The organism is Collinsella sp. AF04-24 (assembly GCF_003465685.1).
Classification (GTDB): domain Bacteria; phylum Actinomycetota; class Coriobacteriia; order Coriobacteriales; family Coriobacteriaceae; genus Collinsella; species Collinsella aerofaciens_AP.
The window spans coordinates 1-57,671 of record NZ_QSBK01000016.1 but is presented as its reverse complement, the minus strand read 5'-3'; the positions used below and the strand labels follow the sequence as shown (position 1 = coordinate 57,671).

The 57,671-nt window shown below is 61.3% G+C and carries 50 protein-coding genes and 1 tRNA gene (1 of these 51 running past the window's edge); 31 read left to right on the top strand and 20 right to left on the bottom strand.

Translation table 11 applies throughout. The features are described from left to right. Positions 1-294 carry the 5' end (the start) of a DEAD/DEAH box helicase family protein gene (locus tag DWV32_RS07535; RefSeq protein ID WP_158566110.1) on the bottom strand. It extends 2,691 nt beyond the left edge of the window, so only the first 294 of its 2,985 coding nucleotides appear in the window; the start codon lies at positions 292-294; the stop codon falls past the left edge of the window. A 266-nt stretch (positions 295-560) separates the two neighbouring features. Between DWV32_RS07535 and DWV32_RS10150 the strand changes: the two genes are divergently transcribed. Continuing rightward, positions 561-812, top strand: coding sequence for a hypothetical protein (locus DWV32_RS10150; protein ID WP_147324151.1), 252 nt, complete (start codon positions 561-563; stop codon positions 810-812). A 221-nt stretch (positions 813-1,033) separates the two neighbouring features. On the opposite strand, the gene DWV32_RS07530 is transcribed toward DWV32_RS10150, so the two are convergent. Continuing rightward, positions 1,034-1,894 carry a DegV family protein gene (locus DWV32_RS07530; protein WP_117757756.1) on the bottom strand — a complete coding sequence of 287 codons (861 nt, stop codon included), beginning with the start codon at positions 1,892-1,894 and terminating at the stop codon, positions 1,034-1,036. Positions 1,895-2,050: 156 nt separating this feature from the next. On the opposite strand from DWV32_RS07530, the gene DWV32_RS07525 reads away from it, so the two are divergent. The 9 genes from DWV32_RS07525 (at position 2,051) to DWV32_RS07485 (ending at position 11,845) form a co-directional block, all read left to right on the top strand. Next, on the top strand, positions 2,051-2,713 hold the full coding sequence (locus tag DWV32_RS07525) for an HAD hydrolase-like protein (RefSeq protein WP_089572099.1): 663 nt from the start codon (positions 2,051-2,053) through the stop codon (positions 2,711-2,713). 54 nt (positions 2,714-2,767) lie between these two features. Next, positions 2,768-4,204: a M20 family metallopeptidase gene (locus DWV32_RS07520; protein WP_117757755.1), complete on the top strand. Its 1,437-nt coding sequence runs from the start codon at positions 2,768-2,770 to the stop codon at positions 4,202-4,204. A 482-nt stretch (positions 4,205-4,686) separates the two neighbouring features. Then, on the top strand, positions 4,687-5,622 hold the full coding sequence (locus DWV32_RS07515) for a phosphate ABC transporter substrate-binding protein (protein ID WP_117757754.1): 936 nt from the start codon (positions 4,687-4,689) through the stop codon (positions 5,620-5,622). A 24-nt stretch (positions 5,623-5,646) separates the two neighbouring features. Beyond that, positions 5,647-6,555: a phosphate ABC transporter permease subunit PstC gene (gene pstC, locus DWV32_RS07510; protein WP_117735919.1), complete on the top strand. Its 909-nt coding sequence runs from the start codon at positions 5,647-5,649 to the stop codon at positions 6,553-6,555. Then, positions 6,548-7,474 (top strand): phosphate ABC transporter permease PstA, encoded by a 927-nt coding sequence (pstA, locus tag DWV32_RS07505; RefSeq protein WP_117757753.1) that lies wholly within the window; start codon positions 6,548-6,550, stop codon positions 7,472-7,474. The genes pstC and pstA overlap by 8 nt, the downstream gene beginning before the upstream one ends. Next, a complete protein-coding gene (pstB, locus tag DWV32_RS07500; RefSeq protein WP_117757752.1) occupies positions 7,471-8,346 on the top strand; it encodes a phosphate ABC transporter ATP-binding protein PstB in 876 nt (291 codons plus the stop codon). The genes pstA and pstB overlap by 4 nt, the downstream gene beginning before the upstream one ends. Positions 8,347-8,642: 296 nt before the next feature. Then, entirely contained in the window at positions 8,643-10,502 is a 1,860-nt protein-coding gene (locus tag DWV32_RS07495; RefSeq protein WP_089572088.1) for an ABC-F family ATP-binding cassette domain-containing protein, read from the top strand. A 6-nt stretch (positions 10,503-10,508) separates the two neighbouring features. Then, the gene (locus tag DWV32_RS07490) at positions 10,509-11,279 is read left to right on the top strand and encodes a Cof-type HAD-IIB family hydrolase (RefSeq protein WP_089572086.1); all 771 of its coding nucleotides are present in this window, start codon (positions 10,509-10,511) and stop codon (positions 11,277-11,279) included. Between the two features lie 188 nt (positions 11,280-11,467). Further along, a complete protein-coding gene (locus tag DWV32_RS07485) occupies positions 11,468-11,845 on the top strand; it encodes a metal-dependent transcriptional regulator (RefSeq protein ID WP_089572084.1) in 378 nt (125 codons plus the stop codon). A gap of 224 nt (positions 11,846-12,069) precedes the next feature. Here the strand turns inward: DWV32_RS07485 and DWV32_RS07480 are convergent, their stop codons facing one another. The 5 genes from DWV32_RS07480 to DWV32_RS07460 all read right to left on the bottom strand — a co-directional run bounded on the left by DWV32_RS07480 (position 12,070) and on the right by DWV32_RS07460 (position 17,889). Beyond that, positions 12,070-14,022, bottom strand: coding sequence for a heavy metal translocating P-type ATPase (locus tag DWV32_RS07480; RefSeq protein WP_187361843.1), 1,953 nt, complete (start codon positions 14,020-14,022; stop codon positions 12,070-12,072). 99 nt (positions 14,023-14,121) lie between these two features. Then, positions 14,122-14,340, bottom strand: coding sequence for a cation transporter (locus DWV32_RS07475; protein ID WP_089572082.1), 219 nt, complete (start codon positions 14,338-14,340; stop codon positions 14,122-14,124). Between the two features lie 63 nt (positions 14,341-14,403). Then, positions 14,404-14,769 (bottom strand): helix-turn-helix transcriptional regulator, encoded by a 366-nt coding sequence (locus DWV32_RS07470; protein ID WP_055252065.1) that lies wholly within the window; start codon positions 14,767-14,769, stop codon positions 14,404-14,406. A 389-nt stretch (positions 14,770-15,158) separates the two neighbouring features. Next, positions 15,159-16,280, bottom strand: coding sequence for a hypothetical protein (locus DWV32_RS07465; RefSeq protein WP_117817598.1), 1,122 nt, complete (start codon positions 16,278-16,280; stop codon positions 15,159-15,161). Positions 16,281-16,920: 640 nt separating this feature from the next. Next, entirely contained in the window at positions 16,921-17,889 is a 969-nt protein-coding gene (locus DWV32_RS07460; protein ID WP_089572078.1) for a DNA polymerase III subunit epsilon, read from the bottom strand. Between the two features lie 171 nt (positions 17,890-18,060). On the opposite strand from DWV32_RS07460, the gene DWV32_RS07455 reads away from it, so the two are divergent. Next, positions 18,061-19,149, top strand: a complete 1,089-nt coding sequence (locus DWV32_RS07455) for a putative manganese transporter (RefSeq protein ID WP_089572076.1) — start codon at positions 18,061-18,063, stop codon at positions 19,147-19,149. A 165-nt stretch (positions 19,150-19,314) separates the two neighbouring features. On the opposite strand, the gene DWV32_RS07450 is transcribed toward DWV32_RS07455, so the two are convergent. Both DWV32_RS07450 and DWV32_RS07445 read right to left on the bottom strand, forming a co-directional pair. Next, entirely contained in the window at positions 19,315-19,797 is a 483-nt protein-coding gene (locus DWV32_RS07450) for a DUF188 domain-containing protein (protein WP_089572074.1), read from the bottom strand. Next, positions 19,798-20,400: an HdeD family acid-resistance protein gene (locus DWV32_RS07445; protein ID WP_089572072.1), complete on the bottom strand. Its 603-nt coding sequence runs from the start codon at positions 20,398-20,400 to the stop codon at positions 19,798-19,800. Between the two features lie 235 nt (positions 20,401-20,635). On the opposite strand from DWV32_RS07445, the gene DWV32_RS07440 reads away from it, so the two are divergent. From DWV32_RS07440 to DWV32_RS07430, 3 genes are all read left to right on the top strand, one after another. Next, complete coding sequence (locus DWV32_RS07440; RefSeq protein ID WP_158551154.1) at positions 20,636-21,307, top strand: nitroreductase family protein; 672 nt, start codon at positions 20,636-20,638, stop codon at positions 21,305-21,307. Between the two features lie 83 nt (positions 21,308-21,390). Continuing rightward, complete coding sequence (locus tag DWV32_RS07435) at positions 21,391-21,933, top strand: histidine phosphatase family protein (protein WP_055252053.1); 543 nt, start codon at positions 21,391-21,393, stop codon at positions 21,931-21,933. 17 nt (positions 21,934-21,950) lie between these two features. After that, positions 21,951-22,586 (top strand): histidine phosphatase family protein, encoded by a 636-nt coding sequence (locus DWV32_RS07430; protein ID WP_089572068.1) that lies wholly within the window; start codon positions 21,951-21,953, stop codon positions 22,584-22,586. Between the two features lie 128 nt (positions 22,587-22,714). On the opposite strand, the gene DWV32_RS07425 is transcribed toward DWV32_RS07430, so the two are convergent. Together DWV32_RS07425 and DWV32_RS07420 are read right to left on the bottom strand one after the other, a co-directional pair. Beyond that, complete coding sequence (locus tag DWV32_RS07425; protein WP_089572066.1) at positions 22,715-23,398, bottom strand: DUF1015 family protein; 684 nt, start codon at positions 23,396-23,398, stop codon at positions 22,715-22,717. Between the two features lie 39 nt (positions 23,399-23,437). Continuing rightward, positions 23,438-24,658, bottom strand: a complete 1,221-nt coding sequence (locus tag DWV32_RS07420) for a M20 family metallopeptidase (protein WP_117757751.1) — start codon at positions 24,656-24,658, stop codon at positions 23,438-23,440. A 154-nt stretch (positions 24,659-24,812) separates the two neighbouring features. On the opposite strand from DWV32_RS07420, the gene DWV32_RS07415 reads away from it, so the two are divergent. Beyond that, entirely contained in the window at positions 24,813-25,862 is a 1,050-nt protein-coding gene (locus tag DWV32_RS07415; RefSeq protein ID WP_117633774.1) for a hypothetical protein, read from the top strand. A 347-nt stretch (positions 25,863-26,209) separates the two neighbouring features. On the opposite strand, the gene DWV32_RS07410 is transcribed toward DWV32_RS07415, so the two are convergent. From DWV32_RS07410 to DWV32_RS07400, 3 genes are all read right to left on the bottom strand, one after another. Next, entirely contained in the window at positions 26,210-27,373 is a 1,164-nt protein-coding gene (locus tag DWV32_RS07410) for a phosphoglycerate dehydrogenase (protein ID WP_117563975.1), read from the bottom strand. Positions 27,374-27,442: 69 nt separating this feature from the next. After that, positions 27,443-28,567, bottom strand: coding sequence for a 3-phosphoserine/phosphohydroxythreonine transaminase (serC, locus tag DWV32_RS07405; RefSeq protein ID WP_117757750.1), 1,125 nt, complete (start codon positions 28,565-28,567; stop codon positions 27,443-27,445). 226 nt (positions 28,568-28,793) lie between these two features. Continuing rightward, on the bottom strand, positions 28,794-30,395 hold the full coding sequence (locus DWV32_RS07400) for a potassium/proton antiporter (RefSeq protein WP_117757749.1): 1,602 nt from the start codon (positions 30,393-30,395) through the stop codon (positions 28,794-28,796). 253 nt (positions 30,396-30,648) lie between these two features. Between DWV32_RS07400 and DWV32_RS07390 the strand changes: the two genes are divergently transcribed. Continuing rightward, complete coding sequence (locus DWV32_RS07390; RefSeq protein ID WP_117757747.1) at positions 30,649-31,488, top strand: metallophosphoesterase family protein; 840 nt, start codon at positions 30,649-30,651, stop codon at positions 31,486-31,488. A gap of 355 nt (positions 31,489-31,843) precedes the next feature. Here the strand turns inward: DWV32_RS07390 and DWV32_RS07385 are convergent, their stop codons facing one another. Continuing rightward, a complete protein-coding gene (locus tag DWV32_RS07385) occupies positions 31,844-33,427 on the bottom strand; it encodes a lipopolysaccharide biosynthesis protein (protein ID WP_311774666.1) in 1,584 nt (527 codons plus the stop codon). 352 nt (positions 33,428-33,779) lie between these two features. Between DWV32_RS07385 and pckA the strand changes: the two genes are divergently transcribed. The 5 genes from pckA (at position 33,780) to DWV32_RS07360 (ending at position 38,394) form a co-directional block, all read left to right on the top strand. Next, positions 33,780-35,450, top strand: a complete 1,671-nt coding sequence (gene pckA / locus DWV32_RS07380) for a phosphoenolpyruvate carboxykinase (ATP) (RefSeq protein WP_187361842.1) — start codon at positions 33,780-33,782, stop codon at positions 35,448-35,450. 227 nt (positions 35,451-35,677) lie between these two features. Continuing rightward, the gene (locus tag DWV32_RS07375) at positions 35,678-36,397 is read left to right on the top strand and encodes a B3/4 domain-containing protein (protein WP_089572051.1); all 720 of its coding nucleotides are present in this window, start codon (positions 35,678-35,680) and stop codon (positions 36,395-36,397) included. A 173-nt stretch (positions 36,398-36,570) separates the two neighbouring features. Next, positions 36,571-37,020, top strand: coding sequence for a MarR family winged helix-turn-helix transcriptional regulator (locus tag DWV32_RS07370; protein WP_022093866.1), 450 nt, complete (start codon positions 36,571-36,573; stop codon positions 37,018-37,020). A gap of 119 nt (positions 37,021-37,139) precedes the next feature. Further along, on the top strand, positions 37,140-37,994 hold the full coding sequence (locus DWV32_RS07365) for a DegV family protein (RefSeq protein ID WP_117641033.1): 855 nt from the start codon (positions 37,140-37,142) through the stop codon (positions 37,992-37,994). Between the two features lie 79 nt (positions 37,995-38,073). Continuing rightward, on the top strand, positions 38,074-38,394 hold the full coding sequence (locus DWV32_RS07360) for an MGMT family protein (protein WP_089572047.1): 321 nt from the start codon (positions 38,074-38,076) through the stop codon (positions 38,392-38,394). Positions 38,395-38,779: 385 nt separating this feature from the next. Here the strand turns inward: DWV32_RS07360 and trpS are convergent, their stop codons facing one another. Next, positions 38,780-39,829 carry a tryptophan--tRNA ligase gene (trpS, locus tag DWV32_RS07355; RefSeq protein ID WP_117757745.1) on the bottom strand — a complete coding sequence of 350 codons (1,050 nt, stop codon included), beginning with the start codon at positions 39,827-39,829 and terminating at the stop codon, positions 38,780-38,782. A gap of 161 nt (positions 39,830-39,990) precedes the next feature. Next, positions 39,991-41,190, bottom strand: a complete 1,200-nt coding sequence (locus tag DWV32_RS07350) for an MraY family glycosyltransferase (RefSeq protein ID WP_117757744.1) — start codon at positions 41,188-41,190, stop codon at positions 39,991-39,993. Between the two features lie 524 nt (positions 41,191-41,714). On the opposite strand from DWV32_RS07350, the gene DWV32_RS07345 reads away from it, so the two are divergent. From DWV32_RS07345 to proB, 5 genes are all read left to right on the top strand, one after another. Beyond that, positions 41,715-42,653: a radical SAM protein gene (locus DWV32_RS07345; RefSeq protein WP_117757743.1), complete on the top strand. Its 939-nt coding sequence runs from the start codon at positions 41,715-41,717 to the stop codon at positions 42,651-42,653. Between the two features lie 151 nt (positions 42,654-42,804). Then, a tRNA-Ala gene (locus DWV32_RS07340) sits at positions 42,805-42,877 on the top strand. Between the two features lie 64 nt (positions 42,878-42,941). Beyond that, a complete protein-coding gene (locus DWV32_RS07335; RefSeq protein WP_117757742.1) occupies positions 42,942-43,382 on the top strand; it encodes a hypothetical protein in 441 nt (146 codons plus the stop codon). Positions 43,383-43,463: 81 nt separating this feature from the next. Beyond that, the gene (locus tag DWV32_RS07330; RefSeq protein WP_117757741.1) at positions 43,464-44,969 is read left to right on the top strand and encodes a nicotinate phosphoribosyltransferase; all 1,506 of its coding nucleotides are present in this window, start codon (positions 43,464-43,466) and stop codon (positions 44,967-44,969) included. 79 nt (positions 44,970-45,048) lie between these two features. Beyond that, the gene (gene proB, locus DWV32_RS07325; RefSeq protein ID WP_117757740.1) at positions 45,049-46,176 is read left to right on the top strand and encodes a glutamate 5-kinase; all 1,128 of its coding nucleotides are present in this window, start codon (positions 45,049-45,051) and stop codon (positions 46,174-46,176) included. Positions 46,177-46,277: 101 nt separating this feature from the next. Here proB and DWV32_RS07320 read toward each other — a convergent pair whose 3' ends face one another. Next, positions 46,278-47,696: an alpha/beta fold hydrolase gene (locus DWV32_RS07320; protein WP_117757739.1), complete on the bottom strand. Its 1,419-nt coding sequence runs from the start codon at positions 47,694-47,696 to the stop codon at positions 46,278-46,280. Between the two features lie 112 nt (positions 47,697-47,808). On the opposite strand from DWV32_RS07320, the gene DWV32_RS07315 reads away from it, so the two are divergent. Continuing rightward, on the top strand, positions 47,809-49,095 hold the full coding sequence (locus DWV32_RS07315; RefSeq protein WP_117757738.1) for a glutamate-5-semialdehyde dehydrogenase: 1,287 nt from the start codon (positions 47,809-47,811) through the stop codon (positions 49,093-49,095). A 70-nt stretch (positions 49,096-49,165) separates the two neighbouring features. On the opposite strand, the gene DWV32_RS07310 is transcribed toward DWV32_RS07315, so the two are convergent. Beyond that, the gene (locus tag DWV32_RS07310) at positions 49,166-49,765 is read right to left on the bottom strand and encodes an HD domain-containing protein (protein ID WP_117757737.1); all 600 of its coding nucleotides are present in this window, start codon (positions 49,763-49,765) and stop codon (positions 49,166-49,168) included. 108 nt (positions 49,766-49,873) lie between these two features. Then, positions 49,874-50,359, bottom strand: a complete 486-nt coding sequence (locus DWV32_RS07305; RefSeq protein WP_022094807.1) for a CarD family transcriptional regulator — start codon at positions 50,357-50,359, stop codon at positions 49,874-49,876. 342 nt (positions 50,360-50,701) lie between these two features. Between DWV32_RS07305 and argS the strand changes: the two genes are divergently transcribed. The 4 genes from argS (at position 50,702) to DWV32_RS07285 (ending at position 57,643) form a co-directional block, all read left to right on the top strand. Continuing rightward, positions 50,702-52,555, top strand: a complete 1,854-nt coding sequence (argS, locus tag DWV32_RS07300; RefSeq protein WP_117757736.1) for an arginine--tRNA ligase — start codon at positions 50,702-50,704, stop codon at positions 52,553-52,555. A gap of 529 nt (positions 52,556-53,084) precedes the next feature. Then, positions 53,085-55,655 (top strand): transcription termination factor Rho, encoded by a 2,571-nt coding sequence (gene rho / locus DWV32_RS07295; protein WP_233540433.1) that lies wholly within the window; start codon positions 53,085-53,087, stop codon positions 55,653-55,655. 313 nt (positions 55,656-55,968) lie between these two features. Further along, positions 55,969-57,369 carry a hypothetical protein gene (locus DWV32_RS07290; protein ID WP_117583743.1) on the top strand — a complete coding sequence of 467 codons (1,401 nt, stop codon included), beginning with the start codon at positions 55,969-55,971 and terminating at the stop codon, positions 57,367-57,369. A 7-nt stretch (positions 57,370-57,376) separates the two neighbouring features. Beyond that, the gene (locus tag DWV32_RS07285; RefSeq protein WP_233540432.1) at positions 57,377-57,643 is read left to right on the top strand and encodes a VanZ family protein; all 267 of its coding nucleotides are present in this window, start codon (positions 57,377-57,379) and stop codon (positions 57,641-57,643) included. Positions 57,644-57,671 lie beyond the last annotated feature (28 nt).

The following is a 57,671-nucleotide window of genomic DNA, read 5'->3' as shown; positions in this document are numbered from 1 at the left end:
GTCTTTTCTGCGGTACCCATGGGCGTAAACATCTTTGCGGCCAGTAAAGAGATTGCGAAAGAGCTCGAGTTTTTCGCGCGCTGAACTCGTGCTGGTGACGAGGCCCTCAACCTGCGCTCGCTTGTCGAAAGATTTTCCGGCTTTCTCCCATTCTTCGAGCGTTGCGTAGCGGATGTCTGGGCCGTTGCTGCAGATGACGATTTGGCTGTGCGGCTCCGATACGTGAGAGACTGCTTCCTTGAATTGGAATAACGCGCCCCCGATGAGGGCGTATTGATGCGTGACGGTGCTCATGTAAATGCCGTTCTTCTCATGGTCCATTGAGATGAGGGTACGTTATTTTGGTTTTTTGGGCGCTCGATTCCGATTTAGGTTCGGTGATAGTGGAATGCGACTCCGTGAGTGGTGTTCAGCTGGTGTCAAAATGTGCGGCGGCTGTTGCTGAATGGGTTTGAGCGGCTATGAGGCGGGCTGGAGACCCCGGGAGCCGCCCTCGAATAGACCCTGTGGGCAAAAAATGGCAAATATGAGTACTGTTGTTGGGGTAGTATCATATCATCTTGAACGTATTTAAGACCAATCGGCCGAAATTTGATATAACCAACCCTCTCGACATGGCGATTCGGGACTTTATGACGCTCGGAATTGGTGGAAGACGGCATATTCAGCCAGATTTCGCTGTTACTAAACTGGTAACAGTACTCATATTTGCCATTTTTTGCCCAGAGGGTATCGCAAGGGGGTTGGACAAAGCATCGATCGCCGCCAATTTCTCGATTGGCTGGTTGGGCGGCAATGAAGTTGCGGCGTAATGGGAAGCGGTTCGCGGCTTTTCGGCTCAAGCGGTCACCGTCCCGCCGCAACTCTTAAAGCAACGCCGGCGCGCTTTGAGTTGGGGCGTGCCGGCGTGACGGCTTTGCTGGGGCTGGTTGCACCATGGCTGTTCGACAGCCCCGACAGGTCCGATCTTGTCGGACTGGTCTGTTAGCGTTTAACGTTTGCCCAGATAAAACCTGCCAAAATAAATCTGTCCCTAATTGGCAGGTTGGTAGCGGGGGCAATAGCTGATGGCGATGGCGTCGACGCCTACGTGGGTGGCGATGGTGCAGCCGATGGGGCCGGTGCCGGCGTCTACGTAGTCCTGGCCTGCGAGTGCTTCGTTGACAAGCTCCTGCTCCTCGGCGGCGCCGGTCGTGAGCACGCGCACGCTCGAACCCGGGTGTTCAGCCAAAAACGCGAGGCAGTCGGCCATGGTGTTGGCGACGATGCGCTTGGCGCCGCGGCCCTTTTTGATGACCTTGATCTCGCCCGATTTCCACTCCGGCGAAACGGCCAGGCGAATGTTGAGCATCTGCGTGAGGTGGCCGGCGAGCTTGGGCGCGCGGCCGTTCTTAACGAGGTTCTCGAGCGTGCGAGGAATCAGCAGCAGGTGAGCGTCGGGCAGGGTCGCGCGGATCTGCGCCTCGGTCTCGTCCAGGCTGCGGCTGTCCTCGCGCATGGCGAGCGCGTACTCCACCAGCAGGCCCTCGGCGCCCGAGCCCGTGCGCGAGTCGATGCAGCGCACGTCGAGCTCGTGGGTGTCGGCCACCTGGCGCGCGTTGGAATAACAGGCGGACCACTCGCTGCACAGCGAGATAAAGATCGCGCTATCGTGGCCGTCGGCGCGTACGCGGTCAAAGAGTGCCTTGAACTCGCCGGCGCTCGGCTGCGAGGTGTGCGGCAGCTGCTCGGAGCCGGCCATGCGGGCGACGTACTCCTCGGCGGTAATCTGCACCTGGTCGAGCAGGTCCTCGCCCTCGATAATCACATGCAGCGGAATCACGTAAATGCCGAGCTCTTGGGCACGGGCGGGGGAGATGTCCGACGTGGAGTCGGTTATGATGGCAAAAGACATAATTGCACCTTTCGTTGGGGCGCGGCAGCGCCGCCTTCTGAAAGCAAAGTGCGACAAGTATAGTGGAGTTGCTCTACATTGCTAGGTTCAATTGTTGAATAGTCAACAGTTTGAAGCGGTGGTGTGGAAATCATCAACTGGGGAAGAAGGGTGCCGATGGCGGCATTGCAACTTTGCGAGCGGCCGGTTGTGCTGTTCGATTTTGACGGCACGGTGGCCGATACGGGTCGGGCAGTGATGACCTCGACGCGCAAGACGCTGGCTGCGCGCGGGTTTTCGGAGACGCAGATGGGTGATCTGCGCCGCATGATCGGGCCGCCCCTGTGGAAGAGCTTTCACGACTTTTACGGCTTTTCCCGCGAGGAGTCGCTTGTGGTGGCCGACGAGTACCGCGCCTTTTTTGATGAGCTGGGACCGGAGGAGTACCCCGTGTTCGATGGGATTCCCGAGCTGCTGGATGAGTTGGCCGCCCGGGGCAAGCGTATGGCCGTGGCGACGTCACGCATGGAGGCCAAATGCATCGACATGGTGCATGAGCTTGGTCTTTCTCAGTTCGAAGCCGTGGTTGGCATGAATCCGCCGCAGGGGCGCGAGACCAAGGCCGATTCGGTTCGCGATGCCCTGGCGGCGCTCGGCGCGACGGCGGACGATGCCGTGATGATCGGCGATCGCTTTAACGACGTCGAGGGCGCGCACGCGATGGGCGTGCCGTGCATCGGCATCTATTCGGGCGCGGCGGCGCCGGGTGAGCATGAGGCGGCGGGTGCCGATGCAGTGGTGCACTCGGTGGCCGAGCTTGCTAAACTTTTCTCTATCTAGGAACTAAATGTGAGGGGCGGGTACGCTTGCCGCTCATTGGTAAGGAGGCAGTCTATGAATCAGGTGGAGCAGAGCGTCGCTGAGTATGTCGACGAGGTCTGGGAAGATGTCGTCGCCGATATCGAGCAGCTGGTGAGCTATCCGTCCGTGGCAGTTTCTGCCGATGCAGAGCCCGGCGCGCCGTTTGGCCGCCCGGTCCGTGACGCGCTCGACTGTGCGCTCGGCATCGCGCAGAAGCTTGGCTATCAGACGAGCGACGACGAGGGCTATGTGGGCATTGCCGATATCCCTGGCCGCGGCGACAAGCAGCTCGCGACCATCTGCCACGTGGACGTGGTGCCCGCCGGCCCGGGCTGGAACACCGACCCGTTTGCGCTGGAGCGTCGCGAGGGCTGGCTGCTCGGCCGCGGCGTTATCGACGACAAGGGTCCGGCGGTGCTGTCACTCTACGCCGGCGCCTATCTGCTCAAGCACGGCATTACCCCGCGCTATACTTTCCGCGCGCTGCTGGGCTGCGATGAGGAAGTGGGCATGTCCGACGTTCACCATTATCTGGAGAACCACGCAGACCCCGACTTTTTGTTTACGCCCGATGCCGAGTTTCCGGTCTGCAATGCCGAGAAGGGCCAGTTTGGGGCGACGTTCGTGAGTCCCAAGATCGACGGCGGGCGCATCGTGTCGTGGAGCGGCTCCGAGGCGAGCAATGCCATTCCGTCGCAGTCCATCTGCGAGCTCGCGATTGCCGCCGATGAGCTGCCGGCGCCCGTTGAGAACGCCGACCGCCTGGAGATCACGGCGCTTGATAACGGGCATGCGCAGATTTTCGCCCACGGCATTGGCGGTCATGCCTCGATGCCAGAGGGAACGATCAACGCCGTCGGGCTGATCGTGGCGTATCTGCGCGAGGCCGAGGACGCGTTTGGTGCACGCGACGAGCGCCTGCTGACGCCTGCCGAGCACGAGTTCGTCAAGTTCCTGGCCTTTGTGCATGCGGACGCCTATGGTCGCGGCCTGGGTATCGATGCGACGAGTCCGGCGTTTGGCCCGCTTACCTGCAGCCCCGGTGTCATTCGTGTGGCAGATGGCCACATTGAGCAGGTCATCGACGTGCGCTTCCCCGATAGCACGAGCGCCGATACCATCCGTGAGCAGCTCGAGCCGCTCGTGGGCCGCTTTGGCGTGACGTGCCGCGTGGGTCGTACAAAGGTGCCGTTCTCGGTCTCTGCCGACGACCCGGCCGTGAAGGCGCTCATCGATACCTACAACGAGTTTACGGGCAAGCATGCAGAGCCCTTTGCCATGGGCGGCGGCACGTACGCGCGCAATTTTGCCCGCGCCGTCTCGTTTGGTCCCGAGGAGACTGGCCTGGAACTGCCCGCATGGGGCGGCCAGATGCACGGCCCCAACGAGTGCGCCAGCGAAGAACAGCTCAAGCAGGCGCTCAAGATCTATATCGTGGCGATCCTTCGCCTCAACGAACTCGAGCTCTAGGGCTTCCCCAGGCACCCGACCTTGCCCCTCAAACCGTCGCTTGCGTACCAAAGTACGCGGCGCTCCTCTTTCGGGGCAATCTCGGGCACCTGGGAAACCCCTATATCTCGCTTGGGGTTACGCGGTATTACCAGCCCGCGTAGCAGCTCATCTCGGAATGAGAGTGGATAGTCTGCCGTTTTTGGCCTGTGTACAGGCTCAAAGTGGGAGATTATCCACTCTCGTTATTTGAGTGTCCAATAATCCTCGCTCGCTGGGGTGGTCGTTTAAGAACGTCCCCAATGACTACTTTGTAAAAGGCGGGTCATGCTTGGCGGCGGGTTTGTTATTCGTTTGTAAAGCCGAGCCGCGCTTGCGGTAAGGGCCTATCAAATGCCCGTAAGAAACCGCAGTTGGCGCAGCCGCTGCCCGGTCGGGGCCGTATCGTTCCTTTCAGCAAAGCGGGCAGGGTGCCCGCGAGTCGCATGTATGAAAGGAAGATCATGCTCGATCAGGCTTATTCTCGTCGTCAGTTCCTCGGCCTCGCTGGTGGTCTTGCCAGCATCGTCGGTCTCGGTCTCGTTGGTTGTGGCGGCTCCGGCGCATCCGACGCCGCCGCCAAGGGTAGCGCCGCCGCCGAGTCCGTCTCCGGCGAGGTGACCTACGACGGCGCCTCTTCGTTCCAGGCTCTCGTCGAGGCCGCTGCCGAGAAGTTCATGGATGCCAACCCGGACGTCTCCGTCTCTGGCTCGGGTAACGGTTCGGGCAAGGGCCTGACCGCTGTCGCCGCCGGCACCGTCACTATCGGTAACTCCGACGTCTTCGCCGAGACCAAGCTCGAGGCCGACCAGGTCAAGAACCTCGTCGACCACGAGGTCGCCGTCGTGGGCATGGGCCCCGTCGTCTCCAAGAACGTCAAGGTCGACGACCTGTCCCTCGAGCAGCTCAAGGGTATCTTCTCCGGCCAGATCACCAACTGGAAGGAGGTCGGCGGCGACGACGCCAAGATCGTCGTTCTCAACCGCAAGGCCGGCTCCGGCACCCGCGCCACCTTCGAGGCCGCCGTCTTTGGCGACGAGGCCGTCGACTTTAAGGGCGACGCCGAGCTCGACAAGTCCGGCGATGTCCAGACTCAGATGGGCAGCACCGACAATGCCATCTCCTACCTCGACTTCTCGCACTTCGACGACTCCAAGTTCAACGCCATCAAGGTCGAGGGCGTGGAGCCCAAGAGCGCAAACGTCACCGACGACTCCTTCAAGATCTGGGCGACCGAGCACATGTACTGCTCCAAGGACGCCGACGAGGCCACCAAGGCCTTCCTGGAGTTCATGCTTTCCGACGACGTCCAGGGCAAGCTCGTCGAGGAGCAGGGCTTTATCCCCGTCTCTGCTATGAAGGTCGTCAAGGACGCCAGCGGCAAGGTCTCCGCTAAATAAGTAATCGCCCCGGAAAGGTTTGCAATGGCAAAACAGCTGCCAAAGCGCGACCTTGAGAACGTGGGCCTGGGCGTCACGGGCGCGTGCGTAGCGCTCGTGACGCTTGTCGTTGCCGCGCTCATCTTTATGGTCGCCCAAAAGGGCCTCTCGGCTTTTCTCAAGGACGGCGTTTCGGTCGTCGAGTTCTTCACCGGCACCAAGTGGGACCTGGCCAACACAGCCGAAAACGGCCTGCCCTACACCGGCGCCCTGCCCCTGATCGTCACCTCGTTTGCGGTCATGGTGCTCTCCACGCTCATCGCGCTGCCCATCGCCATCGGCTCTGCCATCTTTGCGGTCGAGATCCAGCCTAAGTTTGGCTCCAAGGTCTTTCAGCCGCTTATTGAGCTTTTGACCGGCATTCCCTCGGTCGTCTTTGGCCTGATCGGTTTTCACGTGGTCGTCGGCCTTATGAAGAGCGTTTTCCATGTGAGCACGGGTCTGGGTATCTTGCCCGGCGCTATCGTGCTGGCAGTCATGATTCTGCCGACGATGACCACGCTTTCGGTCGATGGCCTGCGCGCCGTGCCCGATAGCTACCGCCAGGGTTCGCTCGCGCTGGGCTACACCCGCTGGCAGACCATCTGGCACGTGGTGCTCAAGTCCGCCATGCCGTCGCTCATGACCGCAGTCATCCTTGGCATGACCCGCGCCTTTGGCGAGACGCTCGCCGTGCGCATGGTCATTGGCGGCATCGAGGCCATGCCGACGTCGCTGCTGTCGCCGGCGTCTACCATCACCACCACGCTCACCACGTCCATGGCGGTCTATGCCGAGGGCTCGGCCCAGGACGACGTCCTGTGGGCGCTCGGTCTGCTGCTGATGGGCATGAGCCTCATCTTCATCTTGATCATCCACCTTATCGGCCGCAAGGGGGCGAAGGCTCGTGGCTAGCACGCGCATCCACATCGACGAGGCGAGACTCGGGCTTGTCCAAAAGCAGGACCGCATCGCCACGGGCGTGCTGACGGCGATTGTCGCCATCGTCATGCTTATCGTCGTCTCCATGGTGGCCTACATCCTGTTCGAGGGTATCTCGACGCTGTTCCAGCCGGGCTTTCTCACGCAGCCCGCACGCGCCAACGGAACGCAGGGCGGCGTGCTCTACCAGCTGTTCGACTCGTTCTATCTGCTGCTGATCACCCTGATCATCTCGGTGCCCATCAGCCTGGGCGGCGCGGTCTTTTTGGTTGAGTACGCGCCCGATGGGCCTATTCGCGACATCGCCTCGACCGCCATCGAGACGCTGTCCTCGCTGCCCTCCATTGTCGTAGGCATGTTCGGCTTTCTGGTGTTCTCGGTGCAGCTGGGCTGGAAGTACTCCATCATCTCCGGCGCCGTCGCGCTCACCATGTTCAACATCCCCATCCTGGTGCGCGTGATTCAGCAGGCGCTCGAGGACGTGCCGCAGGCCCAGCGCGATGCATGCCTGGCCATGGGCCTCACTCGCTGGGAGGCCACACTGCACATCCTGATTCCCGAGGCCATGCCCGCCATCGTGACCGGCATCGTGCTTTCGGCCGGCCGCGTGTTTGGCGAGGCCGCGGCGCTGCTCTTTACCTCGGGCATGAGCTCGCCGGTTCGCCTGAACTTCTTGAGCTTTAACCTGTCGAGCCCCACCTGCGCCTGGAACGTGTTCCGTCCCGGCGAGTCGCTGGCCGTGCACATCTACAAGATCTATGGCGAGGGCAGCCCCGAGGCCCAGCAGATCGTCTGGGGCACTGCGGCACTGCTGATGATTTGCGTGCTGCTGTTTAACGTAGTCGCCCGTATCGTGGGCAAGCAACTGGCAAGGAGGATGACGGCCGAATGAGCGAGACGAATGCGACGCCCGCAACCGAGGCGGCCACGTCCGACACCCCCCAGGACTTTCTGTCGAGCGTGGGGGAGAGCGAGAGGCGCGTGCGCGTGAGCGGCAAGGCCGTGAGCGACGAGGTCGTGCTCTCCGCCAAGGACGTCAACGTGTACTATGGCGACCACCATGCGCTGCACAATACGTCGCTCGACTTCCACAAGGGTGAGATCACGGCGCTCATCGGGCCTTCGGGCTGCGGCAAGTCGACCTTCTTGCGTAGCCTCAACCTGATGAATCGCGAGATTCGCCGCTGTCGCGTGGAGGGCGAGATCAACTACCGCGGGCGCAACGTGAACACCAAGACCGAGAACACGTACGAGCTGCGTCGCTCCATCGGCATGGTGTTCCAGCAGCCAAACCCCTTCCGCAAGTCCATTCGCGACAACATCACCTTTGCGCCCAAGCGCCACGGCATCACCGACCGTGACGAGCTCGACCGCATGGTCGAGGAAAGTCTGCGCGGTGCCGCGCTGTGGGACGAGGTCAAAGACAAGCTCGACAAGAGCGCCTACGCGCTTTCGGGCGGTCAGCAGCAGCGTCTGTGCATTGCGCGCACGCTGGCGCTCAACCCCGACGTAATCCTGTTTGACGAGCCCTGCTCGGCGCTCGACCCCATCTCGACGCTGGCGATCGAGGACCTCATGTCGTCGATCGTGGCCGACCGCGCCATCGTCATCGTGACGCACAACATGGAGCAGGCGTCGCGCGTGTCCAACCGCACGGCGTTTTTCTACATGGGCGATATGGTCGAGTACGACGAGACCGACGAGATTTTCCAACGGCCCAAGGATAAGCGGCTGAATGATTACCTCACCGGCATGTTCTCCTAGTCCGGGACATGCTTGAGGCCCGCGGCGGCCACGGTTGCCGCGGGACTGATTGGAGAGGCGGGTCATCTCTTGCGGGAGATGGCCCGCCTTTTTGTGTTGTTCACGTCCTTCGACCTGCCAAAAAGGGACAGGTTTATTGTGGCAGGTTAACGTTTTACCATGGAGCGTGCTCGGAGCGCCCTGACGTTTGCCCAGATAAAACCTGCCAAAATAAACCTGTCCCTTTTTGGCAGGTTTTGGGGTGGGGCTCGCTGCTATCATGGACAACGTTGAATTTCTACGAAGGAGCAGGGCATATGGCGATTCTTTTGGGATGCGATTCCGTCAGCCTAGAGTTTCCCACCAAGCATATTTTTAATAGCGTAACGCTCGGCGTGGGCGAGGGCGACCGTATTGGTATTGTCGGCAAAAACGGCGACGGCAAGTCGACGCTGCTGAGTGTACTCGCCGGCACGCTGGAGCCCGACGACGGCCGCGTGACGCATCGCCGCGGCACCACGATCGGCCTGCTCGGCCAAAAGGACAACCTGGTCGATACCGACACCGTGCATCATGCTGTCGTCGGTGACACGCCTGAGTACGAGTGGGCCTCGAGCCCGCGTACACGTCAGATCCTCGCTGGCCTTATTAGCGATGTGCCCTGGGAGGGCATGGTGGGCGAGCTTTCGGGCGGCCAGCGCCGTCGTGTGGACCTCGCGCGCCTGCTGATCGGTGACTACGACGTGCTCATGCTCGACGAGCCCACCAACCACCTGGACATGCGTACCATCAACTGGCTTGCACGCCATCTTAAGGCTCGCTGGCAGCGCGGCCAGGGCGCCATGCTCGTGGTCACGCACGATCGCTGGTTCTTGGACGAGGTCTGCACTAGCATGTGGGAGGTCCACGACGGCCAGGTCGACCCCTTCGAGGGCGGTTACTCCGCATATATCCTTCAGCGCGTGGAGCGCGACCGCATGGCCGCGGTTACCGAGGAGCGCCGTCGCAACATGGCGCGCAAGGAGCTTGCATGGCTGAGCCGTGGCGCCCAGGCCCGTTCCACTAAGCCCAAGTTTCGCGTGGAAGCCGCCCGCGAGCTGATCGCCGACGTGCCGCCCGTGCGCGACGAGCTGGAGCTCAAGCGCCTCGCCGTGAGTCGCCTGGGCAAACAGGTCATCGACGTGATCGACGTGGACGCCGGCTATGCCGATACCGACGGCGCGCCCAAGCAGGTGCTCTCCGATGTGACCTGGCTTATCGGCGCGGGCGACCGCTATGGTCTGCTGGGTGAGAACGGCGCCGGCAAGTCGACCTTGCTCGACGTGATTCAGGGCAAGATCGCGCCCCTGCGCGGCCGCGTGAAGATCGGCCAGACGGTGCGCTTTGGCGTGCTGTCGCAGCAGCTCGAGGAGCTCGAGCCCTACATGGGTGACACGATCCGCGAGGTTCTGAGCAACTATAAGAAGTATTATGTCATCGACGGCAAGGAGACCTCGCCCGAGAAGCTCTGCGAGCGCCTGGGCTTTACGACGCAGCAGCTCTGGAGCCGCATCGGCGATCTTTCGGGCGGCCAGCGCCGTCGCCTGTCGCTGCTGCTGACGATCCTGGACGAGCCCAACGTGCTTATCCTGGACGAGCCCGGCAACGACTTGGATACCGACATGCTGGCGATTGTCGAGGACCTGCTCGACGGCTGGCCGGGCACGCTGATCCTGGTGACGCACGACCGCTTCTTGATGGAGCGCGTGACCGACCAGCAGTGGGCGCTGCTTGACGGTCATCTGACGCATATGCCCGGCGGCGTCGACCAGTACCTGCGCCTGTGCAACGCTACTGCCGAGGGCGAGCCCGTGGGCGCGCCGAGCGCCAAGACCGGCACGTTCGACACCGGCGCCGCAGCGGTTGCAGCCGAAAAGCCCAAGTCGAGCGGCCAGCCCAACGGACTTTCCAATGCCGAGCGCCAGAAGCTCCGCCGCGAGGTGAGCTCGCTCGAGCGCAAGATGGAGACGCAGCGCGCCCGCGTGGAGGAGGCCGAGGCCGCCATGGCCCAGGTCGATCCCACCAACTACACGGCGCTGGGCGAACAGCAGGCAAAGATCGACGAGGCCCATGCCGCCATGGACGAGCTGGAGATGGCGTGGCTCGAGGCGAGCGAAAAGCTCGAGGGCGAGGAGTAGGCGAGGATGATCAAGGCCGCGTTTTTCGATATCGACGGCACGTTGCTGAGCTTTAAGACCCATCGGATTCCGGCGTCGGCGCAGCAGGTGCTCGACAGCTTTCATGAGCAGGGGATTGCGTGCGTGATCGCCACGGGTCGCCCGACCTATCAGATGCCCGATTGGCTGTTCGATCTTGGTTGGGATGCGTACATCACGCTTTCGGGTCAGCACTGTTTTGATGCCAAGGGCGTTTACCGCAGCTGCCCGATCGATTCGGACGACGTCGCGGCGATTGTGGACCAGGTGGCGCAGGGGCGCTATGACTCGCTGTGTATGCAGGGCGAGAACTCGTTTGTGAACCGCCTGTCCGAGCGCGTGGTGACGGCCGGCAGCAACGCGGGGATTGTCTACCACGAGGAACCGTTTGAGCATGCCTTCGATGCGCCGGTCTACCAGTTCTGCGCCTTTGTGGACCCTGCCGACGAACATATCGTGACCGACGCGGTGTCGCATTCTCTCACTACGCGCTGGTGTGATTTGTTCTGCGACATTATCCCTGCCAACGGCGGTAAGGACCTGGGTGTCGCGGCGACGCTGGAACGCCTGGGTGTCGACGCGAGCGAGGCGATTGCCTTTGGCGACGGCGAGAACGACCTGTCGATGTTCTCGGCCGTGGGCACAAGTGTGGCCATGGGCAACGCGCAGGAGACCGTGAAAGCTGCAGCGACCTATGTGACGACCGCCGTGGATGACGACGGCATCTACAACGCCGCCAAGCACTTTGGGCTGATGTAACTGCGGGCCGGCACCCGGCGCCTGGGGACACTCCTTGCGGGGCGTCCCCATTTTGTTTTCGTCCCGCACGTTTTGTGAAACACGGCTAACTTTTAGGCAAAGTAGTAAGACATGGGCAACTTTTGCGGTAAAGTAAATCAAGCAAAAGTATCCAAAGGCTAACTAGAAGCCATCGCGAAAGGCGGCCCATGGCCCTGCGTGAATCCGGAGAAGACTATCTCGAATCGATCTACGTTCTATCGGAACGTCAGGGCATCGTGCGCTCGATCGACGTTGCCGAATACTTGGGCGTAACCAAAGCAAGCGTCTCTAAAGCCATGGCGGCCTTGGAGAGCACCGGCTACGTGGAGATGGGCAAACGCGACGTGCATCTGACGGAACGCGGTCTTGAGGTTGCCCGTCAAATGTGGGAGCGCCACTGCTTTTTCGTGGGGCTGCTGGAGGATGCGGGTGTTTCGGCTGAGGTCGCGTCGCAAGAGGGCTGCCACATGGAGCACTGCCTGAGCGAGGAAAGCTTTGAGAAGCTGAGGGCGATGCTGGGACGGGACAGCGACCGGGACCAGTAGCCCCGCCAACCAAGTCCAACTCAGACAAGGAACCCCGCCAGCAAGCGATGCCCAAGAACCGCCAGCAACGTTACCGCAGGCCGGGACCGGGCTTGGTTTTTGAAAACACTCCGCAGACCAGAAGCGCCCCCGTTCGTAGCTCCGAAGGAGCAGAACGGGGGCGCTTCATTGGTCGAGGACGTTTTCAAAACCAAGCCCGGTCCCGGCCGGAGGGACCACAGGCGCTACAGGTTCTTGACACCCATCGCGCGCATGGCGTTCAGGATAGCGATGATCGCCACGCCTACGTCGCCAAAGACGGCAAGCCACATATTGGCGATACCCAGCGCTGCCAGCACAAGGATCAGCAGCTTAATGCCCAGCGCAAAGATTATGTTCTGCCAAACAATCGACATGGTCTTGCGCGCCACGCGGATCGCGCGGGAAATGTTGGACGGCTTGTCGTCCATCAGCACCACGTCGGCGGCCTCGATCGCGGCGTCGGAGCCCATGGCGCCCATGGCAATGCCCACATCGGCGCGCGTAAGCACAGGAGCGTCGTTGATACCGTCGCCGACAAAGGCGAGCTTGCCCTTGCCACTTTCGGCCGCGAGTAGCGCCTCAACGCGCTCGACCTTGTCGCCCGGCAGGAGCTGCGCGTGGAACTCGTCGAGACCGAGTTGCTTGGCCACAGACGCTGCAACCTCCTCGCGGTCGCCCGTGAGCATGACGGTGCGGTTGATACCGGCGGCATGCAGGTCGCGAATCGTTTGCTCCGCATCGGCCTTAACGGTGTCTGCAATCACGATGTGGCCGGCGTACACGCCGTCAACGAGCACGTGGAGGATCGTGCCGACAACCTCACAGTCCGGTGCTTCAACGCCGGCCGCGGCGAGCATTTTGGCGTTGCCAACGACGACGTGCTTGCCGTCGATGGTTGCCGTCACGCCGTGGCCCGCGTCGTTGGCGGAGTCGCTCACGCGCTTGGGGTCGACCTCGCCCTGGTAGGCGTCGCGCACGGACTGCGCGATGGGGTGATCGGAGAACGACTCAGCAAGGGCTGCGACTTCGAGCAGCGACTGCTCGGTATAGCCAGCCTCGGGGTGCACCGCGACGACTGAGAACGTGCCGTTGGTGAGGGTGCCCGTTTTGTCGAAGACGATGGTGTCCACGTCGGCGAGCGTCTCGAGGTAGTTGGAGCCCTTGATGAGAACGCCCAGCTTGGACGCGCCGCCGATGCCGCCAAAGAAACTCAACGGTACGCTGATCACGAGGGCGCACGGGCAGCTGACGACCAGGAAGGTCAGGCCGCGCAGGATCCAATCGGACCAAGCGCCAGTCACCAGGCCGCCGCCAAGCGCGAGCACCGCGGCAGCGCCAGTGACGGCGGGGGTGTAGACGCGGGCAAAGCGCGTGATGAAGTTCTCGGTGCGCGCCTTCTTTTCGCTGGCATTCTCCACGAGCTCCAGAACACGCGCGACGGTTGACTCGCCAAAGGGCTTGGTGGTGCGCACGTGGATGAGGCCCGTCATGTTGATGCAACCGCTGATGATATCGTCGCCGGTCTTGGCCGGGCGGGGGACCGACTCGCCCGTGAGTGCGGCGGTGTCGAGCTGGGTTTCGCCCTCGACGATGACGCCGTCGATAGGCACGCGCTCGCCGGGCTTGACCACGATCACGGTGCCGACGGCGATGTCATCGGGAAAGACCTGTTCGAGTGTGCCGTCGGCTTGCTCGACGTTAGCGTAGTCGGGCGCGATGTCCATCATGGCACTGATCGACTTGCGGCTCTTGCCCACGGCGTATGCCTGGAACAACTCGCCGACCTGGTAGAACAGCATGACAGCGGCGCCTTCGGCCATGTGCGGGTCGGTGTCGGGGAAGAGCACCATGGCAAACGCGCCGATGGTCGCGACGGCCATGAGGAAGCTCTCGTCGAAGGCCTTGCCGCGGCGGATGTTATTGAATGCCTTTTGCAGTACGTCGTAGCCGGCAATCAAAAACGGCACGAGGAACAGCACAAAGCTGGCGTAGATGTTGCCGGGCTCCCCAAATGCGATAGTGAGGGCGCCGAGCTCGTCGAGGGCATAAACAACGGCAAAAATGCCCAGTGCTACCAGGATGCGGTTGCGCTTATGCTCAAGGGACTCTTTCTTCTTGCGCTTCTTCTTTTTCTTTTTGGGATCGGCGGCTGTCATGATTCAAACCTCTCATTTGAGTTTATGAACACTCGCTCATATAATTTCGCGAGCAAAGGCCGCGGCAAGCGCGGCCTCGCAGGTCAACGTATGCGCGGGTTAGAGAATGATCTCGCAGTCCGGCTCGGCGTCGGCGGTGAACTCAACGACGCGGTCCAGGACCTCGTCGAACTTGGCGTCGTCGGCCTCGAGCGTCAGCTTCTGGGTCATAAAGTTGACCGAAACGGACTTGACGCCCTCGAGCTTGGCAAGTTCGTCCTGAAGCTCGCGCGCGCAGTTGGCGCAATCGATCTCGTCGAGCTTGAACTGCTTTTTCATGGTGGGTTCCTTTCCCTGTGTTAGCGGTCTGGGTGCCGGCCGCGCTGATACCGTGGTTGATTGCTATTCGCAGATATGGCTCATGCCCTGGTTAAGCATGGTGTAGACGTGATCGTCGGCGAGCGAGTAGAGAATGTTGCGGCCGTCGCGGCGGAACTTGACCAGGTGCGACTGCTTAAGCGTGCGCAGCTGGTGCGATACTGCCGACTGCGAGGTTGCGGTCGCTTCGGCGATGTCAGCCACGCAGAGCTCGCGGCCCATGAGGGCATAGAGGATCTTGATGCGTGTGGTGTCGCTGAAGACCTTGAACAGGTCGGCCAGGTCGTACAACAGCTCCTCGTCGGGAAGGTCCTCGGGCGAGCAGGTGGTGGGGACGATCGGCTCGGTGGCCTCGATGCCAGTCTTTGTTTCATCAGCGTGGCTGCTCATTGCAACATCCTTTCATATGAACATGCGCTCATATAACTTACTTCCGATTATATGAGCGCATGTTCATATGTCAATACAATTTACGTTAATTTCGATGACTGTTTGCCGCCTCTGCGATTTTCTGCGGGTTGGGAGACATCGACGCAATGCTCGCCAACATATTTCGAGATGTTCGGCCAGCATGCTAAGAAAGCCACCTTGAGAAGCATTAGAACTGTTCATATTTGTACTTTATCGTGTTAAATACCGCGAGAATCAGTTCTTCCTCTACGGGAGTTCCTGCAGAATCAGTTTTATCTAAAGTTATATTGAGCATTGCTGCAGCCAATCTGGCACATCGGTGGCCGAATAAGTCGAAAAATGTAGGTGGACATCCGCAGAGATCGTCTTTAGAAGAGCGAATTCTCAATTAGATCAATAATCGTGTCGTCTTCCGTGCGGTTTTCATCGATTTTTGCGAACATGTCGCATTCCCAAGGCCCATTGATTTCCTCAGCAAGGGCCCCGACGTGTTGCATGTCGTCGGGTTCTGGCACATCGTTGATGCTCGGGTCATCAGCTTGCGGATATTGGCTTGCAATTTCGCGCTTGGCGGCCTCTTCTTCTTTGAGTGTCTCCAGGACGCGGCGACCGTATTCGAAGTAGCGCCGCAAGACAAATTGACGAAGAGTTTCTTGCAGGATGGCGAAGTTATCCGGGAGTCGACCGGGCCATATCTTCTCGCGAATGCGAATCGCTTCCATGACCCGCCTAAAAGCGGACTGCTTGAAAAACGAATGACGACTAACTGTGATAACGGCATATCCCATGTTTCGCAGCGTGTTTCGGCGTTCCTCGTCAATTGATTGCTGTTCGGGCTCGTCGTGGTAAAAGCCGTTGTATTCGATATCGGTCATCGAATTTTCGAGCAGCGCGTCGAGGTAGAAAACCGTCCGTCGCGTTAGGGCGGCGTATCTTTTGGGGACTGGGATCGGATAGTCCGTTTTGATAGCGCGTATGGCTAAGCCACCCATTGACTTGGGCATTGTCAGCATCATGACAAACGCCGTTTCGAGTGGGGAGCGACAGCCTTCGCGTACATAAGAAAGTGCCTTAAGTGCTTTATTAGATCCACGATACCCCGATGCCTCTGAAAAGAAGGCTCTGAGCTCTTCAACGCTGGTTAGGGCTGGGCGCTCGCGATATTGAGTTTCGTCGGACGTTCCAAGCGCGTAGGAGCCGCAGATTTCAAAGTAATACTCAACGAGCTCCGAAAGGTTGAGGTCGGCTGCTGCTTCTAACGCGCACAGCTTGATATCGACGATGTAGACGTTCGGCTCGAGTTCTAGGTAGCTTTCTGCATCAAACGTATAGCGCGTGCAGTGGCAGATGCAGCCCTTGCGGTGCCTTTTGGCATTATTGGAAAACGTCAGCACATGGATGCTTTCAGAATCGACATTCTTTCTGTTGAGCCATGCTCGCGCCGCTTCCAGGTTGGACGTGGTCGGCGCAGACACCTTGATCTTTTCCATAGATATGGGATCGGTCGCGTGGCTTGCGAGCGAGTTGACTGTTTGGTATACAGCGCGTGCCGTGGTATGTGACAGAACGATTCCCATACGCGCATGATGGCATAGCGGACGCCATATACGCTCGAAACTTCGGGCAACGGTATTGGGGCGCGGCTTATCTTCTGCGAACGGTGGGTTTTTGAGCTGTCGTATTGAGGGGGGGCAGCTTCGGCTGGGGAGGTTTCTGTCGGCTGCCCCATTTTGGTGAACTTTAGTTGCGGATTCGTAGCTTCTAAGCGTTTTTGCCGACCGCTCAGATGCCTCACCAACATAATTTGAGTTATTCGGCCTTATCCTATACGAATGGTGCGATCGCAACGTCCTATTCGAATTGATTCAGGTAGATTTATAGGGCTTGGTTGCGAAATTGGGGCGACTATAGCGCTCGATTGCGGTTCAAGGGGCCTTGACTAGTGGTTCAGCTGGCCGAACAACTCGAAAAATGTAGGTGGGCCAACCTGCCGACTATGTGAAGCACGCGTATTTGCTCGTTTTGATGAAAACTAGGGTGCAGCCATAAGGCTGCGCCCTAGTTTACTGCGTGCCGGTGTGCCCAGACGGATTGCGCTGTGCCTGGCAGGCGCTCCCGCAGATGGATCGGTTATTTCGCGAATAGGTTCTTGAGGTTGAACTCGGCTTGGACGGTGCGGAGCATGAGGTCGGTGTCGTCCAAGCCCAGGTGCTGCTCGTTGGCGTCGGCGGCGAGGGTTCCACGGCGGCGCGCCCAGTTCTCGAGCGCGGCTGGGGCGGACTCGCGGGGGAGCGAGCGCACGTCGGCGTCCAGGCTGCGGCAGATCTGGCGCGAGTCGATGACGATGATCTTGCCGGCGCGGCGTGCCTCGGCGTAGCCGTCCAGGTGGATCTTGAACCAGCTGTCCTCAAAGGCGGCGTTGTGTGCCATGTACGGGTACTTCTTCATAAGCTTGAGCAGCTGCTTTTGCAGCTCTTTGTTCTCGCGGAACGGCTTTTTGCCGTCGATGTCGTCCCAGGTGATGTGGTGGATATTCGACAACGGCACATCCTCGCCGCGGTAGATGTCGGGCAGGCCGCAGTAGTGTGCCTCGGCGTCATGCGGGACGGCGTCGCTGGTGAGCTCCATGATCTCCCAGCCCACGTTGATGATATAGCCGCGCTCGGGTGCACGGCCGGTGGTCTCGATGTCGATACCGAGCACGGTGCCCTGGATGGGCTTGCGGGCGTAGGCCACGCCGAGCGCGTCGCGGTCGCCGCGGATTTCGCGCATAACGGACGCGGCGGTGCGCTTTTGCATCTTGCCGATGGCGGCGCAGGTGTCGGCATCGGACAGGCCGCGCGAGAGCGTCGCGGGCGTCACGTTGCGCAGACGCGCCTCGCCAATCTGGTCGCACAGGTCGCGGTTGCGGTCGGCCAGGTCGCGCACGGTGGCAAAGTCGAAGCCGGGGTCGCCCTCGGCGGTAAAGTACTCGGTCTCGAGCACCTTGAGGGCCTCCTCGCCCTTCTGGCGCTCGGACTCCATGGCGCCGTGGTCGCCGTAGATAAACATGGGGATAAACGGCTGGCGCTCGTATTCGAGTGCTTGCGATACGTTCATATGCTACTCCTTGGACGGGCCGCGTTGTGCGGCTCGAGGTTACTGAGTTATGGCGAGATGATAGTTTACCATAGGCAACTATTGGCACCGCGCCCGGGACAACTACAATACCCTAGTTGACCGCTAGGACTTTTACAATGCTGCCGAAAGACACGAAAGGTTCCATCCGTCATGGATTTACTGATTGATATTCTGCTCGACGCCGGCAAGGACACGCTGTCGCTGGTGCCGTTTTTGTTGGTGACGTATCTTGCTCTCGAGACACTTGAGCACGTTGCGGGCGACCGCGTCAACGGCGCTATCAAGCGCGCCGGCGCTGCGGGTCCCGTGGTTGGCTCGCTGCTGGGCATGGTGCCGCAGTGCGGATTTTCGGCCATGGCAGCAACGCTGTACGCCGGCCGTGTCGTGACCTTGGGCACGTTGGTGGCGGTGTTCCTTTCGACCTCCGATGAGATGCTGCCGCTGTTGCTTGCCGAGCAGGTTCCCGTGCAGACTATGGCGATGCTTTTGGCTTCGAAAGCGCTGATCGCACTGGTCACGGGTTTTATCGTGGACGCTGCCATTCGCGGCCTGCGCCGTAACGCCCGCGCGCACGCGGCGATTCGCCGTACCGTGCTGGGAACCGCGGCCAACCCGGCCCACGTGAACTGCGCGCACGACGACCACAGCGGCGGTGACATCATCGACGAGGTGGCCGAGGCAGGCGTGAGCGCCGACCACATCCACGAGCTGTGCGAGCGCGACCATTGCGGTTGTGATGAAGACGAGGACGAGCACGAACACGGACATGGCCACGATCACGGTCATGAGGGCGAACATGAACACCATGATGGTCACGGTCACTCTCACTCCCACGAAGGGACGCCTGTCCTGTCGATCATCCGCAGTGCGATCTCGCACACCGTGCAGGTCTCGGTATTCATTTTTCTGGTGACGCTGATTCTGGTCGCCGTGCTCGAGACGTTCGGCGAGTCCGCGATCGAGCAGTTCCTGCGCGGCAACGAGACACTCGCTGTCCTGGGTTCGGCGCTTGTCGGGCTGATTCCCAATTGCTCGGCGAGCGTGGTCATTACACAGCTGTATCTGGAAGGCGCGCTGCAACTGGCGCCGATGCTCGCCGGCACGCTCATTTCCGCCGGCGTGGGTTATCTGGTGCTGTTCCGCACCAACCGCAGCGCCCGCGAAAATGCCGTGTTCCTGATCATGATGTACGTCATCGGCACTGGCTGGGGCCTCATCCTCTCCGCCGTTGGCCTCTAAGTAGGCCTAAAAAATGGGCTTCAAATAGCCATGCTCAGCGCCTGCGCAATGCGGCGACGCATGGCATTTTGAAGCCCGTTTTTTTGTTGAGCCATGGATTCCGAGCGCTCACACCGCTCAAGACAAAAAGGTAGATTTTAGGCATGTCCCAAAAATCTACCTTGGTTAGCGCAACAGCTCGGTGAGGTTGCGTTTAAAGCGGTCGCGGTCTTCGCTAGTAAATGCCGCCGGTCCGCGAGTGCGTCCGCCGGCGCGGCGCACCTTCTTTTCCTCGTGGCGAATAAACAGCTGCATGTCGATGGTCGCTTTGTCGTAGACGCGCCCGCGCACACCGATGGCGGCGGCATCGCGCCCGAGCACCATGCTCGCCAAGCCAATGTCCTGCGTCACGACCACGTCGCCCGCCTGCAGGCGTTCGACAATGGCAAAGTCGGCGCTGTCGGCGCCCACGCTCACGTCGAGCGTCGTGACCCAAAAGCCGCGTCGCGCGTGCTCGGCATCGCGTGGGTCGTCGCGGCGAATGTGTCGTTCCAGGTTTTGCGTGCTGTTGCCGGCGATAACAACGGCGACGCCCGCCCGCCGCGCGCAGTCAATCGACTCGCGCGTGACCGGGCAGGCGTCGGCATCAATAAAGAGCGTTCGCGGCATCTAGTGCACCAGTTTGCCAAATTGAATGGCGCGAACAATGAGCGTTACGCCAAACACCAGCAGCGCGGCGCCACTAAAGATGACAAGCATCTTGGCCGACCACAGCGGATAGATAAACACGAACATGCCGGCGATGATGGAGAGTGCACCGCTCAGGATGGCAAGGGCGCGGTTGGACGAAAGCTCGGACTCCAGAATGGACATGACACCTTCGACAATCCAGCCAAAGCCGGCCACGACAACCACCATCGTGGTGAGTGTCGCGGTCGAGAAGGCCTGGTTGCGCAGGATTATGACGCCGCCCAGGATAATGAGTAGGTTGGAGATGATGCTCGTCACGCGCCAGCCAGTGGGCAGCAGCGGCTCAAAAATGGCAGTGAACAGCCTGATGGCAGCGGTGATTACAAAGTAAAAACCAAGGACGGTCGTCAAAAAGACGAGGGACTTGGCGGGTGCAAAAAGCAGCGCGATGCCAGCAATGAGCGCCACGACGCCCGTGATGGCGTAGATCCAGCGCACGGCCTTGACGGCTTTGCCCGCCATACTTTTCTCGTCAAATCCAAACTGGCTCGATTTTTGGTCATCGTTCCTAAAGATACCCATAACGTCTCCTTTCCGTGCGGCGTAAGCCTTGATCGTTACAACCAGTATCGCTTAAAGGCGCTGGCGTATGGGTCGGGGAGGGCGAAACGTAACCCAAAGGTCCCGAATTGTTTCCGTTGTTCCCCACGTCGCGGTTTTCTATTCAACAGGTGTAGAACATTGCAGCCCTGTTCGTTATTGCCTACGTTTTAGGTTAGATTTTCCTAAGGACAATTGGCTTGTATTGGGGGTCCCTATGAACGAAGCAGTTCCCGAGGCACCGTCGAGTGTCGAATCGATGGCAAAGCAAGGTTGCGAAAAGCTCGGTCTGGAAGCGTTTGATGCGCTGGTCCGTCGTGCCCGTACGTGCCGTCGCTTTGACGAGTCTATGCGCGTGCCGCGCGAGTTTTTGCTCGAGCTGGCGGAACTGGCGCACCTGGCTCCCTGCGGCGCCAATGCTCAGCGTCTGCGCTTTCACGTGGTGAGCGGTGCAGAGGACTGCGCGCGTGTATTTGACGAGCTTGCATGGGCCGGTGCGCTCAAGGATTGGCCGGGTCCCGATGAGGGCGAGCGCCCGACCGGCTACATCGCGATTCTTGCTGAGCGCGCCGTTCCGGGCAAGCCCGCCGCTCCCATTACCGATGTCGACACGGGCATTACCGCGCAGACGATGATGCTCGCCGCCCGCAGCGCCACGCCCGAGGTGGCAGCCTGCATGTTCAAGGCCTTTACGCCCCACGCGATCGATGCCATGGGGCTCAATAACGACAAGTATGAGCTCAAGCTGATCATGGCCTTTGGCGTTCCGGCCGAGACACAGGTGATCGATGCGATCGATTCCAACCCCGACGGCTCCATCAATTATTGGCGCGACGAGGCGCAGGTGCACCACGTACCCAAGCGTCCGCTTGCCGACGTGCTGCTGTAGTTGTGCGTCGTTGCGGTGCAATCCGGCGGCAAAATCACCACAAAGGCTCCTGTCCCCTTTGTGGTGGTACGAGGGGAGGGTGTGTGGCAGATCTGTATTTGGTGCGGCATGGGCAGACTGAGCTCAATGTGCAGAGCATTTTGCAGGGCTGGCACGATTCGCCGCTTACGGCGCGCGGGCGCGAGCAGGCGCTGACGGCGCGTACGGCGTTTGCGGCGCGTGGCGTGGCCTTTGATCATGTGTATTCCTCGCCGTTGGGCCGGGCGCGGCATACGGCCGAGCTTATCGTTGGCGAGGGCCGTTCCATTGAGCTGGTCGATGACCTGCGTGAGTGGCATTTTGGCTCGCTGGAGGGCACATCAAATCGCGAGATGCCGCCGCAGCCCTGGGGCGATTATCCGGTGGCCTTTGGCGGTGAGTCGGAAGTGCAGCTTCAGTCGCGCATGGTCGCGGCGCTGTCCCGCATCATGGCCAGGCCGCAGCACGACTGCGTGCTGGCGGTTTCCCACGGCTCAGCCTGCCAGGAGTTTCTTGAGTATGTGACTGGCGGGGGAGAGCTACCCGACAACGGTGCCGTGCTTCATTTTGGCTATTGCGACGGGGCGTTTTCGCTCTTGGGTTGGTAACGAACGAAAGGACCCCTATGAATAAAGATCTGTATCTGGTCCGTCATGGACAGACGATATTCAACCTTAAGCGCATTATTCAGGGCTGGAGTGACTCGCCGCTTACGCAGTTGGGTTGCGACCAGGCGGCGCGCGCCGGCATGTTTTTACGTGCGCGCGGCATTGAGCCCGATCATGCCTACACCTCCACGCTTCATCGCACCGAGCAGACTATCGCCAACTTGTGGCCGGGCTTGGCGTACGAGCGCCTGGACGGCCTGCGTGAGTGGTTCTTTGGCGACTTTGAGGCCGAGCGCGTGATGCTCATGCCCGAGCGCCCGTGGCGCGATTTCTATCGCCAGTTTGGCGGCGAGGGTCAGATGCAGGTGCGTGAGCGCATGGTGACGACGCTGACCGAGCTCATGCGACGCCCGGACCATTCGTGCGTGCTCGCGGTGAGCCACGGGTCGGCCATCAAGGAGTTTTTGGATCACGTGAAGGGCACGGAGGCCGACGAGCGCGAGCGCGTGCCGGGCAACTGCTCGGTGCTGCATTTCGTGTTTGACGATACGACCGATACGTTTGAACTGGTTGAGATCTTTACGCAGGAAGACTACGCGCGCGAGCTGGGGCTTGAGCCGCTCGTGGCTGCCGCGGGTCCGCAGCGCGGGTAGTTTGGGCGTGGCGGTGCGGGTCGCCGACTTACTTCTCGACGCAAAAGGGGCGGAGATGCATGTACCTGCTGCATCTCCGCCCCCTGTTTGTTGAGCTGCCGATTTTTGTGCTGGGCGGTCTGGTCTTGCTAGAACCGCGCGACCTGGTGCGTGAGCAGACCTGTCGGAACTTGCGGCGCGGCGCCGCTGACCTGCGCGGCGGGGAAGAGCACGGCAACGGTAAAGTTGAACGGCTCCTTGCCGGTGTACGTTCCGGCGGCACGGGCCTCATCGGCCAGCAGCTGCGACGCCCCGGTCAGAGCGGCGGCGTAGGCGGGGTCGTCGGTCAGTGCCGGCTCCGGTGCTTGGTCGAGCATAGCGCGGATGGCCCCGACGGCGTCCTCGCGCTTGACCTCCCACGCGCGGTGCGTAATGCCCGCGGGGTCGGTGACGGCGTAGAGCGACGCGCCCTCTTTGGCGGCGCCCAGGATGATATCCATGACGGGCGAGGCCTCGTAGGCGAGCGACACGGGGCGCGGCTGCACCTTGAGCTCGGCGATCGCGCGCGCGGCGGCGGCCACGTCGGCGCTGGCATCGCCCTTGCCGTCCGCAAGTACACTCGTCGGGCAGATCGCCACGACACCCGTCACGCGTCCCGGCTCGCCCGAGCATTCGTACACGTAATACGCCGCACCCGGGTCCTTGAGCATCAGGCCATCGGCAAGGGCTCCGCGCAGAGCATCGTTGCCGCTCAGGATGCTGCCCATTGCAGGCAGCGCCTCGAGTACGCGGTCCTGAGCCGGGCGGATGCAGGGAAACGGAAGTGCTTTCATGGGCGGTCCTAACGCACGAGTCGGTTTGTTCGCGGCTTATTATGCCCCAACTTGGCCGCTCGTGTCCCAGAGCACGTTATCGGCGAGCGCGATTAGCACCTGCTGACAACGAACGATATCGGCATGGGGCACATATTCGTTGGGCTTGTGTGCGAGCGCGAGCGACCCGGGACCGTAGCTCATGCAATTGCGGTTGCCTGTCTTGCCGGCAATGACGGCGGTGTCGGTGTAGCCGGTAAAGAAGCCGACGGTCGTGTCCGCGTCCGTCACGTCATCGGCGGCACGCTTGAGCGCTGCTAGAAGGGGAGAGTTCGGGTCGCGCTCGATGGCGGGGCGGTCGCCCGTCACGGTGTAGCTGCCATGGCAACCGGGAACGGCGGCTTCGGCGACGGCGATGGCCTGCTCTACCATGCGCGTCGCGGCGGCCGTATCGGTCGGCGGGGTCAGACGCATGTCGACCCAGACTTTGGCGCGGTCGGGCACGACATAGGGGCGATATCCGCCCTCGATTTGGCCAAACGTGATGGTCGAAGACCCCAGCTCATCGTGCGCGGGCAGCGCCACAAACACGCGACGGAGCGAACACACGACCTCGGCCATGGCGGCGACGGCATCCGCGCCCTTCCAAGGCTGGCTCGCATGCGCCGTCACGCCAGCCATTTCAATCTCGAACCACGTGCGACCCTTGTGCGCCACCTGGATCTGTCCGTCGGTGGGTTCGGTGTCCAGCACCCATTCGCGCGAGCCGACCCAGCCAGCATCGATCGCGGCCTCTGAGCCGCGCATGAAGTCTTCCTCGTCGACCGAGCAGATGAGCGAAAAGCCGCGGCGTGGCAGCGCGCCATCCGCCGCCACGCGTTCGAGCGTATGGACCAGTGCGGCAATGGCGCAGGCCAGGCCACCCTTCATATCGCAGGCACCGCGGCCATAGAGTTTATCGTCGCGCACAACCGCCCCAAGCGGTGCGATGTCTGCGTCCCAGCCATCGCCCAAGGTGACGGTATCCATGTGGCAGATATAGATCAGCCGCGGCTCGTCGCTTTGGCCCGGCACGGTGACTTTAAGGTTGCGGCGCCCGGGCAGCACTTCGAGCTCCTCAATCTGCACGGCATCGAGCGCAGAACTATCAAGTTGTGCCAGCTGCTGCTCAATGAGCCTCTTAATGAAGCGCTCGATCTCGTCCTCATACGCGCCCGGGTCTGAGCTTTCGATCCGCACAAGCTCCTGCGCAAGCCGCCAGGCAAAGTCCTCATCAACCATATGCAACCTCACAATCAGTTTGCTTTCCAAACCGATTGTAAGCCTCCTGAGAGATCCGCGACGTGGGCGTGGCAGTATTTACCGTTCGCAGGCCGAGCCAGTGCGTTTGCCGTCCGAGCGGGTTCACAAGCGACGCAGCGGGTACGTACCCTTCATGGACGACATGCTGTGCGACATATCTGCCTTTCGGTATCACCGGATACCCCCACAGGTCTTGGCAATAATGCCGGACCTGCCTGATTCTGTAGACGATCCGCGCAGGGAGCACCTATGTGAGCATCCGCTCGTCACGCATTTCCTGGGCACCCCGTTACACGTGTTGGCGCAGGGCAGCTGCGGACGTAAGGGCGATCGCATTGTCAGGCATGTTTGGAACGGGGAGAGGCCGTTTGATTCCATGCGACAGACAGAGTTTGGCCTCGATGTCGCGTCCCCGCTCTTTACCCTGCTGACCCTGGCTTCCTCGGTCTCAAACGAGCGTTTAATCATGTGCATGTATGAGATGTGCGGCACCTTTGCCGTGTGCAAGATTGCGCCTCAGGTAAAGTCGGCACTTGTGCAGGCATATGGGGACCGGTGGGGTGACGCACGGTCGGGCTGGGAAAACGTAAAGGATGTCTCGGGGAATCCAACGGACTTGTGGAAACGACCTCCCTTGATTGAGCTCTCTGAGCTTACAGAGTTCGTCGATAAGGTCCGGGGGCTCCGCGGCGCTAAATCGTTCATACGAGCCGCGAAATGCATTACGGGGGTGGCAGCATCGCCGCTCGAGGTCCAGGCTTCGATGCTGTTTGGCCTTACGAGGTTGCGCGGCGGCGAAGGGCTGCGCCTTACCAATAACGTTGAGATTCGTATGACGCGCAGCGCCCGCCTGATTTCGGGGCTTGATAGGCGCTATGCCGATATCCTGCTGGCAAATAAGGACGGCAGCCGAGAGTGTCTGGTTGAATGCCAAGGTAAAGCCATTCACGGATCCATTGAATCCAAGATTTCGGACTCCGATCGAACGACGGCGCTGCAAGCGATGGGATATCCCGTCATTCTGATGACCTATGGTCAGCTGGCCGACTCCGATGCCTTCCGCGTGGTGATGGAGCTCATCATGTCCTATCTCGATGTGCCGCTGAAAGACAAGACGCCGCGACAGCAGGAGCTCGAACGGCGGCTTCGTGAGGAGATTTTTATCGATTGGGCAGGAATGTAGCCGCGCGGGTGGAAAACGGTCGCGCGGACTAGAGTTTTGGTCACAAAAAGACTTATATTTCGCCTTGGAGGGGCCTTAAAAATGCTATCTAGAATAAGTTGTTTCGGAAAATGGACAGTCAACTTACATTCGGCACATAGAGATCGATTTTTACCTACTAAAGTCCCTGATAAAGCTGTTTATCAAAGCGGGTGTGCTTAGCGACTTGAGCCTCACTATCGATTATCTGAAAAAACTTGTTCTGGGTATCATTTTAAAGTCGTCCGGAGCAACAAAATCGGCCCCCGTTTCGTGAAAACGGGGGCCGAATGGGCTTCGTGGTCTGTCTGGCAGGATTGGCGCCGGCGCTATTTAATCACGCGCACACGATACATCGACGGAATTTGCTTAAGTGCCTCGATCGTGCTGCCGTCCAGGTGCTCATCGGTGTCGAACATGGTGTAGGCGTTCTCGCCAGCGGACTCGTTGGTCATGCGCTGCACGTTGGCGTTGTCCTTGGCGAGAATGGCCGTGATCTGGCCGATCATGTTGGGCACGTTGGCATGCAGGCAGGCAATGCGGCTTGCGGCGCGCGCCTTGCCCATGCTGCAGGCGGGGTAGTTGACGCTGTGCGCGATGTTGCCGTTTTCCAGGTAATCCTTGAGCTCGCTGATGGCCATGTCGGCGCAGTTGGCCTCGGCCTCGCCGGTGCCGGCGCCCGAATGCGTGGTGATAAACGTGTTGGGCATCTTGACGGTCTTGGGCGTGGCAAAGTCGCAGCTAAACCAGCTGAGCTTGCCCGCGCGCAGGGCGGCGTCGACGGCGTCCTCGTCAATGATGGTCTCGCGCGCGTAGTTGATGAGCACGGCGTCCGGGGCCAGCAGGTCGATCTGCTCGGTGCTGATCATGCCGATGGTATCGGCCTTGCTGGGCACGTGCACGGTGAGGTAGTCGCAGCCGCGGCACAGATCCTCGAGCGTGCCCACGCGCTGCACCTCGCGGCTCAGCACCCACGCGTGCTCGACGGAAATGAACGGATCGTAGCCGTAAACGTCCATGCCCAGGTCGACACAGGCGTTGGCGACCTTGGAGCCCACGTTGCCCAGACCGATGACACCGATGCGCTTGCCCTTGAGCTCGCGGCCCACAAAGGCCTTCTTGGCCTTTTCGGCATCGACCTGAATCTCGGGGTCGTCGGCGTTGTTGCGCACCCAGTTCATCGACTGCACGACGCCGCGGCTCGAAAGCACCAGCATGCCCAGGACGAGCTCCTTGACGGCGTTGCTGTTGGCACCGGGGGAGTTAAAGACGACGACGCCCTTCTTGGCGTACTCCTCGACGGGGATGTTGTTGACGCCGGCGCCGCAGCGGGCGATGGCGCGGATGCCCTCGGGCAGCTCGTGGCCGTGCAGGTCGGTGGAGCGCATCAGAATAGCGTCGGCCTCCTCGGCGGTGCCCACAAACTCGTAGCCCTCGCCAAATTCGACTTTGCCGTCCTTGGTAATGTCGTCGATGGTTTTAATCTTGCGCATGAAAAACTCCTTAGCGGATTTGTTTATAACAAGTGGTTTGAAGTGGCTGGTCGGCCCGCTCGTTGCGGGCTAGTTAGATCGCGGACTCAAACTATGCTGCGCTTCGAAGTCCTTCATATACGAGGCCAGTGCCTGCACGTCTTCCATGGTGACGGCGTTGTACACGCTGGCGCGCATGCCGCCGACGAGGCGATGGCCCTTGACGTTTTGAATCTGGTGCTCGGCCGCGCCTGCGACAAAGGCGGCGTCGAGGTCGGCATCGCCGGTACGGAACGTGACGTTGGCGATGGAGCGACTGTCTGTCTGTGCGGTGCCGTGGAATAGTTTGCTGTTCTCGAGCAGGTCGTAGAGCAGGTTGGCCTTGGCCCAGTTGCGCTCGGCCATGGCGGCAAGTCCGCCGGTCTGTTCAACCCAATGGAACACCTTGCCGCACACGTAGATGCCAAAGGTGTTGGGCGTGTTGAGCATGGAGCCCTTGGCGGCTTGGGTCTTAAGGTTCAGGTACTGCGGCGTCTGCGCAAAGGCCGGGTCGTCGGCGATCAGGTTGTCGCGCACGATGACCACGGTCACGCCCGCGGCGCCGGCGTTTTTCTGCGCACCGGCGTAAATGAGCCCGTAGCGCTCAACGTCGAGCGGCTGCGACAGAAAGCAGCTCGAGACATCGGCGACCAGCGGCACATCGCCACAGTTGGGCAGCTCGTGGTACATGGTGCCGAAGATGGTGTTGTTCTGGCAGATGTAGACGTAGTCGAGCCCGTCGCCCGTGGCCTCGGCGGCAATACGCGCGTTGATGTCGGCCATGTCGGGGATGCGGTCGAAGTTGGTGTCTTCGGAGCTCGCGAGCAGCACGGCCTCGCCGTACTTGGCGGCCTCCTTGTACGCCTTGTTGGCAAAGTTGCCGGTCACGACGTAGCCGGCGCGGCCGCGGCGCATGAGGTTCATGGGGATGCCCGCAAACTGCAGCGTGGCGCCGCCCTGCAAAAACAGGACGCGGTAGTTGTCGGGGATGCTCAGCAGACGGCGCAGGGTTGCCTCGGCGTCGTTGATAATCTGCTGGTACATGCTAGATCGATGGCTCATCTCGAGTACGGACATGCCGCAACCGCGGTAGTCCATCATCTCGTCGGCGATCTCGGCGAGCACGCTTGTAGGCAGCGCGGCCGGGCCAGCTGAGAAGTTGTGCACACGTGCCATCTTCTAGTTCCCCTCGTAGTCGTTTGAACGTTCGGGATACTTTAGCACAGTGGAGCGTCAGGCGCGACCGAATCACAGCAAAACCCGAGTGCGCCGCTATGATTTACAGGATGGTTACATGGGGGAGGGGTGCTTTACTCCTCGGGCAAATCCAAATCTGCGAGCGAAGGCATGAGGTTCTCTAGGCGCTTGATTTCTTCGTCGCAAATTAGCTAACCCCTGGTCACTACGACGCCAGCGTGGCGATGACGGCTTCGTCGCCGGCGTATATGAGGGTGTTGCCGTCGGGGATGATCGTTTGGCCGTCGCGTTTGAGCATCACCACGATAAAGGGGTGCTTGCCTTGCGGCACGTCGCGCAGGCGCTGACCGGCCAGGCGACCGTGGGGCGTCACGGTGGCCTCGCGCAGCGTAACCTCGGCACGCTCTTCGAACGTTGGGGCTGCCATCACCAGAAGGTCGCCTTCCTCGATGACGGTATCGCCGTTGGGCAGTACCGGGTGCGCCCCGTCGCGCAGCACCAAGACCACGAGCATGTCCGTCGCGCTGCCAATATCGGCGAGCGAGCGCCCGGCAAACGGATGGCCAGCGCCCACCTTGAGCTTTACAAACGACATGCCGTCCTCGTCGCGGTAGTCGTTAAAGGTGCGGCGCACGTCGCCGGCCGCATCGATCATATCGAGTTTCTTCGCCACCGCCGGCAGTAGCGAACCCTGCACCACAATGCTCGATACGGCAATCACAAACACCAGGTCAAATAGGTCGTGTCCGCCGGGAACGCCGGCCACCACAGCAAAGAGGCTAAAGACGACCGAAGCCGCGCCGCGCAAGCCCGCCCAGCTTACGAGCGCAACCTGGCGAGGGCTCGTCTTAAAGGGCGCCAGCAGCAGACCGACGGCGATGGGGCGGCTCGCAAAGAGCATAAACGCCATGAGCGCCAGGCCCGGCAGCAGCATTTGCGGCAGGCGGGCGGGCGTCACGAGCAGGCCGAGCAAAAAGAAAATGGTCATCTCGGCCATCTCGGTGAGGGTGTCGAAGAAGTGCGCCATCTCGACCTTGCCGGTGATGTCGCTGGCGCCCAGCACAATGCCGGCCAGGTACACGGCCAAAAAGCCGTTGCCACCCAGGTAGCTCGGCAGCGCATAGGCGATGATCGCCACGGCGAACAAAAAGATAGTCTGCGCGCCCTCGGCCGTTGCGTGTGCGCGTTCAATCAGGCGGCTGGATGTCCAACCGATGGCAAGGCCCAGCCCCACGCCTAGGATGATCTGCTTGGCCAGCAGCACGGGGATGTTAATGTCGCCGCCGGCCGCGAGTGTGGCGAGCACGGCGGTGAGCATGTAGGCGACGGGGTCGTTGGAGCCCGATTCGACCTCGAGCAGCGAATCGGTGCCACCTCTCAGCGACAGGCTGTGCTCGCGCAGCACGCTAAAGACGCTGGCCGCGTCGGTGGATGCCACGACCGAGCCTAGCAGCAGGCCACCGATCCGGTCGAAGCCCAGCGCGAAGTGCGCAAATGCGCCGGTGATGCCAGCGGTGATGACGACGCCGAGCGTGCTCAGCAGTACCGCGGGCACGGCAACGGGTTTGGCACGGTCGATATTGGTGTTAAAGCCGCCGTAGAACATGATGAACAGCAGCGCCGTGCTGCAGACGGTTTCGGTGAGCGCGTAGTCGCTAAAGTCGATATGCGCCGGGCCGTTGACGCCCAACAGCATGCCGAGTGCGATAAAGATGAGCAGGGTGGGGAAGGGGAGTTTTTTGCCGACGGGCTTGATGGTCAGGCACAGAATAATAACGAGGCCGATAAAGAGAAGGATCTGGTTCATGGATGGTGTCCGCTCCTGGGTGGTTGGCGTGGCACGGTCAGTTGCCTGCGGTTATTTGTACCCAAAGATGGTGGGTTTATGGGGTTGGATTGCGGGCGTGCGCGATATCGTCATAGACGGCTGCCGTCTTTGCCTCTGCTCGGAAACCCTTTCCAGCTTTATTGCAACGGAGTACAATGGGTAACGTTTAAGTTCAACTTGAAGTTTTAGTTGCGGTTCCGGGCTTCGGTCGCAAGGTAGGGAAAGGCGTTCCATGGCGATCTATGTGACATCTGATGCTCACGGACACGTGCATGCGCTTGACGAGGCCCTGTCTAAGATCTCGTTGACGTCCGACGACACGCTGTACGTGCTGGGCGACATGATCGATCGCGGGCCCGATCCGGTCGGCGTTATTAAGCTCGTGCGCTCGCTGCCTAACGCCCGCGTTCTCAAGGGCAATCATGAGCAGATCATGCTCGATGCCATCATTGGCCAGGATCCGCTTGATGCCGAGACCTGGGATATCAACGGTGGCTGGACGACGCGCGAGCAGCTCAACGACATGGAATTTGAGGCATACGAGGAGCTCGTGCGATGGATGGCCGCGCTGCCGCTCTACGCGGTGGCCGAGACCAAGGAGCGCCCGTATCTGCTGGTACATGCTGGAATCGAGATGAAGGCGGCGCGCGCGTTTTTACTTGAGCATGGCGTCGATTGTGCCGATGGCGTCGGAGCGGTGGGTGCCGATCGCGAGCTGCTGCAGCAGATGCTCGCGGTGCAGTCGTCCGATGACCTGCTGTGGATTCGTCACGGCTATTGGGATGCGCCGACGGGACTGCTTTCTGCCGAGGGCGAGGGCCCGGTCGTGGTGAGCGGCCACACGCCCACGGTGTCGCTTGGGCGCTATTGCGAGGTTGGCGGCCTGGCGGGGCTCGATGAGGAGTCGGGCCGCGGGCAGATTGTGCGCCTGGGTGGCGAGGATACCGCCGGCGTGCCCGATCGTATCGATATCGACTGCGCCGCCGCCACCGGCTCCGAGTTCGGCCGCGTCGGGATCCTGCGCCTGGATGATGGCGCGGAGTTCTACGCGAATATCAACCCAGGCGAATAATCGGTGCAAAGGGTAGCTAATTTGGGACGGAGCTTTTTTGACTACTTTCGGAGAATAGCGCCTTCTTGCTCGGTAAGCGCGAGAAATGAGGAACGTCTGCGTCCTCGGCAGTGCGAAAATGCTCGAAAAACCGTCGCAACGGAGTCAAACGACGTTGCGACGGTTCTTTTTTGGCTGCCCGCTGGCTAAGTGAGTAGACTTTTTTGGAAATGCCGAGCAGCCGGCAAATTTGCCTCAACAAAACCGCAGGTCACTGACTTGTGTTTTGCCGGTGTGGTCAGGGATTCGGCAAAAGTCTACTCACTTAGTTTTGCGTGTCGCAAATCGTCCGCAACGAGACCCCCCATTGCGCCAATTAGGCGCCGTACGGGTTGCGGTCGCGCTCGATGCGTTGGCGGATGTGGGCGTATTCGATAATCAGCAGCACCAGGAGTAGGGCCATGATGGCTAGGTAGCTCACCACGGCGCCCATCAGACCCAGCAGGTTGATCAGGATCACCGGCAGCACTACGCTTACGGCGAAGCAGATCAGGTAGATTTTGGTGACGTCGCCGGCATGGCGCAGCACCGTGATGATGGCGTAGAGAAAGTCGATGGCCGCGGTGACGCCGCCGGCGACAACCATCAGCAGTGCCAGCGTGCGGTAGCGCTCAAAATTGAGGCCGTACATGAAGCTCATGAGGGGAATACCGGGACCTGCCATAAATGCGGCGCACACGCTGGTGATGACCACGATCAGTGCCATAACGGCAACAATAATCAGGTCAAAGCGACGACGCTTGCGAGGATTAGCCCAAATGCTCGACAAACGCAGAAGCTGCGGTTTATAGATAAATCCAATGCTCAACAAAATAGCCTGCGCCGGAAAGAACAGGGCATTAAAGTACAGCTGATACTTGTAGGCCAGCGTGCCTTCCATCACGAACTTGGGCATGCTCTCGATAAGGTTGAACAGGAACAGCGCGCCAAAAAGCGGGGCGCACTGGATAAACAGGTGACCGACCTCGCGCAGGCTCACGCGGCGCGATTTTTCGGTTTCGAGCAGGGCGAGCGGCGCGGTGACCAGCACGAGCGAGGCGATGGCGGTGACACCCATGGCCATGGCGGCGATGGGCATGCTGCGCGTGAGGAACAGTGCCACGCTAAAGACCGCGATGACGCCGACGGATCGTAGCGTTTGGCTCATGCCGGCCAGGTAGAGTTTGTCGGCCTGCTGCAGGCGGCCCTCGTACACGTCGGCAATGCCGTCGATCGCCTTATACAGGTAGACGCCCAGGCCGATTGTGGCCATCTGCGCATCGTAGCCGCGGGCGCTGCTGTATACCAGGCCGCATGCCAGCGCGAGCGCTCCGCAGATCCAGCGGTTGAGCTGGTAAGAGGCAAAGGACGTCTTTTCGTCGATGTCCGAGACCTGGAAATTGCGCACGCCGTAGTTGCACGCGATCATTATGAGCGTGCCGGTGACAAAGGCGATGGAGAATTTGCCAGCCTCTTCGGCGCCCACGAGCTGCGTAGACACGATGGTGAGCAACGGAAACACCATGCCCCACACGGCGGTGCCCAGGGTATTCCAAAGGTAGTCGCGACGGGTGGCGTGATCTTCGTACTCGGCTTCTTGTGTGGAGAAGCCGCCGCCGTAGACGGCTCCGAGCAGGCGGTTCCACCAAGCGTTGACCATGCGGCGGACGGGGCCGGGCTCCCGATCGCGTTCGCGCCGGCGACGGCGTGTGGCCTGGCTGCTGTCGGGGCCGCCGGCGTTGCGCTGGCTCAGCTCCTGGATGCGCGCGAGCTCTTCGGCCGTGTGGGAGGCGGGGAACAGGCCGTTCTCGATGCGTCCGCCCTGGGCCCTTGCGGTGCCGCTGCCCGCTACGGCGGGGTCGGCGACGCCATTGCGGCGGGCGATGGCGCGGCGAATGCTATCGAGGGGCGTGATGCTCAAAGCGGAGTCCTTTCTATTGCTGCACTCTAGTATAAACGCGACGGTGTTCGGTCGTGTTTTTGAACAGGTTGTTCGATAATTTCGGCGGCGCCATTCAGTAGACGGCATTTGGGGACGTTCCTTATGTGCCGGCACTTTGGGAACGTCCCTAAGTGCCGGCATTCGGGGACACTCCTTTAATGTTGCCTGTTCAAGAGTGTCCCTAACGACTAGGCCGCTTGCCTGCGATTTTTGACCGTTGGGCGGGCGCTTCGCCGTTGCCGCAAAAACGTTTTTGCATATCGGGTACAACGGGCTTTACGTGAGTAAAGTGCGCGCCGCGTCCACGTGTCGCGCTTTTAAAGGAGGCCCCATGCCAGGTGTTACCCCTGCAGAAGTTTTGTCCAACTTTGGTCTTACGCTGGTCGAAGATCCTGCCGAGAATCAGCCCCGTCTGCTGGTCGATCTACCCGCCGCGGAGCTCGTCGAGCACGCCATCCGCCGCGAAGAAGGCCGCATGGCATCCAATGGCGCACTCGTGATCGAGACGGGGGAGCGCACCGGCCGTTCGCCCAACGACCGCTTTATCGTCGACACGCCCGACGTGCACGACAAGATCGCCTGGGGCGCCGTCAACCGACCGCTTTCGATCGAGAGCTACGAGACCATCAAGGCCGGTATCGTCAACTACCTCAACGAGCGCGATGTTTTCGTCACGCGCGGTATGGCCGGTGCCGATCGCAACCATACACGTCGCCTGCTTGTCGCCTGCGAACGTGCCAGCCAGGCGCTCTTTATTAAGCAGATGCTCGCTCGCCCGCTCGCTCGCGAAATTGCGCGCACCGGTGAGCCGGACTTTTGCGTGCTCGCCGCTCCCGGCTACCAGTGCGATCCCGTCATTAAGGGCCTCAACTCCAGCGCCGCCGTGGTCATCAACTTCCAGGAGCGCGTGATTCTGGTTGCCGGCACCGGTTACTCCGGTGAGATCAAAAAGTCCATCTTCAGCGTCATGAACTACCTGCTGCCCGTAGAGGACGACGTGCTGCCCATGCACTGCTCGGCCAGCATGGATCCTGTCACGCACGAGACCGCCGTGTTCTTTGGCCTGTCTGGCACCGGCAAGACCACGCTTTCGGCCAACCCCACGCGCCTACTGATCGGCGACGACGAGCACGGTTGGTCCGACATGGGCATCTTCAACATCGAGGGTGGCTGCTACGCCAAATGCGAGGGCCTGGACGCGTTCCACGAGCCTGAGATCTTCAACGCCGTCCGCTTTGGCGCGATCTGCGAAAACGTGGTGCTCGACGAGAGCCGCAAGCCCAACTACGATGACGTCTCGGTCACGCACAACACGCGCGTGGCCTACCCTGTGGAGCACATTCCCAACGCGTGGACCAAGGGTATGGGCACCACTCCGAGCGTCGTGCTGTTTTTGACCTGCGACGCCTTTGGCGTGCTGCCGCCCATCTCGCGCCTGACGGCCGACGCCGCCATGTATCACTTTGTGACGGGCTTTACGGCCAAGATCCCCGGCACCGAGGTCGGCGTCACCGAGCCCACACCCACGTTCTCTTCGCTGTTTGGCGAGCCGTTTATGCCGCTCGACCCCATGGTCTATGCCAAGATGCTCGGTGAGCGCATCGCCGACGGCCGCACGCGTGTGTACCTGGTCAACACCGGCTGGATTGGCGGCGGCTACGGCGTGGGCCATCGCATCGAGCTTGCCTACACGCGCGCCCTGGTGGCCCGCGCCCTCGACGGTACCATCGAGGACAGCGAGTTCGTCCACGATGATATCTTTAACGTCGACATTCCCACCACGTGCCACGGCGTGCCCGACGGCATCCTGGTGCCGCGCCAGTACTGGCAGAGCACCGCGCGCTACGACGAGGCGGCGCACAACTTGGCCGTGATGTTCGAGGAGAACTTCGAGAAGAAGTACTCGCACCTGCCCGAGTCCGTGAAGGCCGCCGGTCCGCACGCTCAGGTGCACGCCGACGCCCGTCATCGCGGCCGCGGCCTGCTGGGACTCCGACACTAGCGTTGCTTCAGACCCAAAACCACCATAAAGGGGACAGGCACCTTTGTGGTGGTTTTACTCGCGCGGATGACTCGGGTTACAATACGCCTGACATATTGCCCCCTTCTCCGGATGGGGGCAGCGTAAGCGCTCTTGTGGCGGCACCGTAGGACTTTGAAGGTGGCCGTCGTAAGGGCGCTTTTTGTTTAGGCGCCCTCGCTCGGGCGCGCACGATGAAGGGAGAGCGCATGAAGAGCTTTATTGCCGAGGATTCGTTTTGGGAGCTATTTCCGCAGGCGGCTGTCGGTGTTGTGGTCGTAAAGGGCATGAAGCCCGCGGCTCAGATTCCTCAAGAGGACGTGGACGCGATTGCGGCGTTGCTCGACCGCGCCAATATCGACGCGGAGCGTCATCTGACCAGCGATACTATCAGCGAGAACGCACCGGTCAAGGCATGGCGCGAGGCTTATCGGCTGTTCAAGACCAAAAAGGGCGCGCGTTGCTCAATTGAGAACCTGCTCAAGCGCGTGCTCAAGGGCAAACCGGTGGGCCACATTACGCCCGCGGTGGACATCTACAACACGGTGTCGCTGACCTACGCGCTGCCCGTTGGCGGCGAGGACCTGCATACGATTGAGGGGGATCTTCGCTTGAAGGTGACTGACGGCGGCGATGCGTTCCTGCCACTTGGCGAGGAAACAGATGACCCGACGCTGCCCGGCGAGCTCGCCTACATCGATGATGCGGGCGCCGTATGCCGCTGCTGGAACTGGCGCGATGGCGTTCGCACGGCGCTGTCCGACGATTCGGCCGATGCATTCCTGGCGATTGAGTGCGCGGAGCCCGAGCGGATGGGGGATTGCCAGGCTGCCGTTGATCGTCTCGCCGAGTTGCTCGAGCGCTATCTGGGAGCGACGGTTGTCGTTAAGACGCTTGTGACCCGCGACAATCCCTGCGTGGAACTGTAACGACGCCTGCGGATCATGTTCGCCGGTCAAAACCACCACAAAGGTGCCTGTCCCCTTTGTGGTGGTTTTTATGTTGATGGGTTAACAAATGGGATATTTGGGTATGGGTGTTGCCTCGTGCGGCTAAGATGTTTACCCGTTAGCATCATGTAAGCGAAAGGCGGTCGTCTCCCATGCAGCAGAACGACGAGACACGTTTCGAGGACTTTGTCGGACTGATCAGCGGGCTCTACAAGGAGATCCAGCGCATTAAGACATCCGAGGGCGCAAGGCTGGGCCTCAAGGGCTCCGACGTTATGTGCCTGTACTATCTTGAGCGCAGCAAGGACGGCCTGACTGGCGCTGACCTGGCTCGCATGGCAGGCGTGACCCGTGCCGCCGTCTCGCGCACGCTCGCGCATCTGGAGGAGGGCGGCTACGTCGAGGTCGACGACTCGGGTGATGCGGCCGTTAAGTATCGTGCCCCGGTGCGCCTGACCGCTCTGGGCGGCGAGAGCATGAGCGAGGCGGACCGCATCATTCGCGAGGTGCTCGACACCACCGGTAAGGCTATGGGTGTGGAGCAGCGCGAGCAGATGTATGCGTCGCTGCGTACGATTCTCAACACCCTGCGTGAGATCTAAGGCCGCCAAGGTATTTGCTTCCCATTAAAAACTGCATCGTCCCGTTTGAGCGCGTACGCCGTGCCGGGACATTGCTGTCAAAATTCCCTGCGCGAGACCTGCGCAAGAAAGGATTCGTTATGTCCGTCCGCATTATTACCGATTCCGCAAGCGATATGTCGCCGGCGGAGCACCCCGCTCTGCGTGTTCTGCCGCTGTCCGTCACCTTTGGCACCGATGTGTATATGGATGGCGTCGACATCGATCACCAGCGCTTTTACGAGATGCTTGTGGAGCGCGATGAGCTGCCCAAGACCGGTCAGGTCAACCCGTACGCCTTTTCGCAGGCGATTGCCGAAGCGCGTGAGGCCGGCGATGAGGCCGTGATTATTACCGTGGGAGCCAAGCTCTCGGGCACCAACCAGAGTGCTCGTACGGCACTTGCCGAGGCGCCGGGCGGCGACATGTTCGTCGTGGACAGCAATAACGTGACCTTGGGCGAGCGCGTGCTGGTCGAGTATGCGCTGCGCCTGGTGGACGAGGGCCAGGGCGCGGCTCAGGTTGCGGCGGCTGTCGAGGCCGTGCGCGACCGCGTGGTCGTCATCGGCCTGCTCGAGACGTTGGAGTACCTGGTGCGCGGCGGTCGCCTGTCTGCTGCGGCCGGTGCCGTGGGTACGCTGCTCAACGTAAAGCCCGTGGTGGCTGCCGAGGACGGTCTGATCGTGCAGCTGGGCAAGGCGCGCGGTTCCAAGAACGGACGTAACCTGCTCAACCAGAAGGTCGAAAAGGCGGGCGGCATCGACTTTTCCATGCCGCTGGCGCTCGGCTATACGGGCCTTTCGGATGCGGTGCTCAAGAAGTATATCGAGGACAGCGCGGCACTGTGGGCTGGCCACACCGAGGGCGAACTGCCCGTTCACACCATCGGCGCCACCATCGGCACCCATGTAGGCCCCGGCGCCGTAGCCGTAGCCTTCTTCCAGCCCGTTAACTAGCCCACCTGCCAAAACCACCACAAAGGGGACAGGCACCTTTGTGGTGGTTTATGCTATTCCGGGTGGAAGGGAGCGAGCAATGGCGTCTGAGGGCTTTTTTGAGCGGGTGTACGAGGTGGTCGAGCAGATTCCCGAGGGGATGGTCGCCACGTATGGTCAGGTGGCGCTGCTTGCTGGACGTCCACGAAGTGCGCGGTACGTGGGGTATGCCCTGCATGGCAATCCGCGCCCCGGCGAGATTCCCTGTCACCGCGTGGTGTTTGCCGATGGCCGCATATGCGATGGTTTTGCTTTTGGCGGTCCCGATGCTCAACGTGAGCTTTTGCTAGGGGAGGGTGTGGCGTTTAAGGACGACATGCACGTCGACTTGGCCGCCTGTCGCTGGCCTGCAGGGCTCTAGCGGCTCTGCCGTGGTTAAAACCACCACAAAGGTGCCTGTCCCCTTTGTGGTGGTTCTAGTTTACCTGAGCTAACTTATGGAGAAGCTATGGGGGAACATATTGACGCTACAAAGTAAACCACGGTGAACTATATTGTATTCAGCAACGGAGCAGGCAATAGGCGATGAAAAAGCCTGCCCTGTTGAGTTTGATTCGCATTCCTCCCCTCTGTGCGATTCAACGGTGTACTTCGGGAACAGGCCCGCTGGCAACTAACTGCCAGCGGGCCTGTTCCTGTTTTTCGGGGGAGTGCAATGGGCAGAGCCGAACCGGTCGGGCACCAAAAAAGGCGGACGCACTAGCGCCCGCCCTATAGCAATCGAAAGTTCTAGCCAGCAGATCGATCTAGTACACCATGCCCATGGCGTCCTGAACCTCGGCCAGGGTCTGCTCGGCAATCTCGTTGGCGCGACGGTTGCCCTCGTGCAGCACGTCCTTCACATAGTCCAGGTCGTTTTCGTAGCGCTGACGACGCTCGCGGATCGGCGCGAAGTACTCGTTGACGGCCTCGGTCACGTACTTCTTGAGCTGGCCGGAGCCGCCCATGCCAATCTCTTCGGCAATCTCGACCTCGGAACGGCCAGTGCAGATGGCGGCCGTCGAAAGCAGACCGGACACGCCGGGGCGGTTCTCGGGATCGAATGTGATCATGCGCTCGGAGTCGGTCTGGCTCTTCTTGATGCGCTTGGCCGTCTCCTCGGCGGTCATCGAGATGTTGATGGCGTTGCCGTAGCTCTTGCTCATCTTGCGACCGTCCAGGCCCGGCAGTAGCGGGGTCTCGGACAGCAGCGCTTCGACCTCGGGGAACACTTTGCCGTAGCGGTTGTTAAAGCGGCGGGCGATGGTGCGGGTGAGCTCGATGTGCGGCAGCTGGTCGCGACCGACGGGCACCACATTGCCCTTGCAGAACAGGATGTCGCAGGCCTGGTGCACCGGGTAGGTGAGCAGAAGGCCGGTGAGCTCGTGGCCCGAGGCCTCCATCTCGGCCTTGACCGTGGGGTTGCGCGCCAGCTCGGCCTCGGAGACCAGCGACAGGAACGGCAGCATGAGCTGGTTGGCGGCGGGCACGGCGGAGTGCGCGTAGATCATGGTCTTGTCGGGGTCGATGCCGCAGGCAAGGTAGTCCATGACCATGTTGTACACGTTGTCCTGGATGTGCTCGGTCGTGTCGCGGTCGGTGATGACCTGGTAGTCGGCGATGAGTACGTTGGTCTTGGCACCCATGTTCTGCAGCTCCACACGGCCCTTGAGGGTGCCGAAGTAGTGACCCAGATGCAGACGGCCGGTGGGGCGGTCGCCGGTAAGCATGGTGAACTTCTCGGGCGTCTTGGCCAGGCCCTCGCGAATGGCGTTGCTCTTTTGCAGCGCGACTTCGTAGCTGTTCTCGTTTGGCATGATTGCTCCTAACGTATGTTCATGGGTCAAGATGATAACGCGTTTATTGGAGGGTCGGGGCGTAAGTACGCGAGGGGCGGGAGAGCGGCGGCATGTGCGATGGGCGCGGCGTGGCTGCGCGTTTGGCCGGCGGCGCCTGGGCGCATCCTCGGCAGCTTACCCTAGCGCCTGTGGTGGCGCTCCTCCCTGCGTTCTTCTGCCGCCTGCTCCTCCTGCTTAAAGGCGGGATCGTCGGGGGTGACGAGCTCGTCCTCGTGCGTGCGCTTGTTGTAATGGTGGCGCAGCACGGGCTCAAACAGGTGCAGGTGCTTGGCAAAGGCCGCCGAGCCAATGGCGAGTACGGTAAAGATGAGCACGCGCATGGGCACCTCGACCTGGTTAATCGCGGCGGCGCCGGCCGAAAGCATGATGCACCAGGCGTAGATGAGGAGCACTGCCTGCTTTTGGTTGTAGCCCTCTTGGATCAGGCGGTGGTGGATGTGGCCCTTGTCGGCCTGCCCGATGCTAATGTGGGCGCGCTTGCGGCGCACGATGGCGCTAAACGTGTCGATGATGGGCACGCCGGCAACGATGAGCGGGATGATAAGCGAGGTGAGCGCGGCGGTGCGGCTCACGTTGAGCAGCGAGATGGAGCCCAGTGCAAAGCCCAGAAGCAACGACCCCGAGTCGCCCAAGAAGATGCTTGCGGGGTTGAAGTTGTAGCGCAAAAAGGCCAGACAAGCGCCAAAGAGCGCAATGGAGAGCGCGGCGGCGTCGATGCGGCCCGAGAGAACGGCCATCGAAAACATGGTGAACGACGCGATGCCGCAGATGCCCGTGGCCAAGCCGTCGAGGCCGTCGATGAGGTTAATGATGTTGGTGAATGCCACCAGATAGATCACGGTGATGGGGTAGGCGAGCCATCCGAGCATGATCTCGCCGGGGGCAAACGGGTTGACGATGACGCCGATCCGCAGGCCGCCGATACAGGCGATAAGCGCGGCGAGGACCTGTCCGGCTAGCTTTTGCTTGGGCTTGAGCTGGAAGACGTCGTCGATAGCGCCGGTCGCAAAGATGACGGTAAAGGAGAGGGCCAGCATAGGATAGCTAATGTGAAGGCGCGGGTGCGGCACCAGGACGGGCGGCCAGCCTAGGTGCCAGGTGCCTAGGATTTGCACAATGCAGGCAACGACCAGGCCCAAAAACACCGCCGTTCCGCCCAAACGCGGGATGGGCTTGGTGTTGATGCGGCGCTTGGAAGGATAGTCGACGGCGTCGAGCTTAATTGCCAAGCGCTTGACCAGGGGCACCATGAGGAAGGTCGTGATAAAGGCCGCCGCTGCCACGCATAGATACGGTATGTAGCTCGGGGATGAAGCCATGAATCTAAAAACCGCCAAGCGTCGAAGGAAAAGGTCAAAGGTTGCTAAGCGCAAAGGGCATAGCCGAACCATGATACTCGACCAAGGGGGGTGCATGGAATTGCACGCAGCGATAATCACGCGCTTACCAGATAATGGGATGTTGTCGATGGATTGTCGGGATACCGGCGGGGATCCATATGGGCTGTAATGGTGGTTTTCGGCAAATAAAAACCACCCCCCACGTTACGAAAATGAACCCACCTAAAACAGGTGGGTGCCCTCATCGACTGTTCCAGCGTCCTTAACAACGAAGGATACCTGTACTAGGTACGACTGTGTGGGCTCCCTAAATAAACGCGACGGTTCACCCAGTTGCTCCGCGGGGGGCGGAATACCTACATCATAAAGCGGCACTTTATCGATTCCAGTCTTGACATTACAAAAATCGTGTCGGACGATTACGGCGCCTTGGGCTCGAGCCGTCTGTGCGGTTGGTCCCTTTACGTTTGAGCTGCTGAATCGTTGTTTTGGAGCATGTTTTTATGCCGACGCCGTTGACCGAACTTTTTTCGCCCGCCTGCCATTTGTGTCCGCGCCGTTGCGGTGCGGTGCGCGACGAGGGTGCGCACGGCGTATGCGGTGCCGATGACACGCTCAAGGTGGCCCGCGCGGCGCTTCATATGTGGGAGGAGCCGCCTATCTCGGGCGAGGCCGGTTCGGGCACGATCTTCTTTAGCGGCTGCTCGCTCAAATGTATCTATTGCCAGAACCACGAGATCTCGACGGGCAATTTTGGGCTTGAGATTTCGCCCGAGCGCCTGGTCGAGATTATGCTGGAGCTGCAGGACCAAGGTGCCAATAACATCAATCTGGTGACGGCGACGCATTATGCTCACCTGCTGCCGGCCGCGATTGCCGCAGCTCGGGAGCGCGGACTGGTCATTCCAATCGTCTACAACACGAGCGGTTATGAGCGCGCGAGTGCCGTGGCGGCGCTCGGCGATTTGGTCGACGTGTGGCTTACCGACTTTAAGTATGCCAATGCGGCGCTTGCGCAGTCACTCTCTCATATTAAGGACTACCCGCGCGTGGCTGTGTCGGGTCTGGCCCAGATGGCGCGCGAGATTGAGCGCCGCGGGGGAGAGCTGGTAGACGGGGACGGGCTCATGAAGCGCGGCATAATCGTGCGTCATCTGGTGCTGCCGGGGCATGCGGACGATTCGTGCCGCGTGTTGGACCTGGTGTGGCAGACGGTGGGCGACGTGCCGATCTCGGTCATGAACCAGTACACGCCCAATGCCCTCATGCGCGAACAAGGCGGCGACCTGGCGCGCGCCGTGACGCGCGAGGAGTACGAGCAGGTGCTCGACCATGCCGACGACCTGGGCTTTACGACGATGTTTTGGCAAGAAGGCGGAGCGGTAGACGAGAGCTTCACCCCGGCGTTCGACACCACCGGCGTCCTCACCAGCGCAAAGTAGCACATTCGCCGATGATTTTTCTGGGACGGGGATTAAAAAATCATCGAGAGGATCGCCTGCTCGAAAAGTTGTCAAAATAGCCACGCCCCAAAAAGACTGGTTATTGGGCGTTGACAGTTGGCGAGCCGTAGGTAAAATATCGACTTGTCCTGGGGACGTAGCTCAGTTGGGAGAGCGCTGCCGTCGCATGGCAGAGGCCGAGGGTTCGACTCCCTTCGTCTCCACCCTTGGATTTGATAAGCCGCTGACATTGTGTCGGCGGCTTTTTTTAAAAGAAAGGGCTGTACCATGGCCGAGCTTGAGTCCCAACCACTGTCTGCCGAGGAACGCGCCGAGTTGGAAGAGCTCCGCGCCGAGAAGGCCCGCCGCGAGGCCCAGGAAGAGGCACGTCGCGAGCGTGAGGAGCTGACCGCCCTGCGTGCCGAGCGCGAGAAGGCCGAGGAGGCCGCCGCGAACGTCGCCCCCGCGCCCAGGCCCGCCGCCGCGAAGCCCGCGCCCGCCGCACCCAAACCTCAGCCTAAAAGGGCCGCTCGTCCCAAGCCCGTCGAGCCCAAACCGAGCCGTGACGAGATGACCTTTGCCCAGCGCATGGTCACCTCCAAGGAGCCCACGGGCGAGAACGAGATCCCCTGTATGGCGCCGGCTCAAAAAATCATCATTGTCCTTGCCCTCATCGCGTTTGTCATCTTTATGGGCTACACGATCCTGACCAGCATGGGTCTGCACTAGCCTGTTCGCGCTGGGCTCCATGCCCGCACGCCCGCCTCGCCAACCCTCAACCTCTGCACAACGCATCCGAAAGGTCGCCCCATGGCTTTGACCGACATCTCGCATCCCACCGACATTGCAATGCTCACCGATCTGTACGAGCTCACTATGGCCCAGGGCCTGTGGGAGAGCGGCAAGGCCAATGAGCAGGGTTGTTTTACCGCGTTTTACCGCGACCATCCTTTTGGCAGCGCCTATGCCGTCATGTGCGGCACCGCCGAACTGCCCGAGCTGGTCGAGAATCTGCGCTTTACGCCCGAGGACATCGACTACCTCGCCTCGCTCCAGGCCCCGGCCGGCGGCGCGATGTTCAAGCCTGGATTCCTCGACTACCTGCGCGATTTTCGTGCGCATGTAAACATCGACGCCGTGCCCGAGGGCGAGCTCGTCTTTCCGCGCGAGCCCATGGTTCGCGTCACCGGCCCCGCGCTGGAGTGCCAGCTGCTCGAGACGGCGCTGCTCAACATCGTTGGGTTCCAGACGCTTGTCGCCACCAAGACGGCGCGCGTGGTGCTGGCGGCGGACGGCCGTCCCGTTGCCGAGTTTGGCCTGCGCCGCGCTCAGGGTCCCGATGGCGGCTTGGCCGTCGCGCGCGCGAGCTACGTTGCCGGCTGCTCCTCTACGTCCAATGTGCTCGCCGGCCGCCGCTACGGTATTCCCGTCTTTGGCACGCATGCGCACAGCTGGGTGATGAGCTTCGATTCCGAGCTCGAGGCCTTCCGCGCCTTTGCCAAGTCGAGCCCCAAGAACTGCACGCTGCTCATCGACACCTATGACGTGCGCGAGGGCTGTGAACATGCCATTACGGTTGCCAAGGAGATGGAAGCGGTGGGCGAGCGCCTGTCGGCCATTCGCATCGACTCCGGCGACCTCGCCAAGCTCTCAAAGTATGTGCGCGGCCGTTTTGATGCCGAGGGCCTGCCCTATGTGGGGATCTCGGTTTCTAACGATTTGGATGAGTACACGATTCAGTCCCTGCTCGACCAGGGCGCGCCCATCGACAGCTTTGGCGTGGGCACCAAACTCGCGACCTGCTACGATCAGCCTGCGCTGGGCGGCGTGTACAAGCTTTCGGCCCGTCGTGCGAGCGACGCGGAGCCGTGGACGCCGGTGGTGAAGCTTTCCGAGCAGCCCTACAAGCGCACGATCCCCGGCGTGCAGCGCGTACGACGCTATTACGACGGCTTTGGCGGTCCGGTTTGCGACATGATTTATGACGAGGATCATCTGGCAGGGGAGGGCGCCGCGCGCGGCAATACCCTTGTGGCCGTGAACGATGCCGCCCTGGTGACCGACGTGTCCGAACTCGAGTATCGCGAGCTGCTGGTGCCGATCGTGCGCGATGGCAGTGCGGTGGCTCCGCGTGAGAGCATCCAGGACGCGCGCGAGCGCTGTGCTTGGGCGCTCGACCATCTGGACGCAGCTTTCAAGCGCTTCCTGTACCCGCAGACCTATGTGGTGGGTATGGAGCAGGGCCTGGCTCAGGTGCGCGACGAGCTCGTGCGCAAGAACATGGCCGCGGCCTCTGCCTTTCCCTGGGCTCACTAATTCCTTGGGCGGTAGGGGCGAGTCACGCTTCCCTGGCCACCGCCTCGGCCGTTCGCTGAACAGTTGATTGGTTTGACGTATGACGACTTCTTATAAAACGATGGTGGTAAAGATCGGTTCGTCCACGGTGGTGGGCGCCGACGGCAAGGTCAACCGCGCCTTTATCGGCGGGCTTGCCGACCAGGCCGCAGCGCTGCGCGAGCTTGGCTGGCGCCTGATCGTGGTGAGCTCGGGCGCCATTGCCTGCGGCTATCCCGTGCTGGGCTTCGACCGTAAGCCGGTCGGCGACCTGCCGAGCCTGCAGGCCTGCGCCTCGGCCGGTCAGTGCATCATCTCGTCGGCCTACGACGAGGAGTTCCATGCGCGCGACCTGCTCACCTCGCTCGTGCTGCTCACGCGTCACGACACGGCGCGCCGCACGTCCTACCTGCACGCGCGCGACGCCCTGCTTCGCCTGGTGGAGCTCGGCGTGGTGCCGGTCGTCAACGAGAACGATACCGTCACCGTCGATGAGATCAAGTTTGGCGACAACGACACGCTGGCGGCGCTTGTGAGCTGCCTGGTTTCTGCCGATCTGTGCGTGACGCTCTCGGACATCGATGGCCTCTACACCGCCAATCCGCATGAGGATCCGACGGCCGAGTTTATCCCGGTCGTGCATAAGATCGATGCCAAGATTATCGCCTCGGCGGGCGATTCTTCCACATCGGTGGGTACGGGCGGCATGATCACCAAGATTCGCGCGAGCCGCATTCTCATGACGGCGGGCATTCAAAGCGTGATTTGCTCGGGCGAGGAGCCCGATGCGCTCGTGCGTCTGGCCCGCGGCGAGAGCGTGGGTACGCTGTTCGATCCGCCGGCGGAGCGCCTGGACATTGCGCCGCGCAAGCTGTGGATCGCACTGGGCGACAAGGCGCACGGCTCGGTGACGGTCGATGACGGCGCCGCGAAGGCGCTGGTCAGCCGCGGTTCGTCGCTGCTCGCGGTGGGTATTCGCGAGGTCGATGGCGTGTTTTCCGAGGGCGATGTGCTCGACGTGTGCGACCCGAGCGGCATGGTTGTCGCCCGTGGTATCGCCGAGGCCGATTCGGACGTGCTGGAGCTTGCCGCCGGCCGCCGCCAGGACCAGATTGCCAGCAACCGCCTGCTCGCAGACCTGGCCGAGAAGCCCGCGATCCATAGGGACAACTTGATAGTGTTTGCATAAAGAGAGGCAGCGCTGCGGCTCGTTTTGCCAGCAGTGCTGCCTCTCCTTTTCCGGCACTTGGGGACGTTCCTTATGTGCCGGCACTTTGGGACACTCCTTTGCTAGAAGATCTGGCGCAGGTCTCCGCGGTTGAGGGCTTCGTCGAAGAGGTGCTTGAACACCACGCTGCCGTGCAAGCCGTCGTGCTCGAACTCGTTGGTCACCCAGGCATGCGAGTTGCCCACGCGACTGAGCGTATCGAGCTGCATGCCCGAGTCCACGTACATGTCATCGAAGTACACCGCGGCCTGCAGGGGCACCTCGTTGCACGCCAGGCGCTGCGGGTCGTAGATCTTGTCCCAGCTTGTGTCTTCCATAAGCAGATCCATCGCCGGCTTGAAGGGCTTAAGTTCGGGCATCTGCTCAAACATCCACGGGAACATGGCCTCGCCGGTAAACATGAGCGGTCGCGTGAGCGTGTCGAACTCGGCACGACGGGCCTTCTCTTCTGCCGCGGCCCAGCGAATGGGCATGGTGTCGCCGTCGGCGTAGATGAACTCCTGAAGCGTCCAGTACAGCGGATTCGTGCGCGTGTTGGTGCGCTCGAAGGCGCGCATCAAAAAGCTGTCAGATACCGAGGCGCCGCAGGCCAGCGTGCCGTCGCCGTCAACAAAAGCATGATCGAAAATCCAATGCATGCGCTCAAAGCTCGGCTTCATGCCAAAGTCGCTGCCCATGAGCTGTAGGCGTTCGACCGTCATCGGCGAGCCGTCGGGTAGCACGGGCTTTTGCTCCTCGAGGGCATCTGCCAGGGCCGTCACGCGCTCGACGTCGGCGGGGTAGCGGTTGTAATACTGCTGCGTCTTGGCGGCCATGCGCGGGAAGGTGTGCGCGTAGACCTCGCTTGCGCTCGCCGGTACGTGGGGGATGCCGCCGCAGGTAAAGCTTGCCGCCACGCCCTCGGGGAAGAGCGACAGGTAGCTCAGCGTCAAAAAGCCGCCGTAGCTCTGCCCGAGCGTGACCCAGGGCCTGCCGCCAAAGCCCACCAGGCGCAGGTACTCAAAATCGCGCACGATGGAGCTGGCGAGGTGGCGCTTGAGGAAGTCCGCCTGCGAGCGGGCAGCATCGGAGCCGGCCGCCTCGGCGCGCTCGCCCAGTGCGGCAATCGTGCGCCCGTCTACACAGCTGCTGCGCCCGGTACCGCGCTGGTCGGGCAGCACGACGCGGAAATGCTTGACGGCCTCTTCGATCCAGCCATCGCTTGTGGGCGACAGCGGACGCGGGCTCTCGCCACCGGGGCCACCCTGCAAAAAGAGAAGGAGCGGCAGGTCGTCGTTGATGCGGTCGGGTGCGCAAACCACGCGGTAGAAGAGCTTGATGCTCTCGGGCGCGCCGGCGATGGGCGCCGGCATAGCGCCGCGGCGCATGGTGCTGCCGACGGCCAGGAGCATCGGCTCCAGGCCGCGCCAGTCAAGGGGGACGTCGATGCTGTGGTCCTCGACGTAAAGGCCGGGGACGTGGTACGAAGTGATGAGGGCCATGTGAGTCTTCCGTTCGTTGCGGTGTTTCGGGTTGACCAATTCTACCGCCGCGGGCGAGGCCATGCGCAAATCGGCTACCATGGTTGCAAACTTCTAGGAGAAAGGGCCGCCCATGTCGGTCGATATAGCCACGTATGTCCACGATCTTGCCGTTGCCGCCAAGGCAGCGTCGGCCTCGCTTGCCACGGCGAGCGATGAACAGCGCCAGGAGGCCGTGCGCGCCATGGCCGCAGCGCTGCGCAACGGTGTCGACTCCATCGTCGCCGCCAACGAGCTCGATATGTCCGCCGCGCGCGATGCGGGTACCTCGGCCGGACTGCTCGATCGTCTGCTGCTGACGCCTGAGCGCGTCGAGGGCATGGCCGCCGGCCTGGAAAAGCTCGCCGAGCTGCCCGATCCCGTAGGCCGCGTGCTCGACCACCGCGTGCTTGCAAGCGGCGTGGACCTGACCCGTGTGAGTGTGCCGCTGGGCCTGGTCGCCATGGTTTACGAGGCGCGTCCCAACGTGACGGCCGACGCCGCGGGCATCTGCATCCGTACCGGCAACGCCTGTATTCTGCGCGGCGGCTCGCTGGCCTATCACTCGTGTGCCATGATTTCTGAGCTGCTGGCCGATGCGCTCGAGGCCAAGGGCTTCCCGCGCGAGGCCGTGTCGATGATCGAGTCCACCGACCGCGAGGCCACTGGCGAGCTCATGAAGCTCCGCGGTATTGTCGACGTACTCATTCCGCGCGGCGGTGCAGGCCTGATCCAGCGCTGCGTGCGCGAGTCGCTTGTGCCGGTGATCGAGACGGGCACGGGCAACTGCCACATCTACGTGCATGAATCCGCCGACTTCGATAAAGCGCTCAATATTATCGTCAACGCTAAGACGCAGCGCGTGGGCGTGTGCAATGCCGCCGAGTCGCTGCTGGTCGACCATGCTGTGGCCAATGTGTTTTTGCCTGCGGTTGTTGCCGTGCTGCACGACCACGGCGTGCTCATTCACGGCGACGAGGCCACGTGCGCCGCGTGCGCCGATGCCGGGCTTGCCGAGGGCGATGACTACGTTGCCGCGACTGAGGAGGACTGGGGTCGCGAGTACCTGGCGCTCGAGATGAGCGTGAAGGTCGTGGCAAACGAGGACGAGGCCATCGCACACATCAATCGCTACGGCACGATGCACTCCGAGGCCATCGTTGCCGAGGACACGGATGCTTGCGAGCGCTTCCTGGACGCGGTCGATGCCTCGGCCGTGTACGCCAACGCCAGCACGCGCTTTACCGACGGCGGCGAGTTTGGCCTGGGCGCCGAGATTGGCATCTCGACCCAAAAGCTCCACGCCCGCGGCCCCTTTGCCGCCGAGGCCCTCACCACCTACAAATACAAGCTCCGAGGCACCGGCCAGGTCCGCCCCTAAACCCCTCGTAAACGAAAACCGCCACAAAGGTGCCTGTCCCCTTTGTGGCGGTTTTAGGTGGGGTGGGCGGTTAGGCCTGGAAGGTATCGCGGTCGGGGGCGAAGGACTGCATGGCCGCGATGGTACGGTCGAAGAGCTCGGGGAGCTCCCAGCCCAGCATCTCGGCACCCTGCGTAATCACGTCGCGCGAGCAGCCGGCGGCAAAGCGCTTGTCCTTGAACTTCTTCTTGAGCGACTTGGTCGTAAAGTCCATGACGCTCTTACTCGGACGCATGATGACGGCAGCACCGATCAAGCCGGTGAGCTCGTCGCAGGCAAACAGGATCTTTTCCATCTGCAGCTCGGGCTTGGGCAGCGAGGTGTTGAAGTCCGACGTGTGCGTCTGAATGGCGCGAATGAGATCGGGAGAGGCGCCCTCGCCTTCAAGGATCTCGGCCGCATAGATGGTGTGGTTCATGGGGTCGTCCTCATGCTCCTCCCAATCCAGGTCGTGCAGCAGGCCGACGATGCCCCAAAACTCCTCGTTCTCGGGGTCGAACTCGCGCGCAAAGTAGCGCATGGTGCCCTCGACCGTCTCGCCATGGGTGATGTGGAACGGGTCCTTGTTGTGCTCGTTGAGCAGTTCGAACGCGCGGTCGCGGGTGATTCCGGCGGTAAGCGGCTCTGCCATAAGAGACTCCTTGTGCTCGTGGGTATCGCTAAGAATGAATACTACTGGAACAAGAAAACCACCACAAAGGTGCCTGTCCCCTTTGTGGTGGTTTTTGGCGCGGATGGGTTAGTTGAGGGCGGCTTGGGCTAGGCGAGCTTCGGCGTCCTCCTCGGTGACGCCCAAGGCCACGGCGAACTCCTCGATGGAACGACGCTTGGCCTCCTTGAGTACGCGCATGTAGTAGGAGCTGGGCTTTTTATCAGCTTCCTCGGCCTGGCGAATGCGGTGCATCATGGTCTTTGCCACGCGGACCGTCTCGGGTGCGCCCAGCTTGAGCTGCTGCTTAAAGTGCGTCTCCTCAAGTGAGCTGTTGCGCTCGGTAAAGGTGTCGCACTCCAGCTCGTCGTAGTGGCTCAGCAGGTGCTCGGCATCTTGCTGCGAGATAGCGGCGTGCAAACGGTCGGCCTGCGCCACGGGGTACATGAGGATCGTCTGCGCATGTCCCTGCTTGGTCTCGAGCAGCAGCATGGGCTGCGGTGTGTCGTCCCTAAAACCGACGACGGTGCAGACTCCCTGGCCCGGATGAATGACGTGTTGACCGATTGAGAACATGCTACCTCCAACTTATACGAATTTACGTATGTCTAGAATAACACGCTGACGTGCGCAAACCCTTACTTTATGCAGGAAAAGCACACAATTCCGATAGGTAAGAGTATTCGATATTCCGAGCAGCTCATGCACCTGTTTATGCATTTTCTGCAGGTGCACAATCAGCAGGCAGGCACCTATCTTTGAGTGATCCCGTGCGAGCTGTAGTCATTTTTGTGCATATGCAATATCGATTAACTTTACCCTACGACAGTAGCTACCGCTTGTGATAGAGTGCTACAAACTCTGGCTTTTGCCCTACGAGTGACCAAGAGCTCGGGGGCTTTAACACAAGGAGGATCTATGCCCGAGAAGATTGAAGAGCTGGTACGCGCTGCGCTTGCAGCGGCCCAGGAGGCCGGCGACCTTTCCGCATTTGAACTTGACGATTGCGCTATCGAGCGACCGGCTGATACTTCTCATGGCGAGTGGACCTCCACCATGGCTCTGAAGTCCGCCAAGCTGGCTCACTGCGCCCCGCGCAAGATCGCCGAGGCCATCGTTGCCCATATGCCCGAGGATCCCGCGATCGAGAAGGTTGAGATCGCAGGCCCCGGTTTCATCAACTTCTACCTCTCCGTTGCCGTCAAGAATGCCATCTTTGGCGAGGCTCGCGAGAAGGGCATGGACTTCGCTAAGTCCAACGTCGGTGGTGGCCTGAAGACCCAGGTCGAGTTCGTTTCCGCCAACCCCGTCGGCCCCATGCACATTGGTCACGGCCGCTGGGCCGCTCTGGGCGACTCCCTTTGCCGCGTCATGGACCACGCCGGTTACGACATCCAGCGTGAGTTCTACATCAATGACCACGGCTCTCAGATGAACACCTTCGGCAACTCCATCAGCACGCGCTATATGCAGCTTGCCGACATCATCGCCAAGCAGGGCGTTGATATCGACGAGGCTCACAAGCTGCTGATCGCCGACCGTGACGCCTTTGTTGCCGACGAGAACGACGAGCACCCCGAGACCCATCCGTATCAGGACAACTTTGCCGAGACCTTGGGCAAGGACTCTTACGGCGGCGACTACATCATCGACGAGGCCGCCGAGTTCTGGCGCACCGACGGCGACAAGTGGGTCGACGCCGATCCGCAGGAGCGTATGGAGAGCTTCCGTGAGCGCGGCTACGTGAAGATGGTCGACAACATGCGCGACCTCTGCCACGCCGTCAACTGCGACTTTGACCGTTGGTACTCCGAGCGCTCGCTGTATGTGAAGGACACCGAGGGCGAGACCGCCGGCACCTCCGCCGTCGACCGCGCTTTTGAGAAGCTCGACAAGATGGGCTACCTCTACACCAAGGACGGCGCCCTGTGGTTCCGCTCCACCGATCTGGGCGACGACAAGGACCGCGTCCTGATCAAGTCCGACGGCGAGTACACCTACTTCGCCTCCGACGTCGCCTATCACTGGGATAAGTTCCAGCGCGTCGACCACGTCATCGACATCTGGGGCGCCGACCACCACGGTTACATCGAGCGCGTCCGCTGCGTCTGCGACGCTCTGGGTTACCCCGGCAAGTTCGAGGTTCTACTGGGCCAGCTCGTCAACCTGCTGCGTAACGGCAAGCCCGTCCGTATGTCCAAGCGCAAGGGCACCATGGTGACCCTTCAGGAGCTCGTCGACGAGGTTGGCTCCGATGCCGCTCGCTACACGCTCATCTCCAAGAGCTCCAACCAGATGGTCGACTTCGATATCGAGGCCGTCAAGAAGCGCGACAACTCCAACCCGGTCTATTACGTGCAGTATGCCCACGCCCGCGTGTGCTCCATCCTGCGCCGTGCCGCCGACGTTACCGCCGAGCAGGCCGACGAGATGGGCATGAAGGCCGTTGCCGCCAAGGCCATCGGTGAGAACGTCGATTACTCGCTGCTGACCGACCCGACCGAGCTCGCCCTTTCGCGCAAGCTCAACGAGCTCACCGACCTGATCGCCAGCTGTGCTCGCGATCGCGCCCCGTTCCGTCTGACCCACTTTGCCGAGGAACTCGCCGGTGACTTCCACAGCTTCTACGCTGCCTGCCAGGTGCTGCCGAGCGAGGGCCGTCCCGTCGACCCCGAGCTTTCGCGTGCCCGTCTGGCCGCTTGCGATGCCGTCCGCGTGACGCTCGCCCTGGTGCTCACCCTCGTTGGCGTTTCCGCGCCCGAGCAGATGTAACCTGCGGGTCATTTGACCGTGTAGGTTTGGTTTAACTGAGCCCTATAAGCCCGATCTCCCACGGAGGTCGGGCTTTTTTCGCAAATGCCGACGTATTGACGAATTTGGAACTGCTGGAAATACGAAACTATGCCGGTTTACTACGATGAATTGGGAATTTCCAACCACGCCGGCTTTTCGCAAAAAAGCGCAAGGCATCTACCTGCGGTTTTAGTTCAACATGTTTCGGAGTGGTCGCGGTTGAGCGATTCGTCGTAGTAAACCGCCATAGTTTTGGCGGAGGCAGTCTGATTTGTGGGTGGTAGACCAAAGAGTGTCCCTTTTGACTAGTCGTTTAAGAACGCCCCCAATGACTAAGTTGCAGGTGGCGGCGGTTGTGTTACACTAACGCTGCGTAGTTGACGCAATCATCTCGATACAGATCAATGATGTCCGTCGTTTTGAACGGAACTAGACTGTTTAGCCGCCCTGAAGGTTTATGCAGGGAGCATGTGATCACAGGGCTTGAAAAGAAAGTTGAGCAAACACTGTGTCTGATCAACAGCAAGAAAACGAAATAACGACGACGCAGGCCGCTCCCGCTGCACCGGTTGCGTCGGACCAGGTCGCGGCGCCCGCGCAAGCCTCGGCTCCTGAGATGCCCAAGGCTGCTTCGACGCCTACGCCTGCAGCGGCTGAGAAGGCCGTGTCTGCAACTGGTGAGGAGGCTGCTCCGGCAAAGCCCAAGCGTACGCGCCGCACGGCCAAACCTGCCACTGACGGCGAGGAGGCCACCAAGCCCAAGCGCCGTACCACGCGCACGACGCGCGCCAAGCGCACCGTTGCAGCTGACTCTTCGGCGCCGATTTCCGATGAGGTCGCGCAGGCACGTGCGTTGGCGCAGATTAGCGAGGCTCAGGTGGTGCGCGCCCGCCGTCGTGCTGCCGAGCGCGAGGCCGCGGCTCTGACCGAGCTTGCAGCTCCGTCTGTGCCCGAGACGCCTGCCGCCATCGAGACCCCTGCCGCCGACCTGCCGACCGAGAAGCCGGCACCGCGCACACGCCGCCGCACGGCTGCTAAGGCCGAGCAAGTTGCGGAACAGGTAGCCCCCGAGCTCACTGAGGCTTCGGTCCGTTCCGCGGCAGGGGAGGGCACATTGCCTGTTGAGCCCGCTGCGCCTGTCGAGGCCAACGAAGTTCCCGTTGTCGATCCGGCTTTGCGCCCGCACCGTCGCGGTCGCAAGCCCAAGGCCTTTGTCGAGGCAGAGAAGGCCGCAGCAGCAGCCGCCGCCGCTCGGGATGCTGCGGCGACCGCCGAGTCTGCAACCGCTGCCGATGCACCCGTCCAGGATGCTACGACTTCCGAGGCCGCTCCCGCCGATGCCGAGCCCGCCGACGTCCGTCCCGGTCGCAGCCGTCGTACTGCTGCTAAGCGCACGTCCAAGGCCAAGGCTGCCAAGAAGGGTGCGTCCGAGGATTCTGCCGAGACGACCGCCGATGCGTCGACTGATGTCGCCAAGGCCCAGGACGTCGAACAACCTGCGTCCGAGAAGCCCAAGCGCGGTCGTAAGAAGTCCGTTAAGGCCAAGGCGTCCGAGCAGCAGGATGTCGAAGCGCAGGTTGATTCTGGCGCCGAGGCCAATGACGCCGCCGCGGCCAATGTTGGCACCGCCGCAACCGATGGTGCCGCCCCCGCTGAGGGCGAAGACGGCACTCGTCCCAACCGTCGCCAGCACAAGCGCAACGACGAGCGCAACGAGCGTAAGGACGACCGCAACAACGACCGTCGCAACCGCCAGCGCGATCGCAAACAGCGCAACAAGGAGCGTAATGCCGCTCCCACCGAGCCCACGCTTTCGCGCGAGGAACTCGCGGCCATGAAGGTCGCTGAGCTGCGCGAGAAGGCTAAGGAGTTCGAGATCGAGACGACCGGCAAGAAGAAAGCCGAGCTCGTCGAGGAGATCTACGTCACCGCCGCGAAGGCCGAGGGCTTCCGCGACATCAAGGGCATTCTGCAGATTCGCCCGGATAGCTCCGGCATCATCCACGCCCATGGCTACATGAAGTCCAACGACGACGCCTTCGTGCCCGCCTACCTCATCCGCTCCGCGCGCCTGCGCACGGGCGACGTCATCGAGGGCTCGCTGCGTCCTTCGCGCGGCGGCGACAAGCGCGCCGGCCTCGCCAAAATCACGACCGTCAACGGTCTGGACCCCGAGCAGATTCGCAACCGCCCCAAGTTCGGCGACCTCACCCCGGTCTATCCCAACGAGCCGCTGCGCATGGAGCACGGCAAGGACTCTATTACCGGCCGCGCCATCGACATCGTGTCACCGATCGGCAAGGGCCAGCGCGGCCTGATCGTGTCCCCGCCCAAGGCCGGCAAGACCACGATCCTCAAGAAGATCTGCCAGTCTATCTCGATTAACAACCCCGAGGTGCACCTCATCTGCCTGCTCGTCGACGAGCGCCCCGAAGAGGTCACCGATATGCAGCGTTCCATCAAGGGCGAGGTTGTGGCGTCGACCTTCGATATGCCTGCCGACAACCACACCCGCGTGGCAGAGCTCGTCATCGAGCGCGCCAAGCGCATCGTAGAGCTGGGTGGCGACGTCGTGGTGGTGCTCGACTCCATCACGCGCCTCGCCCGCGCCTACAACTTGGCGGCGCCCGCCTCGGGCCGCATCCTTTCGGGCGGCGTCGATTCGGCGGCCCTATATCCGCCCAAGCGCTTCCTGGGTGCAGCCCGCAATATCGAGAACGGTGGCTCGCTTACCATCCTGGCCTCTGCCCTCATCGACACCGGTTCCAAGATGGACGAAGTCATCTTTGAGGAGTTCAAGGGCACCGGCAACATGGAGCTTAAGCTCGACCGCGACCTGGCCGACCGCCGCATCTTCCCGGCTATCGACCCCGTTGCCTCCGGTACGCGTAACGAGGACCTGTTGGTCGACGAGCAGATGCGTCCGTTTGTCTTTGGTCTGCGTCGCATTCTTGCCGGCATGAACAACACCGAGCGCGCAGCCGCATCGTTTATCAAGGGTCTTAAGGGCACCAACACCAACCAGGAGTTCCTGGTGCGTTCGGCCAAAAAACACAGCGACTACGAGCAGACGTTCTAGGTTGTCATCCACGCGCAGCGATAGTCATCAATGCGATAAAGGGTCGGGGCTTTGAGCCTCGGCCCTTTTCTATAGCGCCGCTCCGCGCTTATTTTTGACCGTAAGACCGACGAGCAGCAGGTTTCCCGTTTCAATCCGACATCGTCACTTGCAATCGACAGGACGGTTTCGCATAATAACTTTTAAGCTTCGCGACGGAAAACGCAGATGAAACGAACCATATACCGTTGCTTTGGGGCATAGCCCCGCTTCATCTTCTCTCGCGCAGCCAACTGAATGATGCGATTTGGGTGCTGGAAGATGGGGAGAGCTCATGGCTTCTTCTGATGCAACACAACGAGCAGTCCTTGCCGGACTTTCGTGCGGGATCGGCCTTGCCGCTCCCGTGGTTATGTATGCCGCGACGCTGCCGTTTTCGTCGGTGAACGAGACGGTCGTGGCGGGTGCAGTTCCCTTCGCCGTGGGCGCGGTGGCGGGCGTGGGTATCTATGCCGCCTCGCTGGGTATCTCCGAGTATCGTGCGCAGCGTGAAGAGCGTCTGTTCCAGCCCGATGCCATGGGCGGTGCCGCCAATCTCAATCAGCATCAAAGCGAGTTCAAGACCGCCTCGATTCCAGCTCAGCAGCAGGATGCGATTCCGTACGCTGCGGCTTCTGCTTCTCAGGCTCAGTCGGAGCAGTCTACCTCGGCATTCCTTTCCGGCCTGACTGGTGCGTTCCAGCGCCGTCATGCCGATGATGGTGTCCCTACCATCGCTCGAGCCGCAGATGCTATGGACGAGGCCGAGGCTTGGTCCATGATCGACAGCATGCTCGACGACGATTCGCCGGTGAGCTGCGACCCTGCACGCTCGCGCGACGTCTATCAAGTCGCCATCGACGAGCTCACCAACGGCGGGCAGACCGGCTCCTTCAATCGCGATGATATCGCCGCCGCGGCACGCGCCGTGTCGGGCTCCCAGGCCGCCCCTGCGGGCAGCACGGCGGCTTTCGTGGCACTCGTTGCCAATGCGGCGGTCAATAACGCCTACAGCGCTACCTCGGCGGACGCGAACGCTTCTGCCGATAATTCGTACGTTGATGAAGCCATGACCGCGGACGAGGAGGCTGTTGCCGCCCGCCGTGCCGCCGAAAGCTCGCTTTGGGGCGCTCCTGCCCAGCAGCAGGCGGCTGAGGCTGCGCCGTACAATGCAAACCTCGCCAGCATGCCTATCATCTCCGGTGCCGCGGGCATCGATCTCGATGACCTCGATGAGCCTGCAGCCATCACCGCATCGATTGATGCCCAAGATCGCATCGACACCGGCGACCTTCCGGACGCCTCGCTCGAGGTTGATGTCCCCATGGCCGATTACTCGGGCCACGAGGGTATGTGGGCCGCCGCCACCGCGATTCTGGATGAGATTGACGAGCCTGCTCCTGTTTCAGCCCCCGCTCCCGTCGCTGCCCCTCAGCCTGCTGCCCCCGCCTATGTCGGCCGTCACAGCGCTGTGTTCCCCGAGGATACTGCCCGTATCTCGCGTGAGAGCATCGAGCGGGCCGAGGCTATTGCCGCCGGCATTATGGAAAATCGTCGTCACGAGCGCGTCAATCAGATCCTCGAGGAAGAGATCGAGCGTCTTCAGTCCTCTACCGCCAAGCGTACGGGCCGTGCTTATCTGAGCGTTATCGAGGGCGGTACCGCCAGCTTCGCGCCGCTCCGTGCGGAGGCATAACTTCTGCATGGTTAAGATCAATCGAAAATGGGCGGTCGTAACCTGCCTGATGGCGCTCTTGATCTGGGGCAATTCGCTGGTTCCCGGCTCGGGGTCGGGCTCACTGAGCCTAACGGTCATGGAAGCTATCCGCGGTTTCCTGCACGGCGTGGGACTTCCATATGAATGGGTGACCAACTTTGTTGTTCGTAAGTGCGCGCATTTTACCGAGTATTTGGTGCTCGGCATCCTGGCAACGCACGCCTTTGATTTGGCTCTGTTAGACCACATTTGACACGATCGGCTGTTCGTCGAACCGGAAA

Bases quoted from the DNA above. Each gene is read 5' to 3' on its own strand.
- DWV32_RS07315 (WP_117757738.1), top strand. From the start codon at position 47,809: ATGTCGGTCGATATAGCCACGTATGTCCACGATCTTGCCGTTGCCGCC.
- DWV32_RS07345 (WP_117757743.1), top strand. From the start codon at position 41,715: ATGCCGACGCCGTTGACCGAACTTTTTTCGCCCGCCTGCCATTTGTGT.
- DWV32_RS07520 (WP_117757755.1), top strand. From the start codon at position 2,768: ATGAATCAGGTGGAGCAGAGCGTCGCTGAGTATGTCGACGAGGTCTGG.
- DWV32_RS07285 (WP_233540432.1), top strand. From the start codon at position 57,377: ATGGTTAAGATCAATCGAAAATGGGCGGTCGTAACCTGCCTGATGGCG.
- DWV32_RS07305 (WP_022094807.1), bottom strand. From the start codon at position 50,359: ATGTTCTCAATCGGTCAACACGTCATTCATCCGGGCCAGGGAGTCTGC.
- DWV32_RS07445 (WP_089572072.1), bottom strand. From the start codon at position 20,400: ATGGGTATCTTTAGGAACGATGACCAAAAATCGAGCCAGTTTGGATTT.
- DWV32_RS07465 (WP_117817598.1), bottom strand. From the start codon at position 16,280: ATGGAAAAGATCAAGGTGTCTGCGCCGACCACGTCCAACCTGGAAGCG.
- DWV32_RS07350 (WP_117757744.1), bottom strand. From the start codon at position 41,190: ATGGCTTCATCCCCGAGCTACATACCGTATCTATGCGTGGCAGCGGCG.
- DWV32_RS07425 (WP_089572066.1), bottom strand. From the start codon at position 23,398: ATGAAAGCACTTCCGTTTCCCTGCATCCGCCCGGCTCAGGACCGCGTA.
- DWV32_RS07470 (WP_055252065.1), bottom strand. From the start codon at position 14,769: ATGAGCAGCCACGCTGATGAAACAAAGACTGGCATCGAGGCCACCGAG.
- DWV32_RS07330 (WP_117757741.1), top strand. From the start codon at position 43,464: ATGGCTTTGACCGACATCTCGCATCCCACCGACATTGCAATGCTCACC.
- pstB (WP_117757752.1), top strand. From the start codon at position 7,471: ATGAGCGAGACGAATGCGACGCCCGCAACCGAGGCGGCCACGTCCGAC.
- DWV32_RS07460 (WP_089572078.1), bottom strand. From the start codon at position 17,889: ATGAACGTATCGCAAGCACTCGAATACGAGCGCCAGCCGTTTATCCCC.
- DWV32_RS07420 (WP_117757751.1), bottom strand. From the start codon at position 24,658: ATGGTTGATGAGGACTTTGCCTGGCGGCTTGCGCAGGAGCTTGTGCGG.
- DWV32_RS07320 (WP_117757739.1), bottom strand. From the start codon at position 47,696: ATGGCCCTCATCACTTCGTACCACGTCCCCGGCCTTTACGTCGAGGAC.
- DWV32_RS07440 (WP_158551154.1), top strand. From the start codon at position 20,636: ATGAACGAAGCAGTTCCCGAGGCACCGTCGAGTGTCGAATCGATGGCA.
- proB (WP_117757740.1), top strand. From the start codon at position 45,049: ATGACGACTTCTTATAAAACGATGGTGGTAAAGATCGGTTCGTCCACG.
- DWV32_RS07375 (WP_089572051.1), top strand. From the start codon at position 35,678: ATGAAGAGCTTTATTGCCGAGGATTCGTTTTGGGAGCTATTTCCGCAG.
- DWV32_RS07400 (WP_117757749.1), bottom strand. From the start codon at position 30,395: ATGAACCAGATCCTTCTCTTTATCGGCCTCGTTATTATTCTGTGCCTG.
- DWV32_RS07310 (WP_117757737.1), bottom strand. From the start codon at position 49,765: ATGGCAGAGCCGCTTACCGCCGGAATCACCCGCGACCGCGCGTTCGAA.
- argS (WP_117757736.1), top strand. From the start codon at position 50,702: ATGCCCGAGAAGATTGAAGAGCTGGTACGCGCTGCGCTTGCAGCGGCC.
- DWV32_RS07455 (WP_089572076.1), top strand. From the start codon at position 18,061: ATGGATTTACTGATTGATATTCTGCTCGACGCCGGCAAGGACACGCTG.
- DWV32_RS07490 (WP_089572086.1), top strand. From the start codon at position 10,509: ATGATCAAGGCCGCGTTTTTCGATATCGACGGCACGTTGCTGAGCTTT.
- DWV32_RS07525 (WP_089572099.1), top strand. From the start codon at position 2,051: ATGGCGGCATTGCAACTTTGCGAGCGGCCGGTTGTGCTGTTCGATTTT.
- DWV32_RS07515 (WP_117757754.1), top strand. From the start codon at position 4,687: ATGCTCGATCAGGCTTATTCTCGTCGTCAGTTCCTCGGCCTCGCTGGT.
- DWV32_RS07360 (WP_089572047.1), top strand. From the start codon at position 38,074: ATGGCGTCTGAGGGCTTTTTTGAGCGGGTGTACGAGGTGGTCGAGCAG.
- DWV32_RS07430 (WP_089572068.1), top strand. From the start codon at position 21,951: ATGAATAAAGATCTGTATCTGGTCCGTCATGGACAGACGATATTCAAC.
- DWV32_RS07290 (WP_117583743.1), top strand. From the start codon at position 55,969: ATGGCTTCTTCTGATGCAACACAACGAGCAGTCCTTGCCGGACTTTCG.
- DWV32_RS07390 (WP_117757747.1), top strand. From the start codon at position 30,649: ATGGCGATCTATGTGACATCTGATGCTCACGGACACGTGCATGCGCTT.
- DWV32_RS07530 (WP_117757756.1), bottom strand. From the start codon at position 1,894: ATGTCTTTTGCCATCATAACCGACTCCACGTCGGACATCTCCCCCGCC.
- DWV32_RS07495 (WP_089572088.1), top strand. From the start codon at position 8,643: ATGGCGATTCTTTTGGGATGCGATTCCGTCAGCCTAGAGTTTCCCACC.
- pckA (WP_187361842.1), top strand. From the start codon at position 33,780: ATGCCAGGTGTTACCCCTGCAGAAGTTTTGTCCAACTTTGGTCTTACG.
- DWV32_RS07370 (WP_022093866.1), top strand. From the start codon at position 36,571: ATGCAGCAGAACGACGAGACACGTTTCGAGGACTTTGTCGGACTGATC.
- DWV32_RS07365 (WP_117641033.1), top strand. From the start codon at position 37,140: ATGTCCGTCCGCATTATTACCGATTCCGCAAGCGATATGTCGCCGGCG.
- trpS (WP_117757745.1), bottom strand. From the start codon at position 39,829: ATGCCAAACGAGAACAGCTACGAAGTCGCGCTGCAAAAGAGCAACGCC.
- DWV32_RS07410 (WP_117563975.1), bottom strand. From the start codon at position 27,373: ATGCGCAAGATTAAAACCATCGACGACATTACCAAGGACGGCAAAGTC.
- pstC (WP_117735919.1), top strand. From the start codon at position 5,647: ATGGCAAAACAGCTGCCAAAGCGCGACCTTGAGAACGTGGGCCTGGGC.
- DWV32_RS07415 (WP_117633774.1), top strand. From the start codon at position 24,813: ATGGACGACATGCTGTGCGACATATCTGCCTTTCGGTATCACCGGATA.
- DWV32_RS07335 (WP_117757742.1), top strand. From the start codon at position 42,942: ATGGCCGAGCTTGAGTCCCAACCACTGTCTGCCGAGGAACGCGCCGAG.
- DWV32_RS07450 (WP_089572074.1), bottom strand. From the start codon at position 19,797: ATGCCGCGAACGCTCTTTATTGATGCCGACGCCTGCCCGGTCACGCGC.
- DWV32_RS07475 (WP_089572082.1), bottom strand. From the start codon at position 14,340: ATGAAAAAGCAGTTCAAGCTCGACGAGATCGATTGCGCCAACTGCGCG.
- DWV32_RS07480 (WP_187361843.1), bottom strand. From the start codon at position 14,022: ATGACAGCCGCCGATCCCAAAAAGAAAAAGAAGAAGCGCAAGAAGAAA.
- serC (WP_117757750.1), bottom strand. From the start codon at position 28,567: ATGGCACGTGTGCACAACTTCTCAGCTGGCCCGGCCGCGCTGCCTACA.
- DWV32_RS07485 (WP_089572084.1), top strand. From the start codon at position 11,468: ATGGCCCTGCGTGAATCCGGAGAAGACTATCTCGAATCGATCTACGTT.